Below are 55,707 nucleotides of genomic sequence, written 5' to 3'. Positions count from 1 at the left end.
TAAATTGCAACGACCTGATCGAACCATTGCTCTGCGTGTACGGCGTCCCAAGCAATCTCAGGGTGCGTTGATCTCAACAACGTCGCCGCAGCATAGCTAGCGTCACCCGAATCGAACAGGTTGCGGTAGAACAGTCGAAACCCAGCCATCAGTTCAGCGGAATTCATCGCTCGGATTGGGCCAACCATCATCAGGCAAGGTGCAGGCAGGGTGGGCGGCATGGCGCTGAGCAGGTGCGCACCGTGGCAGGCAGAGACCGATGCAATCAGGTTGATCCCTGTAGCAGCGTTGAGGCGCCGCAGACCTTCTCCGAACCTGTCCCAGGTCAGTTCGCTTCCGTTTGCGAACTGCAGGCCGCCATCTGCGGACCCGTGGCACTCGACGTGAAGGATCGGATGCGACTGGCGCATGCTTGCTTCCTCAGCTAATGCCTCGATCAGGTCAACGAACTCAGAGGCGTAAGAGCATTCAATCAGGCGCACTTTCAGTCCGCGATCCTGCGCGCATTCCAAGGAACTGACGTAAGCAGCCAGTTCGGCGCCAGTTTTGACCTCGTCATGCTCCAGCGATTCGACGATCACCAACTCGGATACCTGAAGTGGCGTCAGGTTCGTCACCCGCGCACTCCCTTCAGCGCACCACGCTGAGCAGGCGCCGGCTCAGCAGGCCGCGCAGGTCGCGGCGGACGTCGCAAACGATGTGGACGTAGACGATGCCTGCGGCCGGCTCGTAGATGACGCGGTTCCTGCCCGAGACGAGTTGGCGGTAGCGCTCGCTGCCCAGCTCTGCCAGTTCGTCAGGCACCTTGCCCGACAGCGGGAAGGTCTTCAGTGCATCGACCGTGGCGCGCAGCCGGGCCAGCGTGTCTGCCCAGGCCGGCGCGCCGAACTTCTTCAGCACGTAGTGCCGGATGTCGCGCAGATCCTGCTCGGCGCCGGGCAGGAAGACGACCGTCACGCGGCGTCTTCCTTCGCGAGGTCGGCGAACACGTCCTCGGCATCGCGCACGCGGCCGGCGTCGATGTCACGCTGGCCCAGCGCCAGCAGTTTCAGCAGCGCCAGCGTCTCCTGCTGGCGCTCGTAGGCATGCACGTCCATGACCACCAGCCGCGCCTCGCCGTTCTGCGTGATCAGCAGCGGCTCGCCAGAGTCGGCGATGTCGCTGGCGATGCTGGCGGCATGGCTCTTCAGATAGCTGATGGGTTTGACTTGGGCGCTGCGCATGCGAACTCCGACGAGTTGATCGGACTGAATATAGGCCAAATACGGTCTACTCGTCCTCCAGCAGCGCCGCCAGCGCGGCGGCGTCCAGCGGTGCGGCCTGGCCGTCGCTTTCCAGCATACCTTCGGCCAGGCCGCGCTTGTCGCGGTGCAGCTCGATGATGCGTTCCTCCACGGAGCCGGCGGTCACCAGCCGGTAGACGGTGACCGGGCGCTGCTGACCCATGCGGTGGGCGCGGCCGCTGGCCTGGTCTTCGGCGGCGGGGTTCCACCACGGGTCGACGATGAGCACGTAGTCGGCCATCGTCAGGTTCAGGCCGAAACCGCCTGCCTTCAGGCTGATCAGGAACACCTCGCCCTCGCCGCGCTGGAAGGCGGCGGCCCGCTTGGTGCGCTCGGCCTGCGGCGTGCTGCCGTCCAGGCGCTGGAAGGGCAGGCCCATCTGCGTGACGCGCTCGGCCAGCAGGTCGAGGTAGTCCGTGAACTGGCTGAACACCAGCGCTTTGTGACCACCGGCCACGAGTTCGCGCACGATGCGCTCGAACTCGGCCATCTTGGCTCCCACCAGGCCCAACTCGGGCGACACGAGGCGCGGGTCGCAGGCCGCGCGGCGCAGCCGCATCAGCTCAGCGAGCACCTGCATGGGGGCGCCGCGGTTGGGGTCGGCGGCGGCCGCCGCCACGGCCGCGCGGGCGTCGCGGCGCAGGGCCTCGAGGAAGTGGCGCTCCTGCTCGCTCGGCTCCACGCGGTGGACGATCTCGGTGCGCGGGGGCAGGTCTTGCAGCACCTGCGTCTTGGTGCGCCGCAACAGGAAGGGTGCGACCAGGCGGCGCAGCCGCGCTCGCGTGGCGGCGTCCTGCTGGCGCTCGATGGGGCCGGCGAAGCGCTCATTGAACTGTTGCGCCGTGCCCAGCAGGCCGGGGTTGACGAGGTTCATGATGGACCACAGGTCCGCCAGCCGGTTTTCCACCGGCGTGCCGGACAGCGCCAGCCGGAAGTCGGCGTCGAACTCGGCCACCGACTTCGCGCGCTTGGTGGCGGCGTTCTTCAGCGCCTGGGCTTCGTCCAGCACGAGGCTGGCCCAGTTGCGGGCGGCAAAGCCTTCGGCGTCGATCTGGGCCAGCGCGTAGCTGGCCACGATGACGTCGCCCGGGCCGGCGGCCTTCAGCAGCGCGGCGCGGTCGGCGGCGTCGGCATAGACCTGCACGTTCAGCCCGGGGGCGAAGGTGGCGCACTCGGCCGCCCAGTTGCCGCACACCGACGTGGGCGCCAGCACCAGGGCGGCGCCCAGCGCGCTGCGCTCGCTCAGCAGCGCGAGCGTCTGCACGGTCTTGCCCAGACCCATGTCGTCGGCCAGGCAGGCACCGAAGCCCGCGGCGGCCAGGCGGCTCATCCATGCAAAGCCTTCGGCCTGGTAACTGCGCAACTCAGCGCGCAGCGATTTCGGCGCTTGCGGCTGCAGCGCGGCGGCGGCGCTCAGGCGGTCCACCCGTGCGCGCCAGGCCTTGTCACCGCTGAGCTGCATGCCGGCCAGGCCCTGCTCCAGCCAGGCGGCGCCGGCGGCGGGCAGCTGCAGCTCGCCCTTCTTGGCCTGCGCGAGGGCGTCCAGGTCGCGCAGCTGCTGGCGCAACTGCTCGGACAGCGCCAGGTAATGCCCTTCGGCCAGCCGCACGAAGCGGCTCTTGCTGCTGCGGCTCAGCGCGAGCAGCTCCTGCAGGCCCAGCACGCGGCCTTCGTCGACGCGGGCTTCGCCGCTGAGCGCCAGCCAGTCGCGCCCGGTGCTGACGGCGATCTGCACGGCCTCGCCCTCCAGCGGCAGCACCCGCACCGGCTTGCCCTTGGGCCAGGCCAGTGCGGCGATGCCCGGCAGCGTGGGCAGCCGCTCGACGGCCGCCAGCGCTTCCTCGGCCTCGGCCAGCAGCCAGGGCTGGTCGGGCGGCTGCTCGGGGTCCAGGAAGGGCAGGGCGGCGATGACGTCGGCGCGGTGTTGCGCCTCCAGCGCCAGGTTGCGCTCGGTCGTCAGGCTGACGCCTTCGTGCAGGCACATCAGCCGGTCGCGGCCCTCGCCGGGCGTGACGGCGGGGCCGAAGTCGCCGAAGGGCTGGGCCACCAGCAGCAGCGCCAAGCCGTCGCCCTGCGGCGTGAGCCGCGCGTGCAGCCGGCTGTCGCCCGCCACGCGCTGGCCGGCATCGGCGTCGGAGTGCAGCTGGAAGTGGCCGGTCAGCACCTGCAGCGCGGCGCCGAGTTCCGCCGTGGCCTGGGCCGGCACCTGCCAGCCCTGCGCCACGAGTTCGGCCACGCGGCGCTGGGTGGGCGTGATGCGGATCAGCCGCGCCCGCCCCGGCCCTTCGAGCATGACGCGCTGGGCGTTGCGGCGTTCGCGCTCGGCGTCGGCCTGTGCACCGAACAGCGCGCCGGCATAAGGCTCGCTGTTGGCGATCAGCGGTGGGTGCAGGTGGAATTCAAAGGCGGCCGCCTCACCGTCGCCGGTGCGGCGCACCTCCAGCTCGGGCAGGCCCTCGCTGAGCTCCACCCACTGCCCCGGCGCGTCGGCCAGCATCAGGTGCGGGTGGCCGATCAGCGCCACCAGCGCCGCGCTGACGTCCAGCCGCAGGTCGTGCACGCCGGCCCAGGCGTCGCGCTCGATGTGGCGCAGCACGAGGTTGTCGCGGCTGCGCTGGGCGCCCTGCTTCTTCAGCTTGGCCAGCGAGGCGGCCTTGAACTTGACGCCGCCGCGCGCGCCGATGGTCATCTCCATCGGCTCCAGCGTGTGCACGCGGCCGGCGGCGTCGAGCTTGAGCTGCCAGGCCAGCTCGGCCTTGGTGGCGGCCGGCTTGCCGTCGTCGCTCAGCGCCGTGATGGCTGCGAGCGCGTCGCGCCAGGCCGGCCGGGGCTGGCTGAGCATGCTGACGATGCGCGTGGGCGTGGCGCCGCCCAGTTGCAGGCGCTGCAGCGCGGCGTCGACATACTCGGCCAGCAAGCCATGCTGGGGCCGCAGTGGGGCCAGCACGGCCTGCGCCTGCTCGGGCGTCCAGCCCGGCGCCGGGCGGCCCAGCCAGGCGCACAGCAGCAGGCGGTCGACCGGCTCGGCGTCGCCCGGCGCGTTCGGCTGGAAGGCGGCGTCGAGGAAGCTGTCTTCGCCCAGCCGCACGCCGATGCCGTGGGCCCACAGGCCCCAGGCGGTGTAGGCCGTCGGGTTGCGGCTGCCGGACTCGGCAATCGCGTACTTGCGTGCCTGGGCCCAGGCCTTGGGGTCTTCCTGCGCGAGCAGTGCGAGCAGGTACAGGCGCGCGGTGTCCAGCGACAGGGCGCCGCGGCGGATGCGCGCTTCGGCGTTGATGGTCTTGATGGCTGCCTCGAAGCTGGCGCAGGCCTCGGCCCAGCGCCCGGCGACCAGCGCGCGCGTGGCGGCCAGCAGGGTGACGCCGGGGCCGGCGAGGCCTTTCAGGTAGCGCTCGGCGCCGTCCAGGTCGAGGGCCAGCAGGTCGGCCTCGGCCAGCCGTGCCCGCAGCGGGATGTCGAGCGGGCCGGGCGTGTCGCGCAGCCAGGCGCGCAGCTCGGCGCGAACGCTGGAGTCGATGCGCAGCCAGTCCAGCAACTGGCCGAGCAGGCCGTCGCGCAGCCCCGGGGCGATGCGCGCCAGCAGGCCCGGGCGCCACGGCGTGAGCACCGCGCGGGCGTGCAGTTCCGGCTCGAGCAGCTCGGGCAGCCGGTGCAGGTGCTCATGGAACTCGTCGGCCGCCATGCCCGAATAGATCATCAGTCGCAGCGCCGACAGCATGTCGTCCGTGTTGCGAAAGCTCACCCAGCCGATGGGGTCGCGCCAGTCGCCGCGGCTCCCGCCGAGCATCCACAGTCGCCGACGCCAGTGATCCTTGGCATCGGGCGCTTCGAGCAAGGCCTGGAAGCGTTCGCCGTTCTCGTCGATGTCGAGCCGCGCCAGCGTGCCCCTGCCCAGCTGGTTCTCGGCGCGGCCCTGGGCCACGAGCGTCTGCAGGCCGTCGCGCACGCTGGTCTGGTCGAAGCGGCCGCCGTCGCTGCGCTCATGGCCGGTCAGCGACAGCCATTGCATCACCGAGGTGATGCTGGCGGGGCCGCCCAGCAGCAGCAACGCGTCGAGCAGGTGTTGCAGATCCTGTGGCGGCAGTGCCGGCGCGGCAGCAGGGGGCGCCGTGTGCTTGCCGGCCTGCCGCAGTTCGCGGGCCTTGCGGAGCATGTCCTCGGCGGAGATAACGGTGCCGTCGGGCAGCGTGAACTTGAGCGAATTGTCTATTGGGGAGCGGGCCATGGCGCGGCATTAGAGCAGCTGGGGCCAAACAAAACGGCCTGCCCCGTGAAGGGCAGGCCGTGAGCGGCTAAAACGGGGCCGGTGCGCTGCGGTCAGCGCTTGGGCTGGGTCAGCCGTGGGCCGTTGCCGGCGCGCGCATTACCGCCGTCGCGGTTGGCCTGGCCTTGCGGCTTCGGCGCCGTGCGGGCACCGCCGTGGCCCGTGTGGGCCGCGGGTTTGGCGCCACCATGCCCGGCGTGGGCCTGCGGCTTGGCGCCACCGTGCCCGGTGTGGCCTTGCGGCTTGCCGCTGCCGGCCGGGCGGCCGCCGTCGCGCTGGCCGCCGCGGTTGTCACCGCCCCGGCCGCCGCCGCCCTGGCCGCCCCGGCCACCGCGGCCGTTGGCGCCCGCGGGCGGGTTGGGGTTGCGGCCCCGGCTGCCGTTGGGGTTCAGGATGGTGCGGCCCAGCACGATGGGCTCGGCCTTCTCGTTCGGGTCCGGCGCGAAGCCGGGCACGATTTCCTTCGGGATCTCGCGCTTGATGAGCTTCTCGATGTCGCGCAGGAAGCCGTTCTCGTCCACGCAGACGAGGCTGACGGCCTCGCCTTGCGCGCCCGCGCGGCCGGTGCGGCCGATGCGGTGGACGTAGTCCTCCGGCACGTTGGGCAGCTCGAAGTTGACGACGTGGGGCAACTGGTCGATGTCGATGCCGCGGGCGGCGATGTCGGTGGCCACCAGGCAGGTCAGGTCGCCCGACTTGAAGTCGGCCAGCGCCTTGGTGCGCGCGCCCTGGCTCTTGTTGCCGTGGATGGCCATCGCGCTAATGCCGTTGTCGTTCAGGTAGTCGGTTAGGCGGTTGGCGCCGTGCTTCATGCGCGTGAAGACCAGCACCTGGTGCCAGTCGCCACCCTTGATGAGGTGCACCAGCAGTTCCTTCTTGCGCTCGCGGCCCACGGGGTGGACCTTCTGCGCGATCTGGTCATTGGTCTGGTTGCGGCGGGCGACCTCGATCAGCGCCGGCTGGTTCAGCAGGCGGTCGGCGAGGTTCTTGATCTCGTCGCTGAAGGTGGCGCTGAACAGCAGCGTCTGCTTTTGCTGCGGCAGCAGCGCCAGCACCTTTTTGATGTCGTGGATGAAGCCCATGTCCAGCATGCGGTCGGCTTCGTCCAGCACCAGGATCTCGACCTTGGAGAGGTCGAGGTTGCCCAGGCCGGCGTGGTCCAGCAGGCGGCCGGGCGTGGCGACGAGGATGTCCACGCCGTCACGCAGCTTGTTGATCTGCGGCTGCATGCCGACACCGCCGAACATGACCATGCTCTTGAGCTGGGGCAGGTATTTGCCGTAGGTCTGCACGCTTTCCTCGACCTGGGCGGCCAGTTCGCGGGTGGGCGTCAGCACCAGGGCGCGCACGGCCGGGCGGCCGCGCTTGTCCAGTGTGCGCTGACCGGCCTGCAGGCGGTGCAGCATGGGCAGCGTGAAGCCGGCGGTCTTGCCGGTGCCGGTCTGGGCGCCGGCCATCAGGTCGCCGCCCTTCAAGACGGCGGGAATGGCCTGGGCCTGGATGGGGGTGGGGGAGGTGTAGCCAGCGTCGGCGATGGCCTTGAGCAGCGGTGCGGCAAGGCCGAGGGTGTCGAAACTCATCGAATCCAATGGAGGGGAGGGCACGCCGAAAATCACCGGGGCTCGCCGTGACACCGGGGCGGTGTCACCAGTCTTCGGGCAAGCCAGGCCGCGTGCGGGGCTCTAAGAAATGAAAACGCCGCGCAGGACTGAAATGCGCGGCGTGGATGCATTCTAGCGAGGTCGGCCCGAGGCGATCCGCAAGCCGTCGAATCGCCCGGTTGGCATTGCGGCGACAATAGCGGCATCGCAGGCCCGCCCCGTCGGGCCTGCCGCTATTTCAGCCCCCCAGGATCTGCCCTCAGCCGTGCATGGCCGAGGCATCCGCCCTCATTTCATTCGATCGGAGACCCAGGCATGGCCCAGTACGTCTTTTCGATGAACCGTGTCAACAAGACGGTTCCCCCCAAGCGCCACATCCTCAAGGACATCTCGCTGTCCTTCTTCCCCGGCGCCAAGATCGGCGTGCTGGGCCTGAACGGCTCCGGCAAGTCCACGCTGCTGAAGATCATGGCCGGCGTCGACAAGGAAATCGAGGGCGAAGCCGTGCCCATGCCCGGCATCAAGATCGGCTACCTGGAGCAGGAGCCCAAGCTGGACCCCGACCAGACCGTGCGTGAAGCGGTGGAAGAGGGCATCGGCGGCGTGCTGGCCGCGAAGAAGCGCCTGGACGAGGTGTACGCCGCCTACGCCGAGCCGGACGCCGACTTCGACAAGCTGGCCGCCGAGCAGGGCGAGCTGGAGGCCATCATCGCCGCCGCCGGTTCCGAGAACACCGATCTGCAGCTGGAACTGGCCGCCGACGCGCTGAACCTGCCGCCGTGGGATGCCGTCATCGGCGTGCTGTCGGGCGGTGAGAAGCGCCGCGTGGCGCTGTGCCGCCTGCTGCTGTCCAAGCCCGACATGCTGCTGCTGGACGAACCCACCAACCACTTGGACGCCGAATCCGTCGAGTGGCTGGAGCAGTTCCTGCAGCGCTTCCCCGGCACCGTCGTGGCCATCACCCACGATCGCTACTTCCTCGACAACGCCGCTGAGTGGATTCTCGAACTCGACCGCGGCCACGGCATTCCGTGGAAGGGCAACTACTCCGACTGGCTGGACCAGAAGGAACGCCGCCTGGAGCAGGAGCAGAAGAGCGAAGACGCGCGCGCCAAGGCGATGAAGGAAGAACTGAAGTGGGTGCGCTCCAATGCCAAGGGCCGCCAGGCCAAGAGCAAGGCGCGTCTGGCCCGCTTCGAGGAGCTGAGCGACGTCGAATACCAGAAGCGCAACGAGACCAACGAGATCTTCATCCCCGTGGCGGACCGCCTGGGCAATGAAGTCATCGAGTTCGAAGGCGTCTCCAAGAGCTTCGGCGACCGCGTGCTGATCGATAACCTGTCGTTCAAGGTGCCGGCCGGCGCCATCGTCGGCATCATCGGCCCCAACGGCGCGGGTAAGTCCACGCTGTTCCGCATGATCCAGGGCGTGGAGCAGCCCGATTCGGGCACCGTCAAGATCGGCAAGACCGCCAAGCTGGCTTTCGTGGACCAGAGCCGCGCCAGCCTCGACGGCAGCAAGACCGTGTGGGAAGACGTCTCCGGCGGTCTCGACAACATCGTCGTCGGCAAGTTCGTCATGCCCAGCCGTGCGTATCTGGGCCGCTTTAACTTCAAGGGCAATGACCAGCAGAAGCTGGTGGGCTCGCTGTCCGGCGGTGAGCGCGGTCGCCTGCACCTGGCCAAGACGCTGGCCCAGGGCGGCAACGTGCTGATGCTGGACGAACCGTCCAACGACCTCGACGTCGAAACGCTGCGCGCGCTGGAAGAAGCCTTGCTGGAGTTTGCCGGCTCGGCCATGGTCATCAGCCACGACCGCTGGTTCCTGGACCGCATCTGCACGCACATCCTGGCCTGCGAGGGCGACTCGCAGTGGTTCTTCTTCGACGGCAACTTCCACGAGTACGAGGCCGACAAGAAGAAGCGCCTGGGCGAGGAAGGCGCGCGCCCGAAGCGCATGCGCTTCAAGCCCATCAAGTAAACGCCACCAGAGCGCGCCGGCGCCTCTCGGGTGCGGGTTTTCCACGGGAATGCCCGCACCTGGTCACGCCTGGAAATCAGCGTTTTTGGGTTTTCACAGTTCTTTACGCCGCCACCAAAGATCCCATACAGGGGGCTTGGAAGATGCCTTCACTGACGCTTCTTCCAGGAGACCTTTGATGAAGACCTTCCAGCTCCAGACCCTGCTGCGCACCGGCGCCGTGGTCGCTGCCCTGGCCCTCGGTGGCGTGGCGGCTCACGCACAACCCGGCCCCGGTCGTCATGGTGGCCCGCACGGTGGCCCGCCGCCCGCCGGCCTGTTCGGTGGCCACCTGGACCACGCACTGGATCTCGTCAGTGCGACGGATGCTCAGCGCAGCCAGATCGACGCGATCTTCAAGGCCGCGCATGAAGACCTGAAGGGCCAGCGCGAAGCCGGCCGCAAGCTGCACGAACAGCTCGCGACGCTCTTCACGGCGAACAACATCGACGCCGCTGCCATCGAGTCGGTGCGGTCGCAGATCAGCGCGCAGCAAGAGGCCGCCTCCAAGCGCATGACCCAGGCGAGCATCGATGCTGCCCGCGTGCTCACCCCCGAGCAGCGTGCCAAGATCGCTGAGGTCGCCAAGAAGCGCCAGGCTCGTGCCGCCGCGCACCGCCCGGGTTGATTGGTCTGCCGGAGGAGTTCTGCGATGCTAGAGCCCCGATCCTCCGGCGCCGACGCGCGCCGGTCCCCGTTCACTTCGCTGGCTCCCGTGATGAGTGCTCGACTGCTGTTGATTGACGACGACGCCCGCCTGACCGGCATGGTGGGCGACTATCTGCGCGCTGCTGGCTTCGAGGTCAGCACCGCGGGCAACCTCGCGCAGGCGCGCGAGGCGCTCGCCCATGGCCGCTTCGAGCTGCTGGTGCTGGACCTGATGCTGCCGGACGGTGACGGGCTGGATTTCTGCCGCTCGCTGCGTGGTGACCCGCGCTGGCGCCACCAGCCGGTGCTGATGCTGTCGGCCCGTGGCGAGCCGATGGACCGCATCCTCGGGCTGGAGCTGGGTGCCGACGACTACCTCGGCAAGCCCTTCGAGCCGCGCGAATTGCAGGCCCGCATCAAGGCTTTGCTGCGCCGGCTGGAGCCCAAGCTCGACGGCGACGAGGTGCTGCGCTTCGGCCGGCTGGAGATCGACCTCGCGGCCCGTGTGGCGCGCCTGGACGGCAAGATCTGCGACCTGACCAGCCACCAGTTCGACCTGCTCGTCGTGCTGGCGCAGAGCCCGGGCCGCGTGCTGAGCCGTGACCAGATCATGGACGCGCTCAAGGGCCATCCGCTGGAGGCCTTCGATCGCTCCATCGACGTGCACATCTCGCGCATCCGCGCCGTCATCGAGGACGATGCCAAGAATCCGCGCCGCGTGTTGACCGTGCGCGGGGCGGGCTACGTGTTCGCCCGCAAGCAGGACGCTGACGCCGACGCCGCATGAAGTGCCCGGCTTGAAAACCCTCTACGTCCGCATCTACCTGACGCTGGTGGCGCTGTTGCTGGCGTTTGCCTTTGGTTCGGCCTGGCTGTTCCAGCGCCACATCGAGCAGGAGCGGGGCAATGCCGAGCAGTCGGCCGGCGAGCGGCTGAACGCGCTGGCCGCATTGCTCAAGCTGGCCCTGCCGCCGGTCACCTCACCACGCAAGGCGCAGGCCGAGGCCTTCGAGGATTGGGGTGGGCGCTTGCGCATGCCGGTGGCCCTGGAGGGGCCGGACGGCAAGCTCATCGCGACGACGCCGCTGTTCCTGCGGCGTGTCGATGACCCCGGCAGCGTGGTCGTCAGTGCTCCCCTGGGCGACGGCCGCAGCCTGGAGACGGTGCGCAGCATGCGCCCACCCAACGCGCCCCAAGGGCCGGGGGCGTCGGCGGCCGGCCAGGACGGGCGCCCGCCGTTTGGCCGCGGCGAGGGGCCGGTGTCGGTGCCGCTGGCCGCACCGGCGTCCGAACTTCGCCCGCGCCAGGAGGATGGCCCGTGGAATGGCCCCTGGCTGCACCGCCCGGTGTCGCCCGGCGCGCCGGCGGTGTCGACGTTGGCCATCGTCATGTTGCTGCTGTTCGTCGGCGTGGCCGCCGGGGCCTACCCGGTCGTGCGGCGGCTGACGCGGCGTCTGGAGGCGCTCAAGCGCGGCGTGGAGAAGTTCGGTGCTGGCCAGTTGCATCACCGCGTCGATGACAGTGGGCGGGATGAGGTGGCAGCGGTGGCGACGAGTTTCAACCAGGCGGCCGAGCGCATCGAGACCTTGCTGCGCTCGCATCAGACCTTGCTGGCCAATGCCAGCCACGAACTCCGGTCGCCATTGGCGCGGCTGAAGATGGCTTTCGCGATGCTGGAAGACGCAGCGCCCGCGCAACGTGAGCGGCTGGGGCGCGAGATCGACGTGAACATCGGCGAACTGGACGCTCTTGTCGAGGAAGTTCTGCTGGCGAGCCGGCTGGAGGCGGGCAGCTCCGTTGGCGAGACCCACCCGGTCGAGCTGCTGGCGCTGGGTGCCGAGGAGGCTGCCCATGCCGGGGTCAACTTCGAGCCGGAGACCGACCACGCGCGGGTCGACGGGCAGGAGCGTCTGCTGCGCCGCGCGCTGCGCAACCTGCTGGACAACGCACGGCGCTATGGTGGCCCCGAGGTGGGGCTGTCCCTGCAGACGGTGCCGGGCGGCTTCGAGTTCGTCGTGGCCGACCGTGGCCCCGGCGTGCCGGAGGAGCTTCGTGAGCGGATCTTCGAGCCCTTCTACCGCCTGCCCGGCCATGCCGAGATTGCGGGTGGCGTGGGCCTGGGGCTCAGCCTCGTCAAGCAGATCGCCGAGCGGCACGGTGGCAACGTGCGCTGCCTGCCGCGCGATGGCGGCGGCAGCCGTTTCATCCTCTTCCTGCCTGCGGCGCATCCTGCCGGTTCTCGTTGAAGACCTGCCGCAGCAGCAGGCTCAACAGCAGCGCGGCGGTCAGCAGCCCGGCGGTGGCGGCCTGCCAAAAGCCCTCGGCCCCACCCGCGTGAGGGCCGAAGGCCAGCGCATAGCCACCGCCGATGCCCACGCCCCATAGCGCGACGACATAGATGACCATGGGCAGCGTGGCCACCTGGTAGGCGCGCAGCACATAGGCGGCGACGGTCTGCAAGGCGTCGCCGAGGTGGAAGAACCACACCCAGACCAGCAGCGGCAGTGCCGCAGCAGTGGCCTCGGGGTTGTCGGTGTAGAGCGCGACGATGGGTTCGCGCGCCAGCGCGACGATGGCGCCGAGCCCGGCTGCCACCAGCGAGGCCAGCGTCATCGCGTGCCGGCCCGTGATGCGGGCTTCGCGCTTCTGCCCCGCACCCAGGTGCTGCGCGACCAGCGTGCCGGCCGCGGTGCCCAGTGCCAGGGCCGTCATGAACATCATCGCGACGAGATTGACGGCGATCTGGTGGCCGGCCACGGGTGTCGCCCCCAGCCGCGCGATGAAGAAGGCCATGAAGGTGAAGCCCGTCACCTCCACGAGGATGGAGCCACCCATCGGCAGGCCCAGCTTCACGAGCTGGCGCAGATCGGGCAGCTGCGGCCGGGTGCGCCACAGGTGCGGGATGCTGAAGGGCTGGTAGAAGGTGTCGTGCCGCAGCAGCCATTGCGCGGCCAGCAGTTGGGCCGTCATCGCGATGGCGGTGGCAAAGCCGCAGCCCGCCACACCGAGCGACGGGATGGGCCCCCAGCCGAACACCAGCAGCACGGTCAGCGGCACCTTGGCGGCCAGGCCGGTCAGCTGCATGGCCATGACGGCCTTGGGTCGGCTCACGGCGGTCGAGAACCCACGGAACGCGGCGAACAGCAGCGCGGCCGGCAATGCCAGCGCTTCGGCCTGGGTGTAGGCGCGCACCTTGGCGGCCTGTGTCGCGTCGAGCTTGGCGAGCCAGATGAAGGGCTCGGGGAAGCACAGCACCGCCAGACCCGGCACGCACAGCAGCAGTGCCAGCCATTGCGCCTGCACGAAGGTCTGGCCGGAGCCGGGCAGGTCGCCGGCGCCGAACTGGCGGCCGGCGATGGGCCCGACCGCGAGCACGATGCCCATGAGCCCCACGAACACGGAGACGTAGGCGGCGGCGCCCACGGCGAGCGCGGCCAGATCCTGGGCGCCGACGCGGCCCATCACCAGTGTGTCCACGGTGCTGAACATCATGACGGCGAGCTGGCCGACGAGGACCGGCCAGGCCTGCGGGAGCAGTCGCCGCACGCTGTCGACAAAGCGGATGCGCGGCGCACCGGCCTCGCGGGCGGTGGATGCGGCGGTAACGCCGTGGTCGGCCGGCGTCATCGGCCGGCTCGTTCCGCGTAGCGGTTGAAGCGCCAGGCGGTGCCGTCCTGTGTGATGCGGTGCCAGACGAGGCGTTTCTCGAACGGGTCCAGGCTGGGCCAGTGCTGCACTTCGTCGAAGCTGCGGCCACAGCCCTTGCAGACGGGGTCGCCCTGGGCCGTGGAGCAGATGGCGATGCAGGGCGAGTCCGCGGTCGTCGAGTACCAGGCGAACCAGGCGTCCAGCGCGTCGTCGTTCAGCACGGCAGCGTCCAGCTCGGTGGCGTGAGACCAGGCGAACTGCGCGTAAGCCTCGGCGAGCGCACGAACTTCCTGCGCGGCGGTGATGCCGTCCGGCGAGGGGGTGCGCTCGCGCCACCAGTTGATGGCGGCCTCGATGTCCGTGACGTGCAGGCGGCTCAAGCGACCAGCCCCATCACATCGCGTACTTCGCGCAGCGTCTTGCGGGCGACGGCGCGGGCGCGCTCGGTGCCGAGCTCCAGCGTCCACTTCACCTGCTGCGGGTCCAGCGCTGCGGCGCGCTCGCGCCACGGGGCCTGTTCGCGCTGGATGGCCTCGATGAGCGGCTGCTTGCAGTCGAGGCAGCCGATGCTCGCCGTGCGGCAGCCGGTCTCGCAGGCGGCCCGGGTGGCGGTGTCGCTGTAGATCTGGTGTAGCGGCCAGACGGGGCAGCGGGCCGGCTCGCCAGCGTCGGTGCGGCGCACACGCTGCGGATCGGTGGGCATGGTGCGGATCTTGGCGGCCGTGGCCTCGGGTGCATCGCGCATCGCGATGGCGTTGTCCAGGCTCTTGCTCATCTTCTGACCGTCCAGGCCGGGCACGCGGGCGGTTTCGGTCAGCAGTGCCTGGGGTTCGACGAAGACCGGCGACTCGGCGGCGTACAGACGGTTGAAGCGCCGCGCGACCTCGCGTGTGACTTCCACATGCGCGGCCTGGTCTTCGCCCACGGGCACGCCGGCGGGCTTGTACATGAGGATGTCGGCGGCCTGCAGCAGCGGATAGCCGAGAAAGCCGTAGCTGGCGAGCTCGGGGTCGGCGGCGATCTGCTCCTTGTAGCTCGGCATGCGCGCCAGCCAGCTCGACGGCGTGCACATGGCCAGCAGCGTGAACAGCTCGGCGTGCTCGGGCATGCGGCTTTGCAGGAAGAGCGTGCAGCGCTCGGGGTCGACGCCGGCGGCCAGCCAGTCGGTGACCATCTCGTAGACGTGGTGGCTCAGCGTCTCGCCACTGGGGCGCTGCGTGGTCAGGGCATGCCAGTCGGCGACGAAGAAGAAGCAGTCGTGGCTGTGCTGCAGGCTTACCCAGTTCTTGAGGGCGCCGTGGAAGTGGCCGAGGTGCAGTGCGCCGGTGGGGCGCATGCCGGAGAGCACGCGCGGGCGTGTGAGGACGGGTGTCGACATGGGGCGCGGATTGTCGTTCATGGCCCTTGTCCTGCCGGTCGTCAGGGACGGCCGGCCTACACTGCCGCCCCATGACACATGACCCCCACGCGCCCACGCTTCATGTGGCCACCGCCTCCCGAGAGAGCGTTTTTCATCTTGGGGCGGCGCGGCGATGAAGCGACTGGTGATTCTGATTTCGGGGCGGGGCTCCAACATGGAGGCCATCGTCAAGGCCTGCAGCGCTGAAGGCTGGCCCGCCGAAGTGGCGGCCGTCATCAGCAACCGGCCCGACGCGGCCGGCCTGGCCTTTGCGGCGCAGCATGGCATCGCCACCGCGGTCGTCGATCACAAGGCGTTCGACAGCCGCGAGGCGTTCGATGCGGCGCTGGCGCAGGCCATCGACGGCTTCGCGCCGGACCTGGTCGTGCTCGCGGGCTTCATGCGCATCCTCACGCCGGGCTTCACGGCCCGCTATGCGCGCCGCATGCTCAACATCCATCCGTCGCTGCTGCCGGCCTTCACGGGGCTGCACACGCACGAGCGTGCGATCGAGATGGGCTGCAAGCTGGCCGGTGTGACGGTGCACTTCGTGACGGCCGAGCTCGACCATGGCGCCATCGTCATGCAGGCCGCCGTGCCGGTGCTGCCGGGCGACGACGCCAAGGCGCTCGGGGCTCGTGTGCTGGGCGCGGAGCACCGCATCTATCCGCAGTCGGTGCGCTGGTTCGTCGAAGGCGCGCTGGTGTGGGAGGGCGAGGTCGTGCGCCACCGCGACGGGGCGCCGCAGCAACTGTTCGTCAGCTGAGCAAGCCGGCGAGGATGTTGATCGACAGGGCCAGCACGCCCGTATTGAACACGAAGGACAGCAGCGCCTGCAGCAGCACGAGGCGGCGCATGGGGCGCGAGCTCACGGTGATGTCGGAGGTCTGCGACGTGGCGGCCACCGTCATCGAGAAGTACAGGAAGTCGCCGTAGTCGGGCGGCCCGTCGTCGCCGGGGAACTCCAGGCCGTGCGCCTTCTGGCCGCGGCGGTGGTAGAGGCTGGCGTAGGCCAGGCCGAACTCAACCGGCAACAGCAGCCAGGAGCCCGCCACCGTGGCCAGCGCGAGCGCGACGTAGCGGGTGTCGTGCGACTGCTTGGCGGCCTGCAACTCCAGCGTGATGGCGGCCATGCTCGCCAGTGCCCCGAGCACGGCCAGCAACAGCATGGCGGGAATGCCTTCGGCCAGGTCGCGCGCCCGCTGCTGCACGTCGATGCGGTCGCCGCGCCCGAGCATCATCCACAGCACCAGCGGCAGGTAGATCCAGATCACCAGGTTCCAGCCCAGCAGCGCGCGGGTGACGACGGACAGCGGGCCGGGCCAGGCGCTGGCCATCGCGATGCCCACGAGCAGGGCGGTCAGCAGCCGGGGGCGCAGGCGCAACTGCGTCAGCAGATTCATGCGAGGCGGGCGGAGGGCCTTGGGATAATGCGGCGATGCATCCTAATGCCCTGCTGGAGCTCTGCGCGGAACTGGTGTCCGCCGTCAACAAGCTCGACGCGCCCGCCGACGCCACCGTTTCGGCCTTCTTCCGTCAACACAAGAACCTCGGCCAGCGCGAACGCGCCAGCCTGGCCGAAACCGTCTATGCGCTGCTGCGTGAACGGCTGAAGTTCCAGAACCTGGCCCAGAGCGGCAGCGGCCCGATGCCGCGGCGCCTGGCCATCCTCGCCTGGCGCGGCAGCGACAGCTTCCTCGGCGCCGCGCTCAGCCCGGTGGAGAAGCAGTGGCTGGCGCAGGTGCAGGCGATCTCGCCGGACAGCCTGCAGCCCCGGCTGCGCCACAACCTGCCCGACTGGCTGGCCGAGTCGCTGTTGGCGAAGCTGGGCGAGCAGGAGTTCTGGCAGCTCGCGGCGGCGCTGAACGAGCCGGCGCCGCTGGACCTGCGCGTCAACACCCTCAAGCTCAAGCGCGAGGAGGCGCAGGCGCAGCTGACGGCGGCGGGTATCGACGCGGCGCCCACGCCGTACTCGCCGATCGGCCTGCGCATCGAGGGCAAGCCGGCGCTGAACAAGCTCGAGCTGTTCACCCAGGGCGGCGTCGAGGTGCAGGACGAAGGCAGCCAGTTGCTGGCCCTGCTGCTCGCGCCCAAGCGCGGCGAGATGGTGGTCGACTTCTGCGCCGGCGCCGGTGGCAAGACGCTGGCGCTGGGTGCGGCCATGCGCAACACCGGGCGGCTCTATGCCTTTGATGTGTCGGGCCACCGGCTCGACGCCCTCAAGCCGCGGCTGGCGCGCAGCGGGCTGTCCAACGTCTACCCGGCGCAGATCGCGCATGAGCGGGACGACCGCATCAAGCGTCTGGCCGGCAAGATCGACCGGGTGCTGGTGGACGCGCCGTGCTCGGGTCTCGGCACGCTGCGGCGCAACCCGGACCTGAAATGGCGCCAGTCGCCGCAGGCCGTGGCCGAGCTGCAGGCCAAGCAGCGCGCCATCCTGGCGAGTGCGGCGCGCCTGGTGAAGCCGGGCGGGCGGCTGGTCTATGCGACCTGCAGCCTGCTGGACGCCGAGAACGAGGTCATCGCCGATGAGTTCTGCGCCGCGCACCCGGCTTTCAAGCGCCTGGATGCCGCCGATGCGCTCGCCAAGGCTCAGGTGAGCGGGGCCGACGGCCTCGTCGACAACGGCGCGCTGCGGCTGTGGCCGCACCGGCACGCGACGGACGGCTTCTTCGCCGTGGCCTGGGAACGGGCGGATTGATCCGCATCAAGGAACCGCGTCGCATCACACGTGCTTGCACGTTGGCGCGCGGCCATGTCCCTTGTTTTTGGGGGCGCGCCCCTACAATTGAAGTTCCTTTGCATGCCCCTTCGAGGGCGAGGTCCTGGACGCATGAACGACTTTCTCAACGCGCTGTTGAACTGGCTCTCTGACGGGCTGGTCGGCTTCAGCGCCTGGCAATTGGTGATCTACACGCTGATCGTGACTCACATCACGATCGCTTCGGTCACGATCTTCCTGCATCGCTCACAGGCTCACCGCGCGCTGGACCTGGGGCCCATCCCGTCGCACTTCTTCCGCTTCTGGCTGTGGATGACGACCGGCATGGTCACCCGCGAGTGGGTGGCCATCCATCGCAAGCACCACGCCAAGTGCGAAACCGAGGAAGACCCGCACAGCCCGCAAACGCGCGGCCTGAAGAAGGTCATGGCCGAGGGCGCCGAGCTCTATCGCGCCGAGGCCAAGAACGCCGAGACCATTGCCAAGTACAGCCACGGCACGCCGAATGACTGGGTGGAGCGCAATGTCTATCTGAAGCACAGCGCGAAGGGCATTCTGTTGATGCTCATCATCAACGTCACGCTGTTCGGCGCCATCGGCGCCACGATCTGGGCCATCCAGATGGCCTGGATCCCGTTCTGGGCGGCGGGCGTCGTCAACGGCATTGGCCACTACTGGGGTTATCGCAATTTCGAGGCGCCCGATGCCTCGACCAACCTGGTCCCCTGGACCTTGATCATTGGTGGCGAAGAGCTGCACAACAACCACCACACCTACCCGACGTCGGCGAAGTTCTCCGTCAAGCCCTACGAGTTCGACATCGGCTGGGTCTATATCCGTGGCCTGGAGATGCTGGGCTGGGCCAAGGTGCGCAAGACCGCGCCCCGCCTGAGCCTGGGCGAGATCAAGCCGGCCGATGCCCGAACGCTGGAAGCGCTGATCGCCAACCGCTACGAAGTCATGGCCAGCTATGCCCGTGACCTGAAGGCGGCCTGTTCTGCTGAGCTGGAAAAGATCAAGGCCGAGGGTGGCCGTCACACGGAGCGTTTTGCCCAGTTCAAGCTGGCGGCCCGTTGGTTGCATCGCGACGAGGAGCGCATTCCCGCTGGCCTGCAGGGCGAGCTGGCCAATGCGCGCGCCGCCAGCCCGGTGATCGACAAGCTGGTGACGATGCGCGAAGAGCTGCGTCAGCTGTGGACGCGTACCAACGTGTCCGCCGAGCAGCTGGTGGTTGACCTGCAGGGTTGGTGCCGCCGTGCGGAAGAGAGCGGCATTGCCGAGCTCCGCGCGTTCTCGATGCGGCTGCGCTCGGCTCACGCCTGAGCGGCAATCCGTTTCCCGGAGTAAAGGGCGCCCCTGTCGGGCGCTTTTTTACGTCTGGCCTAAACTTTGTCTACGCCGTCTTTCATTCAGGAGGCATGCCATGAAATACCGCTGGATCGCCCTGGGCCTGTTGGCCGCCATGGGTGCTGCGCACGCTGACGTGCAGGTGAGCTTCATCAAGCCGGAGACCTTTGTCGATATCAAGGACAACAGCGGTTTTCGCGATGAAGACGTGCTGAAGGACATCGAAAAGCACCTGGTGGGTCAGGCGCAGAAATATCTGCCTGGCAAGGATGTGCGCATCGAGGTGACGGATGTCGATCTTGCGGGGCAGGTGGAGCCGCTCGGCCGCAGCACGACTTGGGTGCGCGTGATGCGCACCGTGACGCTGCCGTCGATCTGGTTGAACTACGAAGTGCGCGAGGAGGGCAAGGTGGTGCGGCAGGGCAAGGCCGTGCTGGGCGACATGAACTACCAGAGTGGCTTCAACAACTACTTCAGCTCCGACACGCTGCGCTACGAGAAGCGCATGATCGACCAGTGGTTTGGAAGTGAATTCCGGACTGACACCGCGTCGGCGTCGCCAGCGTCACACTGAAGGCTTGCTGGCCGGCGTTTTTGCTGGGCCGGAAAGTAAAAACCCGCCTGCGTTGCGCGAGGCGGGTTTTTGTTGGCTGATTGCCCATGGCGGCGTGTGCCGCCTGGCGCATCACTTCAGCTTGATTTCCTTGTACAGCACGTGCTTGCGTGCCTTGGGATCGAACTTCATGAATTCCAGCTTTTCGGGCGTGGTCTTCTTGTTCTTGTTCGTCGTGTAGAAGTGGCCGGTGCCCGCGGTGGACTCCAGCTTGATCTTTTCGCGGCCGCCTTTGGATGCCATGGTCGTGTTCCTTCAGTAGGTCAGTGAACGGCGCGCTTTACAGCTCGCCCTTGGCACGCAGGTCGGCGACGACCTGGTCGATGCCGACCTTGTCGATCAGACGCAGAGCGGCGTTCGTGATGCGCAGGCGCACCCAGCGGTTTTCGGATTCCACCCAGAAACGGCGGTATTGCAGGTTCGGCAGGAACCGGCGCTTGGTTTTGTTGTTGGCGTGGGAAACATTGTTCCCGACCATGGGCTTCTTGCCCGTGACTTGACAGACGCGTGCCATGACGCTTCTCCACTCTGACGTTTGACCAGCCGCCCAAAACGATTCGGGCAGCCCTTTGACCGCTTATGCCTGCTAAATCCGGCCATCAAACGACGGCCCGATGCGGTCCATCCGGCAGGCAAGCCCGCGAGTATAGCGGTAATTGCGCGGCGTTGAAAGCCGCGCCGCCGATTGCTCAGCCGTGCTCCTGCTCCAGGAAGCGCTGTGCGTCGAGCGCGGCCATGCAGCCCGTGCCGGCGCTGGTGATGGCTTGGCGGTACACATGGTCCTGCACGTCGCCGGCTGCAAAGACGCCGGGCACGCTGGTCATCGTGGCGAAGCCGTTCAGGCCGCTGCGGGTGACGATGTAGCCATCCTTGGTCTCGATCTGACCCAGGAAGATCTCGGTGTTGGGCTGGTGGCCGATGGCGATGAAGCAGCCATGCACGGGGATGTCGACCTTGCTGCCATCCTGCACATTGACCGTGCGAACGCCATTGACGCCCGCTTCATTGCCCAGCACCTCGTCGAGCTGCTGGAAGAGGTGCAGCTCGATCTTGCCGGCGGCGACCTTCTCCATGAGCTTGTCGATCAGGATGGGCTCCGCGCGGAACTTGTCGCGGCGGTGGATGAGGTGCACCTTGTTGGCGATGTTGGACAAGTACAGCGCTTCTTCGACGGCAGTGTTGCCGCCGCCGACGACGCACACTTCCTGGCCGCGGTAGAAGAAGCCGTCACACGTGGCGCAGGCGCTGACGCCGCGGCCCATGAACGATTGCTCGGACTCCAGGCCCAGGTACTTGGCCGACGCGCCGGTGGCGATGATCAGCGCATCGCAGGTGTAGGTGCCGCTGTCGCCGAACAGCGTGAAGGGGCGCTTGGAGAAATCGACCTTGTTGATGTGGTCGAACACGATCTGCGTGTTGAAGCGCTCGGCATGCTCCTGGAAGCGCTGCATCAGTTCCGGACCCTGCACGCCCATCACGTCTGCGGGCCAGTTGTCGACCTCGGTCGTGGTCATGAGCTGCCCCCCTTGCGCCATGCCCGTCAGCAGCGTCGGCTTGAGGTTGGCGCGAGCGGCGTAGATGGCGGCGGTGTAGCCGGCAGGGCCGGACCCGAGGATGAGCAGGCCGTGGTGTTGGGTGTTGGCAGTCATGGTGGGCAAATTGAGGAGGGTGCGGCGTATCGCAAGGCCCTTTTAGGGGTGAAATCCAGGCTTAACTGGGGTAGCGAGGCCCGCCGCGTGTGCACAATGCACGTGATTCTAGGCAGGCGCATTTATGAGTTGGCCTGTGGGCTCAAACCTGGAGACTTCATATGGCGATGATTTCCAACCTCGATCTGATCCGCCGGGTTCCGTTGTTTTCGATGTTGACCACCGATCAGGCCCAGTCGATTGCAGATAGCGTCGTCAAGCGGCGATTCAAGCGTGGTGAGCTGATCGTCGAGCAGGGCACAAAATCCAACGCCCTTTTCATTCTGTTAAACGGTCGTGCCCGCGTGCTGACGGCCGACCAGCGCGGCCGGGAGGTCATCCTGGCTGTCCTGCAGTCGGGGGATTACGTCGGCGAGATGAGCCTGATCGACAACGAGCCGCATTCGGCCACTGTGCGGGCGGAAGTGCAGACCGACATGCTGGTGCTGGGGCGGCTGGAGTTCGCCCGCTGCCTTCCCGAGAGCAGCAGCCTGTCTTACGGCATCTTGCGTGGCCTCGTCGCGCGCCTGCGCAACGCCGACCGGCAGATCGAGTCGCTGGCGCTGCTGGATGTCTATGGCCGCGTGGCACGCACGCTGCTGGACATGGCCGAGGACGAAAAAGGCATCAAGATCATCCGCGGCAAGGTGTCGCGCCAGGACATGGCCAAGGTCGTGGGGGCCTCACGCGAGATGGTCAGCCGTGTCATGAAGGACCTCGAGGAGCGCGGCGTCATCGAAACGCTTGAGAACGGTTCGGTGGTCATCAAGGAACGCCTGACCCACGATTGACGGCGACAATGCGGGGATGAGTTTTCCCCTCGGTTCCCTGCTTGGCGGCGACGAGCCCGCTGGCGAACCCGCCGCGCCCGCCAAGCCTTCGCGCCGCCAGGCGCCCAAGCGCGATGTGCCCCCGCCGTCTGCGGCCTCGCGGCTGCTGCGCACGCCGCTGTGGCTGGCGCTGACGGCCTTGCTGCTGGCTCTGCTCGTGCTGGCCATGGCCACGCATGACCTGCGGGACCCGGCCTTCAGCACCAGCGGGCAGCGCGCCATCGCCGGCAATCGCGTGGGCAGCATCGGCGCCTGCGTCTCGGACGGGCTGCTCTTCATGTTCGGATTCTCGGCCTGGTGGTTGCCGCTGCTGGCGCTGCGCGGCTGGCTGCGCAGCCTGGCCGGGCTGTTGCGCCACGACGTGGCACCCGCGCCGCGCTGGAGCCAGCGGGCGCGTTGGTGGCTGGGCGTCGTGCTGCTGCTTTGCGCCAGCTGCGCGCTGGAATGGAGCCGGCTGTACGCCGTCGAGCCCCACCTGCCCAACCATGCGGGCGGCATGCTGGGTTACATGCTGGGGCCGCTGGGCATGAAAGGCCTGGGCTTTGCCGGCTCAGGCGTCGTCTGGATCGTGCTGCTGCTGACCGGCATGTCGTGGGCGCTGCGTTTCTCGTGGGGCCATCTGGCCGAGCGCATCGGCGAGCGCATCGAGCACCTGCGCGAGCAGTACCTCGAGCAGCGCGAGATCAAGGCCGATCAGAAGGCCGGTCAGCGGGCGCTGAAGGAGCGCGAGCAGGAGGTGGAGGTCGAGCGCGAGGCCGAGCGCCAGTTCGAGCGAGACCTGGGCATCGAGGACGTGCCGCTCGTCATCGAGCCGCCCATCGTGGAGGTGCCGCAGTCCACGCGTGTGGCCAAGGAGCGCCAGCAGACGCTGTTCGTCGACGCGGGCGATGCCAAGCTGCCGCAGGTGGACCTGCTGGACGCCGCACCTGCACGCCAGGAGACGGTGACACCCGAGTCGCTGGAGATGACCAGCCGCCTCATCGAGAAGAAGCTGCGCGACTTCGGCGTGGAAGTGCATGTCGTCGCGGCGTCGCCCGGGCCGGTCATCACCCGCTACGAGATCGAGCCGGCCACCGGCGTGAAGGGCTCGCAGATCGTCGGCCTGGCCAAGGACCTGGCCCGCTCGCTGAGCTTGGTGTCCATCCGCGTCGTCGAGACCATTCCCGGCAAGAACTACATGGCGCTGGAGCTGCCCAACGCGCGCCGGCAGACCATCCGGCTGTCCGAGATCCTCGGCTCGCAGGTCTATGCTGACGCCGCCTCCCAGCTGACCATGGGTCTGGGCAAGGACATCGTCGGCGCGCCCATCGTGGCCGACCTGGCCAAGATGCCGCACTGCCTCGTGGCCGGTACGACGGGCTCGGGCAAGTCGGTGGGTATCAACGCGATGATCCTCAGCCTGCTCTACAAGGCCGAGGCCCGCGACGTGCGGCTCATCCTCATCGACCCCAAGATGCTGGAAATGAGCGTGTACGAGGGTATCCCGCACCTGCTCGCGCCCGTCGTCACCGACATGAAGCAGGCCGGCAACGCGCTGAACTGGTGCGTTGGCGAGATGGAGCGGCGCTACAAATACATGTCCAAGCTGGGCGTGCGCAACCTGGCCGGCTACAACAAGAAGATCGACGAAGCCAAGGCCCAGGGCCAGAGCATCCCCAATCCCTTCAGCCTGACGCCGGAAGAGCCCGAGCCGCTGGAGCGCCTGCCGTTCATCGTCGTCGTCATCGACGAGCTGGCGGACCTGATGATGGTGGTGGGCAAGAAGATCGAGGAGTTGATCGCCCGCCTGGCGCAGAAGGCGCGCGCGGCCGGCATCCACCTGATTTTGGCCACGCAGCGGCCGTCCGTGGACGTCATCACGGGCCTCATCAAGGCCAACATCCCGACGCGTCTGTCCTTCCAGGTCAGCTCCAAGATCGACAGCCGCACCATCCTCGACCAGATGGGTGCCGAGGCGCTGCTGGGCATGGGCGACATGCTCTACATGCCCTCGGGCACGGGTTTGCCCATCCGCGTGCACGGCGCCTTTGTCAGCGACGACGAGGTGCACCGCGTGGTGGAGTACATCAAGTCGCAGGGCGAGCCCAACTACATCGAAGGAATCCTCGAAGGCGGCGTGCTCGACGGTGTCGACGGCGAGGCGCCGGCGCCGGGCGAATCCAGCGGTGAACAAGATCCCATGTACGACCAGGCCGTCGCCATCGTCCTACAGCATCGCAAGGCGTCGATCTCGCTGGTGCAGCGCCATCTGCGCATAGGCTACAACCGCGCCGCGCGGCTGCTGGAGCAGATGGAGAAATCCGGCCTCGTCGGCGCGCTGGCCACCAACGGCAGCCGCGAACTGATCATTCCCAAGCGGGACGAGTGACGAGACCCATGAAGCAATTTCTCCTTTCCCTGTCGCTGCTGGCGGCAGCCACCGCCGTTCAGGCCGATGCGGTCGACGCGCTGCGCGACTTCGCGCGCGATGTGAAGACCGGCAAGGCCGGCTTCACGCAGACGGTGACCTCGCCCGACGGCAAGCGCAAGAAGGTGTCGTCCGGTACCTTCGAGTTCGAGCGGCCCAACCGTTTCCGCTTTGCCTACGCCAAGCCCTTCGAGCAGGTCATCGTCGCGGACGGGGCCAAGGTCTGGATCTACGACGCCGACCTCAACCAGGCCAGCTCGCGCAAGCTGGCCGATGCCCTCGGTGCCACGCCCGCCGCGCTGCTGGCCGGCACCAACCTCGAGCGCGATTTCACGCTGAAGGCGCTGACGAGCGAGGGTGGGCTGGACTGGGTGCAGGCGGTGCCGAAGCAGGCCGAGTCGACGATCCAGTCGCTCAAGCTGGGCTTCCGCGAGAAAGGCCTGGCGGCGATGGAAATCGTCGACGGCTTCGGCCAGCGCTCACGGCTGGATTTCAGCGCCGTGCAGGCCAACGTGCCGCTCGCGGCCGAGCGCTTCCAGTTCAAGCTGCCGGCTGGCGCGGACCTCATCGAGCAGTGAGTTCGCTGTTCGACGACGACCCGCTGCCGCAGCCGACGGCCGCTCCGTCGGCGCCGCAGGCGGGCATCCCGCTGGCCGAGCGGCTGCGGCCGCGCACGCTGGACGACGTCATCGGCCAGCGCCATCTGCTGGGCCCTGGCATGCCGCTGCGCGTGGCCTTCGACGCCGGCCGCCTGCACAGCATGATCCTGTGGGGCCCGCCGGGCGTGGGCAAGACGACGCTGGCTCGCCTGATGGCGGGCGCCTTCGACGCGCAGTTCATCGCCATCTCGGCCGTGCTGGGCGGCGTGAAGGAGATCCGCGAGGCGGTGGAGCGCGCGCAGGTTGCCGCGGCGCAGGGCCGGCGCACGGTCGTGTTCGTCGACGAGGTGCATCGCTTCAACAAGTCGCAGCAGGACGCCTTCCTGCCGCACGTGGAGGCGGGCTTGTTCACCTTCATCGGCGCGACGACGGAGAACCCCAGCTTCGAGGTCAACTCGGCGCTGCTGTCACGCGCCACGGTGCAGGTGCTCAAGAGCCTGGACGCCGAGGAACTGGGCCAGCTCATCGCCCGCGGCGCCGCCGAACTGGGCGTGCCCGAGCCCACGCCCGAAGCCGCGCAGCGCCTCATCGGCTATGCGGATGGCGACGCGCGCCGGCTGCTCAATGCCTTCGACACGTCCGCCTCGCTGGCCCAGGGCGCGCAGATCGACGAGGCGCTGCTGGAGCGTGCGCTTGGCGAGCAGTTGCGCCGCTATGACAAGGGCGGCGACCAGTTCTACGACGTCATCTCCGCGCTGCACAAGTCGATCCGCGGCAGCAACCCCGACGGCGCGCTGTACTGGTTCGCGCGCATGCTGGATGGCGGCGTTGACGCCCGCTACATCTCGCGCCGCTTGATCCGCATGGCCAGCGAAGACATCGGTCTGGCTGACCCGCGAGCCTTGCGCATGACGCTGGACGCCGCCGAGGCCTACGAGCGACTCGGCTCCCCCGAGGGCGAACTCGCGCTGGCCCAGGCCGTCGTCTACCTCGCCGTGGCGGCCAAGAGCAATGCCGTCTACAACGCGTTCAACTCAGTCCGGGCGTTCATCAAGCAGGACACCTCCCGCCCCGTGCCCGTGCACCTGCGCAACGCGCCGACCCAGCTGATGAAGGAGTTGGGCTACGGCCGCGCCTACCGCTATGCGCATGACGAGCCGAACGCCTACGCGGCCGGCGAGCAATACCTGCCAGACGGCCTGGAAGGCCAGGGCTGGTATGAGCCAGTGCCGCGCGGCATGGAGGCCAAGATCGCCGAGAAGCTGGCCTGGCTGCGCCAGCTCGACGACGAGGCTGGCGCATCCGGCACCTGAACGTCAGGCGATGGTCACCTGCAGTTCGGCGGTGTAGCCGCTGGTCGCGTCGCCGCTGATGGCGGCCATTTGGTAGGTGGTGCCGTCGCTGAACACGTTGTCGGCGGCGAAGCTGGTGACCGAGTTGTTCTGCCCCTTGGTGTAGAGCGACGTGTTGTAGACGGCCTGTGTCGTGGCTTGCGGGAAAGCCAGTTGCGACGTGGCCGTGGCTGTCACGCTCAGGTTGTTGTTCAGGTAGACCTGGAAGTGCACGTGCGTGATGCGCCCGGCGTACCAGCCCGGGTAGATGGTCGTGAACGTGGCGAGGCCGTTGCTGTCCGTCACCTGGATGCCGCGCAGATACGTCAGCCCCGCCTGGCCGGCGTTGTTGGACACGCTGTAGCCCGAGTACAGCCCGTCCTTGTCGCAGTGCCAGATGTAGACGGCGGCGCCGGCCACGGGCGTGCAGCCATTGCTCAGGTCCAGGATGGTCAGCTTGACGGTCAGCGGCACGCCGGTCTTGCCCTCGCGGATGTCGCTGCGCACCATGGCCGTGTTGGACAGGATGGCCAGCAGCGGGTAGGGGCCTTGGGTTTCGGTGGGCGTCAGCGTGCAGGTGCCGACGCTGGCGCGTGTGGCCAGCAGCGTGTAGGTGCGCGTGGTCACGCCGTCCTCCGCGGTCACCACGACGGAGATGGTCGACGTGCTGCCCGCCGACAACGCCACCGACGCCGACGCGCCGCCGCTGGCCACCGTGCTGCCGTTGACCTTCACGGTCGCGGCGCTGTTGGCGGTCGTGGGCGTCACGGTGACGGACGTGACCGTGTTGGCCAGCGAGGCCGTGTAGCTGGTCGTCGCGGCGGCAAAGGCGGGCGAGAGGCTGCCAGACGACAGCGTCAGGGCGCTCAGGCTGGCGTCGCTGGAGACCGTGGCTGCGGCCCGTGTGACGGTCAGCGTCGTCGTGCGGGTGGTCGAGCGGTCCTGCGCCGTGACGACGATGGTGATGCTGTTGCTGCCCACGGCGAGCGCGATGGCCCCCGAGCTGCTGCCGTTGGCCACGGCCGCGCCGTTGACCGTGATCGTGGATGCCGCGACGGTGGCAGTGGGCGTGATGGTCAGCGAGGCCACGCCGTTCGCGACGGACGCGGCGTAGCTGCCGGTGCCCGACGCGAAGCTGGGCGTCAGCGTGCCGGCCGACAGCATCAGCCCGCTCAAGGTCGCGTCGCTGGACACCGAGGCCGCCGCGCGCGTGACGGCCACCGTGTAGCTGCGCGTGGTGCTGCCGTCCTGCGCGGTGACGACGATGCTGATCGTCGTCGTGCCCACCGCCAGTGCCAGCGCACTGCTCGCTGCACCGCTGGCCACCGTCACGCCGCCGACTGTCACCGTCGCGGACGCGCTGCTCGTCGTGGCGGTCAGCGTGAGGCTGCTGACGCTGTTGGCCACGTCGGCCGTGTACGACAGCGTGCCCGCCGCGAAGCTCGGCGACAGGCTGCCGGCCGACAGCGCGAGCGCGGCCAGCGAGGCGTCCGACGAGGCCGCCGCCGCCGCGCGGGTGACGACGACGGTGTAGGTGCGGCTGGTGCTGCCATCCGCGGCCGTGACCACCAGCGACACGGTGTTGCCGCCGACGTTCAGCGGCAGTGCACTGCTGCTCCCGCCGCTGGCGACGACGCTGCCGTTCACACGGATGGTGGCGCCGGTGTCGGAGGCCGTGGGCGTGACCGTCAGCGCAGTCGTGGAGTTGGGCACGGCCGCCACATAGACCAGGGTGTCACTCGCGAAGGCCGGCGACAGGCTGCCGCTGGACAGGCTCAAGCCCAGCAGCAGCGCATTGCTGCTCTTGCTGCCGGACGACGCGTTGCTGCCTCCGCCGCAGGCCTGCAGCGTCAGCGCGCCCAGCATGCTGAGAGCGCCCAGGGCCTGGCGGCGGGCAGGGCGGGGCGTCGAAGGGGCGTTGGTGGTCATGCGGCGCAAACCTTGGAGTTGTGGGGGGCGCCAGCTTCGCGCGGCCGTTTGTCATCGGCGTATGCCCTCTGTGTCAGCGTCGACACAGAGTAACGAGGCGTGCCGGGCGGTGCCCGTTCTGACGCGCGTGGACAATGCCGCGCTTTCGGCCTGGGTGAGACCCGATGACTTGGCGCGACGTGAGGGTGACGACATGGCGGTGGCTGCGTGGCCTGCTGGCCGGCGCGGTGGCGGGTGCTGCCGTCTTGGCCGCCCACGCGGCCGATGGACCGACGCTCACGCGCGTGCGCGATACCGGCGTCATCGTCATCGGCTACCGGCCGGCCTCGCTGCCGTTCTCGTATCTCGATGCGCAGCTGCGCCCCACCGGCTACACCGTGGAGCTGTGCGACCGCATCGTTGCCGCCGTGCGCCAGAAGCTGCAGTTGCCGGCGCTGGAGGTGCGCCGCGTCGAGGTGGCGTCGGCCACGCGCATGCCGCTGGTCATCAACGGCACGCTGGACCTGGAATGCGGCATCACGACGAACACGGCGGAGCGGGCGCGCCAGCAGGCTTTCTCCCTGACCATCTTCGTGGCGGAAACCCGGCTCATGACGCGGGCCGCCGAGCCTGCGGTGCAGGCGCTGGCCGACCTGCGCGGCCAGCCCGTGGCGTCGACGATCGGCACCACCAGCATCCAGCATCTCGCCAAGGTCAACGAGCAGCAGGCGCTGGACATCCGCATCCTCGGCGGCGTTGACGACCCGGAAGGCTTTCAGCTGCTGCGCAGTGGCCGGGCCTCGGCCTTCCTGATGGACGACGTGCTGCTGCGCGCCTTCCTGGCTCAGCTGGGCCCAGGGGCCGACGACTACCGCATCTCGGACACCGCGCTGACCGTGGAGCCCTATGCCATCGGCCTGCGCCGGGGAGACCCACAGTTCAAGGCGCTGGTGGATGGCGTGCTGGCCGGGCTCTATCGCAGCGGCGAGATCCACGCGATCTACCGCCGCTGGTTCGAGCAGCCGCTGCCGTCGCAGGGGCTCAATCTCCGCCTGCCCATGAGCGCGGCATTCCGACGCGTCATTGCCAGTCCGACGGATTCGTCGGACCCGGAGCGTTATCGCTAGATCGACGCCAAAAGCCGAAGTAGATCCTCACGCATTGCATGAGGGTCATCACGGCACACCAGACATACAGCGGCCATGCCGCGGATTCAGAGATGGCCATCAAGAGAGCCGCGCCGCTAACCACGTAAAGCGCGGTTTCGTACAGAAAGCTGACGATTGCGGTGTCGAACGGATCGCTGCGCTTCTCTGAACGGAACTTCATGTGCTGACTCTAGCGAAAGTCATCCAGCTGAATGCCGTGCCGGTGCAGCTTGTCATACAGCGTCTTGCGCGGCGTGCCCAGCAGCTCCATGGCGGCGGCGATCTTGCCGTGGCAGCGCCGCAGCGCCTGCTCGATCAGCGTCTTCTCGACGAGGTCCATCTGCCGGGCCAGGTTCAATGAAGGCGCCGCCTCAAGCGCGGCCTGCGGGTCCAGGTCGTCCAGCGCCAGCACGAAACGGTCGGCGGCGTTGCGGATCTCGCGCACGTTGCCGGGCCAGTCGTGGGCCATCAGCTCGCGCAGCTTCTCCGGCGTCAGCTCGGGCGACGCGCGCTCGTAGCGCACGCAGGCCTGTGCGACGAAGTGCTCGAACAGCAGCGGGATGTCTTCGCGGCGCTCGCGCAGCGGCGGCAGTGTGAGCGTGGCGATGTTCAGGCGGTAGTAGAGGTCGCTGCGGAACTCGCCCTTGGCCGACTGCTCCTTCAGGTCGAACTTGCTCGCGGCGATGAAGCGCAGGTTCACGGGCACCTCGTCGTTGGAGCCCAGGCGCTCGACACGGCGCTCCTGCAGCACGCGCAGCAGCTTGATCTGCAGCGTGATGGGCATGGTCTCGATCTCGTCGAGCAGCAGCGTGCCGCCGTTGGCGTGTTCGATCTTGCCGATGCGCCGCTTGGCCGCGCTCGTGAACGAACCGGGCTCATGGCCGAACAGCTCGCTCTCGAAGAGCGCCTCGGGCAGGCCGCCGCAATTGATGGCGACGAAGTGGCGGTCGCGGCGCGGGCTCTGGTCGTGCAGGCAGCGCGCGACGAGTTCCTTGCCGGTGCCCGTCTCGCCGACGATGAGCACATCGGCCGAGGTGCCGGCGAGGTTCAGCACCTGGCGGCGCAGCTGCTGCATGGCCGGCGACTGGCCCAGCAGCGCGGCTTCGATGCCGCTGGCGCTGTGCAGCTGCGCGCGCAGCTCGTCGGCCGAGTGGCGCAGCGTGCGCAGGTCCAGCGCGCGGCGGGCGACGTCCACGAGACGCTCCGGCGCGAAGGGCTTTTCGATGAAGTCGTAGGCGCCCGCTCGCATGGCCTGCACGGCCATCGCCACGTCGCCGTGGGCGGTGATCAACACCGTCGGGATGCTGGAGTCGGTTGCCTGCACATGGGCCAGCAGCGCGCGGCCATCCATGCCCGGCAGCCGCACGTCGGTGATCAGCACCACCGGCGCGCCGGGCTGCAGATGCGGCAGGGCTTCCTCCGCGCTGCGGCAGGGCACGACGGCCAGGCCCTCCAGCTCCAGCGTCTGCGTGAGGCTCACGCGCACCGCCAGGTCGTCCTCGACGAACACGACCTTGTAGCCTTCAAACATCGTCAGACTCCCGTGCGGCTTCCCAGGTTTCGACGGCAAGGTCGAACTCGAAACTCATGCCTTGCGGCAGGCGCTCGGCGCGCAGTGTGCCGCCAAACTCGCGCACGATCTTGGCGGAGATGACCAGCCCCAGGCCCAGCCCTTCGCCGGCTGGCTTGGTGGTGAAGAAGGGTTCGAACAGATGGGCGAGGTCGGCGTCGGTCATGCCGCCGCCGCTGTCCTGCACCTGCACGAGCACACGCCGCCCGCCGTCGAGTGCGGTGGCCCGCACACGCAACTCGCGCAGTGGCCCGGGCTGCGGCGTGCCCTGTGCGTCCAGCGCATCCATGGCGTTCCCCAGCAGATTCACGAGCACCTGCTCCAGCCGGTTTGCCTCGGCGCGCACGCGCAGGTCGGCGGGTACGTCGACGTCGGCCTGCAGGCCCAATGCACGCGTGCGGTGTTCCAGCAGCAGCAGCGCGTTGCGCACGCTGGCCAGCAGCGGGATGTCGCCGGCCAGCTGCTCGTCGGCGCGGCGCGCGAAGCTCTTGAGCTGGCGGGTGATGCGGCCCATGCGCTCCACCATGTCGTCCATCAGCTGCAGGTTGGTGGCGACTGCGTCGTGCCGGCCGCCTTCGAGCAGCCGCACGGAATTGCGCGCGAGGGCGCGCAGCGCCGTCAGTGGCTGGTTGACCTCGTGTGACAGGCCGGCCGACATCTGCCCCAGCACCGCGAGCTTGCTGGCCTGCAGCAGTTCGCCTTCGGTCTGCAGGCGCTGGGCGATCTGGGTCTTCAGCGCTTCGTTCGTGTGGCGCAGCTCGGCGGTGCGGCTGTCCACCAGCTGCTCCAGCCGGGCGTGGGTCTGGCGCAGGTCAGCCTGGGCCTGCGTGAGCTGGCGCAGCGCGCGCCGCCGTGAAGACAGGTGCAGCACCAGCAGGCCGATGCTGGCGCCGAAGGCCGCGCCACCCCAGGCCGCGAGCTGGGCGCGCTGGCGCACCTCGCTGAGGTCCGACAGCGCCACGAGCTTGAGCCCCAGCGGCACCAGCTGGAACTGCTGCGCCAGCATCGGTTGCGTGGAGCGCGCGCCGGGCAGGGGGAGCTGCACCTGCTGGCCCTGGTGCACCTCCAGCGAGGCCGGCAGGGCGAGGTCGGGGCCGATGGGCTGGGGGTAGCGGGCGCTGGCCTGTAGGGCCTGGCGACGCGAGGGGTCGGCATGGCCCAGCGCGGCGTACTTCCAGGCCTGCACCGAACTCATGATGACGACGTCCTGGTCATCGGCGCAGAGGATGCGCTCGCCCTGCGATCGCAGGCCCAGGTCGACCCAGGTGGCCTCCAGCGGCGCGAGGTTGAAGCGCACGACGATGACGGCCGCTGCCGCGCCCGGCTGTGGCAGCGCGTGCAACAGGTAGAAGTCGGTGCTGCCGGTCGTCGGGTCGGCCGCGAAGAAGTGGGTGCGGCCCTGGGCCATCGCCTCGTTGAGCCGGGCCGGCGGGGTCAATGCCTCGCTGGCGGACAACACCTGGCCCCGTGCATCGGCGACGAAGATCTGCTGCGTGCCGGCTCGCACGTTGACGCGCGCGAGCGTCTGGCTCGCGGCGCGGCGCCGCTCGGCGTCCTGCGGCGCCAGCATCAGCGCCTGCAGCGTCGGGTCGATGGCCAGCAGGCTGGGCAGCGACGCATGGCGGCCCAGTTCGGCGGCGAGGTTGGCGGCGTACAGGCCCAGCCGCTCGGTGCTCAGCGCAGACAGCTCGTCGCGACCGGCGCGTTCACTCAAGCGGTGCGCGAGCACGAAGCCGAGCACCATCAGCAGGCCGGTCAGGAACAGATGGAAGCCGGGGCGGCTCAGCGGCCGCAGCAGGCGCAGCACGCGAGGGCGAAAGGAGTCGGGCACGGGCATGGCGAAACGGCCTCGTAGTGTGCCCATCGCCAGCGCGGCGCGGCCGTCTGCGCGAGGGTTTTTTGCGGGCTGGCGAAGAACCGCCCGCCGCGCGTGCGGTTTGTGCGGATTTCCGCTCAGTCGTCGCGCGTGGAAACTCGTGCCATCCGGCCCGGACGCGCTGCGTGGGATGGATCAAACGCCGGACCCGCGCCGACGCTCGGTGAATACCCTTGAAACGCCGCGCTTGGCATGAGGGTTGCACTTTGTCCCGGGTCGATGGGCGCATGCTGCGCCCTTCAAATTCGCAAGGCCTCTTATGGACATTGAGACGCTCATCCAGCAGATCATCAACGGCCTCGTGCTAGGGGCGATGTACGCCCTCGTCGCGCTGGGCTACACGATGGTGTACGGCATCATCAACCTCATCAACTTCGCGCACGGCGAGATCCTGATGGTCGGCGCCATGGTCAGCTGGACGCTGGTCACCGCCCTGGCCGACTCGGGCCTGCCGGGCTGGGCCATGATGTTGATCGGCCTCGTCGCCGCGATCGTCGTCTGCGCGGTGCTGAACTTCACCGTCGAGAAGGTGGCCTATCGGCCGCTGCGCAACGCGCCGCGCCTGGCCCCGCTGATCACGGCGATGGGCATGTCGCTGCTGCTCAAGGTACTGGCGCAGATGATCTGGAAGCCCAATCCCAAGCCGTTCCCGCTGCTGCTGCCGACCGACCCCATCGACCTGGGCGGGCCGGTCATCACCGTCACGCAGTGCCTGATCCTCGGGCTCACCGTCGTCATCCTGTCGGCGCTGATGTACCTCGTGAACTACACCAAGCTGGGCCGCGCGATGCGGGCCACGGCGGAGAACCCGCGCGTGGCCGGTCTGATGGGCGTGAAGCCTGACTTCATCATCTCCACCACCTTCGTCATCGGCGCCGCGCTCGCCGCCGTGGCGGGCCTGATGTGGGCCGCGAACTTCGGCACCGTGCAGCACAGCATGGGCTTCATGCCCGGGCTCAAGGCCTTCACGGCCGCCGTGCTGGGCGGCATCGGCAACCTGGCCGGCGCCGTGCTGGGCGGCGTGCTGCTGGGGCTGATCGAGGCCATCGGCGCGGGCTACCTTGGTGACCTGACCGGCGGCGTGCTGGGCAGTCATTACGCCGACATCTTCGCCTTCGTCGCCCTCATCCTCGTGCTGACGCTGCGGCCCTCGGGCCTGCTCGGCGAGCGTGTGGCCGATCGCGCCTGACCGGAGCCAAGACATGGACACCAAGAAACTCTTCACCTTCGTCGCGGCGGCCATCGGGCTGCTGCTCGTGCCGCTGGTCGCCCAACGCTATGGCAGCGGCCCGGTGCGCATCATCGACCTGGCGCTGCTGTACGTGCTGCTGGCGCTGGGGCTGAACATCGTCGTCGGCTACGCGGGCCTGCTGGACCTGGGCTATGTGGCCTTCTACGCCGTCGGTGCCTACATGTTCGGCCTCATGGCCAGCCCGCACCTGAGCAGCAACTTCGAGGCCTTCCAGGCGGCGTTTCCCAACGGGCTGCATTCGCCCATCTGGCTGGTCATCCCGCTGGGCGCCGGGCTTGCGGCGCTGTTCGGCATCCTGCTCGGCGCGCCGACGCTGAAGCTGCGCGGCGACTACCTGGCCATCGTCACGCTGGGCTTCGGCGAAATCATCCGCGTGTTCCTGAACAACCTCGAGGACCCGGTCAACATCACCAACGGTCCGCGCGGCATTGGCCAGATCGACGCCTTCCATGTGTTCGGCGTGGACCTCGGCAAGCCGCTGCAGATCGGTGACTTCACGCTGCCGTCGGTGACGCTGTACTACTACCTGTTCCTGGCGCTGGTCGTGGTCAGCGTGCTGATCTGCCACCGGCTGGAGAACTCGCGCGTGGGCCGTGCCTGGATGGCCATCCGCGAGGACGAGATCGCCGCCAAGGCCATGGGCATCAACACCCGCAACATGAAGCTGCTGGCCTTCGGCATGGGCGCCACCTTCGGCGGTGTGGCCGGTGCGATGTTCGCGAGCTTCCAGGGCTTCGTGTCGCCCGAATCGTTCAGCCTGGACGAGTCCATCATCATCGTCGCGATGGTGGTGCTGGGCGGTATCGGCCATCTGCCGGGCGTCATCCTCGGTGCGCTGCTGCTGGCGGCGCTGCCCGAGGTGCTGCGCTACGTGGCCGGTGACATCCAGAACATGACCGATGGCCGCATCGACGCCTCCATCCTGCGCCAGCTGCTCATCGCGCTGGCGATGATCTCCATCATGCTGATCCGCCCGCGCGGCCTGTGGCCCGCGCCGGAGCATGGCAAGTCGGCCCCGGTCGCGAAATGAAGCCCCTCGTCCAACGAGTACGTTGGCCGGTCCCCCGCGGGGACGGCGATGCATGCGGCATCGAGCCGCATGCACATCGCCCAACGCGGGCCGGCTTGGGAGCGGCCCGGCGCTCGGCCCGCCAGATTTACGCAATCAAGGAGGTCTCGCGGTGACCACCCACGACAACATCGTCCTCAACGTCAGCGGCGCGTCCAAGCGCTTCGGCGGCGTGCAAGCCCTGTCCGACGTCGGCATCCAGATCCAGCGCGGCCAGGTCTACGGCCTCATCGGCCCCAACGGTGCCGGCAAGACGACGTTCTTCAACGTCATCACGGGCCTCTACACGCCCGATGGCGGCAGCTTCTCGCTGGGCGGCACGCCCTACACGCCGCAGGCAGTGCACCAGGTCGCCAAGGCCGGCATCGCGCGCACCTTCCAGAACATCCGGCTGTTCGCCGACATGACGGCGCTGGAGAACGTCATGGTCGGCCGCCACATCCGCACGCGCTCCGGGCTGTTCGGCGCCGTGTTCCGCACGCCGGCCTTCAAGGCCGAGGAGGCGGCGATCAAGGCCCGCGCGCTGGAACTGCTGGACTACGTCGGCATCGCCAAGTACGCCGAGTTCAAGGCCCGCACGCTGAGCTACGGCGACCAGCGCCGGCTGGAGATCGCCCGGGCGCTTGCCACCGACCCGCAGCTCATCGCGCTCGACGAGCCGGCCGCCGGCATGAACGCGACGGAGAAGGTCGTGCTGCGCGAGCTGATCGACCGCATCCGCAACGACGGCCGCACCATCCTGCTCATCGAGCATGACGTGAAGCTGGTCATGGGCCTGTGCGACCGCGTCACGGTGCTGGACTACGGCAAGCAGATCGCCGAAGGCACGCCCGCCGAGGTGCAGAGCAACGAGAAGGTGATCGAGGCCTACCTCGGCGCCGGCCACAAAGCGCACTGATGCCCACCCCCGCAGCGCTGCGCGCTCCCCCTCGAGGGGGCCGCACCTGGTGGCCTGGCAGAGCCAGTTCCACGGGTGCCGCTGGGGAATTCACGACGCGAGTTGAGAGAACGACATGACAACAAAGCAAACCCTGCTCAAGGTCAGCGGCCTGAAGGTGGCCTACGGCGGCATCCAGGCCGTCAAGGGCGTCAGCTTCGAGGTGCGCGAGGGCGAACTGGTGTCGCTGATCGGCGCCAACGGCGCGGGCAAGACGACGACGCTGAAGGCCGTGACCGGCCTGCAGCCGGTGGCCGACGGCGAGGTGACCTACCTCGGCGAATCCATCCGGGGCCGCGGGTCCTGGGACCTCGCCAAGAAGGGCCTGGTGATGGTGCCCGAAGGGCGCGGCACGTTCACGCGCATGACCATCGTCGAGAACCTGCAGATGGGCGCCTACAACCGCAAGGATGGCGAGATCCAGGCCGACATCGACAAGGTCTTCACGCTGTTCCCGCGCCTGAAGGAGCGCGCCAAGCAGCTGGCCGGCACGATGTCCGGCGGTGAACAGCAGATGCTGGCCATGGGCCGCGCGCTGATGGCACGGCCCAAGGTGCTGCTGCTGGATGAGCCGTCCATGGGCCTGTCGCCCATCATGGTGGACAAAATCTTCGAGGTCGTGAACGACATCCACCAGCAGGGCGTCACGGTGCTGCTCGTCGAGCAGAACGCCAGCCGCGCGCTGCAGCTGGCCAACCGTGGCTACGTGATGGAGTCGGGCGAAGTGACGATGGAAGGCGACGGCGACGTGCTGCTCAACGACCCCAAGGTCCGCGCCGCTTATCTGGGCGAGTGATCCGGCGCGGCCCGACACGAGACGCCTGGCATCGCCAGGCGTTCGTTCATCCGGCAGCGCCCGCTTCAGAAGAGCGGCGAAGCCGGTAGGGGTGGGGTCAGAGCTTGCTGCGGGCCCAGTCGTCGGCGACGCGGGCGGGGGTCGAGTCGGCCGCTTGTACGCGCTGCAGCAGTTCTTCCACGCGCTCGGCGATGCGGCTGACCTCGGCCATCACCGCGCCTTCCTCACCCTCGCCGCGGTACTCGCGCGCCACGCTGATGATGCCGCCGGCGTTCACCAGGTAGTCGGGCAGGTAGCAGATGCCGCGGCGCTGCAGCGCATCGCCGTCGGCGGGCGTGGCGAGCTGGTTGTTCGCCGCGCCGGCCACCAGCCGGGCGCGGATGGCCGGCACGGTCTGCTCGTTCAGCGACGCGCCCAAGGCGCAGGGCGACAGCACGTCGACGTCGGCGGCCAGGATCTCGGCCACATGGGCCGGCGTCGCGCCGAAGGCCGTGACGGCACGGGCGACCTTGTCGGCATCGACATCCGCCACCACCAGCTTGGCGCCCGCACGGTGCAGGAACTCGGCCAGATGCCAGCCCACTGCGCCCAGGCCCTGCAGCGCCACGCGCACGCCGTCCAGCGAGTCGCGGCCCAGCACCAGCCGTGCGCCGGCCTGGATGGCCACGAACACGCCCCAGGCGGTCTTGGGGCTGGGGTCGCCACCGAAGGCGCCTTCGCGCGGAATGCCGCTGACGAATGGCGTCACGGCCTGCATGCCGCGCATGTCTGCCGTCGTCGTGCCGACGTCTTCCGCGGTGATGTAGGCGCCGTTCAGCGACTGCACCGCACGGCCGAAGGCGGCGAACAGCGCCGGGCGGTCGAACGCGCCGGCAGGCTTGAGGATGACGGCCTTGCCGCCGCCGAAGGGCAGGTCGGCCAGCGCGTTCTTCAGGCTCATGCCCTGGGACAGGCGCAGCGCGTCGTTCAGCGCGGCGAGGTCGGAGTCGTAGTGCCAGAAGCGGCAGCCGCCGAAGGCCGGGCCGCGCGAGGTGCTGTGCACGGCGAGGATGGCTCGCAGGCCGGTGGCGGGGTCGGTGGCGAGCAGCACGCGCTCGTGGGCGGCCTGGTCAGGCAGGCCGAAGAGGGAGGTCGGGTTCATGCAACGGGCGCTTGTGGCGCGACAGGGGAAAACAAAAGGCCGCGCTTTTGGCGCGGCAGCAGGGGCGCAGGGCCGCACGGTGGGTGCGGCCCCGGGGGATTCTAGGGAGCGGGGAGCAAGCGCGTCGGTGTCAGCGGGGCGCCGGCCGCTGCGGGCGGGCGAGCGCGGCCGTGTCGATGGGCAGCTTGCGGATGCGCACGCCGGTGGCGGCGTGCAGCGCATTGCACACGGCCGGCAGCACGGGCGGCAGGGCCGGCTCGCCCAGGCCCGTGGGCGGGTGGTCGCTGAGGAGGAAGTCGATGTCGATGTGCGGCGTGTCGGCCATGCGCATCAGCGGGATTTCATGCAGGTTGGACTGCTGGGCCCGGCCGCGGCCGAAGGTGATCGCCTGGCGCAGCTGCCCGATGCCGTCGATGATGCTGCCCTCGACCTGGTTGCGCGCGGCCGACGGGTTGACGATGACCGACCCCACGTCGCCCACGGCCCAGACCTTGAGCACGCGCCACTGGCCATCGGCGTCCACCTGCACCTTGGCGACCTCGGCGAAATAGCCGCGGTGGCTGAAATAGGTGGCCATGCCCAGGCCCACGCCTGAGCCGGCCTTGGGGTGTGGGCGGTCCCAGCCGGAGCGCTCGCGCAGCCGCTGCAGCACCGCCTGCATGCGCTCGAGGTCGTAGGGCTGGGCGCGGGCGTTCAGCGGCGGTTCAGGTGGCTGGCCGCGCCGGCTCGCCAGCAGCGACAGGCGCAGGTCGAAGGGGTCCTGGCCGGCGTGGTGCGCCAGTTCGTCCAGAAAGCACTCGTGGATGAAGGCCAGCGAGTTCGACGTGGGTGCGCGCAGATAGCCCGTCGGCACGCGCGTCTCGATGAGCGACTGTTCCAGCTGGAAGTGCGGAATCGTCTGGCGCAGGAAGTCGTGCGGCACGATGTCGGCGCCCTGGGCCGGTTTGCCGTCGCGCGCGTAGGTCACGCCATGGGCCGCGTAGGCCTGCACGCGGCCCTGCGCGTCGAGCCCGCCGCGCAGGCGGTGGTGGCTGCCGGCGCGGTAGAAGTCGTGCGTGACGTCGTCCTCGCGCGTCCACAGCAGCTTGACGGGCAGGCCCGACTGCCGCGCGATGGCGGCGGCTTCCACCATGTAGTCGTTCTCCAGCCGCCGGCCGAAACCGCCGCCCACGCGCACCATGTGCACGGTGACCTGGGCCTCGGTCAGGCCCAGTTCGCGGGCCACGAGGCGGCGCCCGCCGCCCGGTGCCTGGGTCGGGGCCCAGATCTCGACGCCGTCGCCCAGCGGCCTCGCGGCGCAGTTCTGCGGCTCCAGCGTCAGGTGCGGCAGAAAGGGCGTCTCGTAGACGGCCTCGACGACCTGGCTGGCCCGGGCCAGCGCCGCGTCGGCGTCGCCCTTGCTGACGATGGCCGTGCCACGGCCGCGCAGCAGCACCTGCGCCGTGGCGTCGTAGAGGCGGCTGTCGTGCGCGGCGGCGTCGGTCTCGTCCCAGTCGACCCGAAGACGGTCGCGCGCCATGCGGGCCTGCCACCAGCGTTCGGCGACGACGGCCACCCCGTCCTGCAGGCCCTTGATGTTGCCGGTGCCCGCCAGCACGAAGACCTGCAGCACGCCGGGCAGCGCGCGCACCTCGTCGAGGTTGGCCGAGCGCAGGCGCGCACCGAACACCGGCGGGCGGCACACCACGGCGTACTTCATGCCGGGCAGCACCGTGTCGATGCCGAAGATGGGTTCGCCACGGACGATGCGCGGCCCGTCCACACCTGCTTGCGGCGTGCCGATGAGGGCGAAGTCGCGCGGGTTCTTCAGCGGCACCGCGGCCGGGTCGGGCGCGGGCAGGGTGGCGGCCAGCGCGGCGACCTCGCCGAAGCCCAGTGCGCGCGAACTCGCCGCATGGCTGATGACGCCCAGTTTCACCGTCAGCTCGCTGGCGGCCACGCCGAGCCGCTGCGCCGCCGCCTGCACGAGGCTGGCGCGCACGGCGGCACCCGCGCGGCGCAGCGGCTCGTAGTTGGTGGGCGTGCTGGTGGAGCCGCCGGCCGTCTGGCCGCCGTAGAGCTGCTCGTCCACCGAGGCGGTGTCCACCCGCACGCGCTGCCAGTCGGCGTCCAGCTCCTCCGCGAGGATCATCGCCAGCGAGGTCTTGATGCCCTGGCCGATCTCGGGGTTCTTGGCCAGCAGCGTGATGCCGCCATCGGCCGCGACGGCGACATAGGGGCCGAGCCGCGTGCGGCCCGCCGCCGCTTCCTGCGCCGACGCGCCGAAGCCCGTGATGAAGCCGCCGCCCGCCAGCGCCCCGCAGGCGATGAAGAGGCGCCGGGACAGCGTCGTGCCCGCCGCGCTCATGCCGGCCGCCTGTCGGTGGTGTCCAGGCCGGCGGCGAGCTTGATCGCCGCGCGGATGCGGGTGTAGGTCGCGCAGCGGCATACATTGCCGCTCATCGCGGCGTCGATGTCGGCGTCGGTAGGGCGGGGGGTGGCCTTCAGCAGCGCGGCCGCGCTCATCAGCTGGCCGGCCTGGCAGTAGCCGCACTGCATGACGTCCAGCTTCAGCCAGGCGGCCTGCAGCGCCGCGCCGTGCGGCAGGTCGGCCAAGCCTTCGATGGTGGTCACCCGGGCGCCCTGGGCGGCACCCACCGGCGTGATGCAGGCGCGCGTCGGCGCGCCGTTGATGTGCACCGTGCAGGCGCCGCACTGGGCCACGCCGCAGCCGTACTTGGTGCCGGGCAGGCGGAACTCGTCGCGCAGCGCCCAGAGCAGCGGCATCTCCGCCGGCAGCTCGGCCTCGTGGGGCTTTCCGTTGATGGTCAGGGTCACCAAGGCAGTCTCCTCAGAGGTGGGCGTCAATCAGGCGGGCGAGCGCGGCGGTATCAGGGGCCCTGGAAGCCGTCGCGCCGGATGGTCAGCACGAGCGTATCGCGCCAGCCGCGCTCGCCGTTGGCCAGCGGCTGGATGGGGGTGGTCTCGTGGATGACGCGTTCGTCGTCCAGCAGCAGCGTGGTCCAGGGCTGCGTCATCGTGAAGCGCTGGCCCGCCGGTCCGTCGGCCTGGAACACGCGCGACTCGCCGCCCTTGATTGCATGGCGCCCCACCAGTAGCACGGCGACGAGGTCCACGCCGTCACGGTGCGCGCCTTCCGGTGTGGGGCGGCCGATGCCGTCGCTGGTGTCGATGCGAAACGGGTGAGCCTCGATGAACCAGCGCTGCGGCCCCTTCAACGCCGAGGCCACGCGGGCCAGGCCCAGCAGCAGTGCCGTCCACGCGGGCGAGGTCGACATCTCCTGCGCCAGCGGCACATACCAGCGCTGGATGCCGCCGTGCAGCGCGTTGTAGTCCAGCGGCTGCCAATGCGCGCGGTGCGGCGCCAGCGTCAGCGTGTCGCCGTCGGCGACGAAGCAGCCGTGGCGGCGGAAGCGGTAGCGGCCGCCGTCGCGCAGGTAGCCGTCGGGCGGCAGGTCGTCCCAGCAGGGCTTGAGCGCGTCGAGCTCGGCGGCGGTGACGCCCAGCACGGGCAGCGAGGCGGGGGCGAGCACGACCTCGCCGTCACGCCGCAGGGTGCCGACGAGGTCGGCGGGATCGGTCCAGGGCGGCTCGAACATCGATGGCGTCCGGTGCTTGTCGTTGCGGCTCAAAGACACGGCCGCGCTAGGCGCCGCCGTGCTTGTCGGCTTCGGATGTGAAGGCGTCGGCGTAGAACTCGTCCAGCGGCAGGCGGCACTGCGTGATGAAGTCCTTTTGTGCCGACTCGACCATGATGGGCGCCCCGCAGGCATAGACCTGGTGGGCGGAGAGATCCGGCAGGTCCTGCATGACGGCGTGGTGGACGAAGCCGGTGCGGCCCGCCCAGCCGGCGTCGGGCTCGGACAGCACCGGCACATAGGTCAGCACGGGCCATTCGGCCGCCGCCTGGGCCGCCCAGTCGTTCAGGTAGAGGTCGCCTTGCCGGCGGGCGCCCCAGTACAGCACCATCGGGCGTGTCGAGCCGATGTGGCGGGCCCGCTCGATGATGGCCTTGATCGGCGCGAAGCCCGTGCCGCTGGCCAGCAGCACGATGGGTTTGTCGCTGTCCTCGCGCAGGAAGAAGCTGCCGAACGGCCCTTCCATCCGCAGGATGTCCTTCTCCTTGAGCGCACCGAAGACATGGTCGGTGAACTTGCCGCCAGGCATGTGGCGGATGTGCAGCTCGATCTGGCCCGGCAGCGAGTGCGGCGCGTTGGCCATGGAGTAGCTGCGGCGCGCGCCGTCGCGCAGGATGAACTCGACATACTGGCCGGCGCGGAACTGGAAGTTCTGGTTGGCCGCGAGCTGCATCGTCAGCACGGCCACGTCGGCGGCCGGCTTCGTGAGGGCGACGACGCGGGTGGGCAGCTTCAGCACGGGGAACTCGCCCGCGCCAGGCACCGTGCGGGCTTCCAGCGTGCAGTCGGTCTGCGGCGTGGCGCAGCAGGTCAGCACGAAGCCGGCGGCTTCTTCCTCGGCGCTGAGCGCCTTGGCCTGGTGGTTGCCATGCACGACGGCGCCTTCGAGCAGCTTGCTCTTGCAGGAGCCGCAGGCGCCGTCCTTGCAGCCGTAGGGCAGGCCCACGCCGTTGCGGATGGCGGCGCCGAGCAGGGTGTCGTCGCCTTCGGCGGCGTAGACGCGGCCGGCGGGCTGGATGGTGATCTGGTAGGACATGGGCACAAAAAGCAAGCGGCCCCGCGTGACAGGTCCGGGGCCGTAGACTGCCGGCCATTTTGCCCGACCCCCGCATGTCCCCCAGATTGCTCATCGTCGGTTGCGGCGACGTAGGTTTGCGCTTGCTCAAACTGTTGCCCGACCGCTGGCGTGTGTTCGCGCTGACGTCCAGCGCTGAGCGTGTCGGCGCGCTGCGCGCGGCCGGCGCTGTGCCGCTGCTCGGCAACCTCGACGACCCGTCCACCCTGCGCCGCCTCGCCGGGCTGGCGGATGCCGTGCTGCATCTCGCGCCACCGGCGCGCGACGGCGAGGTCGACCTGCGCACGCGGCATCTGCTGGCCGCGCTGGCGCCCAAGCCGCCGGCCGTGCTGGTCTACGCGAGCACGACGGGGGTCTACGGCGATTGCGCAGGCGCCCTCATCGACGAGACGCGCCGGCTCAACCCGGGCACGGACCGTGCCCGCCGCCGCGTGGATGCCGAGGCCTGCCTGCGGGGCTTCGGCCGCCGGCACGGCACACGCGTGTGCCTGCTGCGCATTCCCGGCATCTACGCCCCTGACCGCGAAGGCGGCCACCCGCGCGAGCGGTTGGCACGCGGCACGCCCGTGCTGCGCCGCGAAGACGACGTGTTCACCAACCACATCCATGCCGACGACCTGGCCCGCGCCTGCCGGCTCGCGCTGCTGCGGGGCCTGCCGCAGCGGGCCGTCAACGTGTGCGACGACAGCCAGCTGTTGATGGGCGACTACTTCGACCTGGCCGCCGACCTCTCCGGCCTGCCGCGCCCGGAGCGCATCACCCGCGAGCAGGCGGCCGAGCGCCTGGGGCCGATGGCGTTGAGCTTCTGGAGCGAATCCCGCCGCATCGGCAATGCCCGGCTGAAGCGGGAGCTGCGCCTAGCGCTGCGCTACCCGACGCCGCGCGAAGGGCTTTAACGCCGGCGCGGCGAGCGCCAGTGGCGGATCAGCAGCCAGGCGCCCAGCATGCCGCCGAGGTGGGCGAAGTGGGCGACGTTGGGAGGGCCGAAATCGAAGAGCCGCGCGCCCATGGCCAGCTCCAGGCCGCCGAAGATCGCGACGAAGTACTTGGCCTTCATCGGAATGGGCGGAATCAGCGGCACGATGATCCGGTTCGGAAACAGCATTCCGAACGACAGCAGTAGGCCGAACAGGGTGCCCGAGGCGCCAAGCGTCGGCGAATTCGATGTCATGGCCCACGTGAACAGCAGTTGCACAAGCGCCGCGCTCAACGTGCTGGCGATCAGGATCTGCGTGTAGCGCTTGGGGCCCCAGACCCGCTCCAGCTCGCCGCCGAACATCCACAGCCCCAGCATGTTGAAGGCGACGTGCCACAGATCGCCATGCAGGAAGGCGTAGGTCAGCAGCTGCCAGGGCATGAAGACGCCCGACGTCACCGGCCAGAGCTCAAGCCAGGGCTTGAGCGACGGAAACAGTTCGAAGAAGCAGAAGAAGCCGACGCAGGCCAGCAGGAAGGCTTTGGTAACCGGAGGCAGGGGCGGCATGAGGTCGCGTCACGCACCGCGGGGAGCGGCGCCTGCACCGGAAGGGCCGGTGCTTCTCGCGTTGAGTATGCCAGTGGATGACAGCGTCGTTTCTTCTGGTGCCCGGGGCCGGACTCGAACCGGCACACCTTGCGGCGGGGGATTTTGAGTCCCCTGCGTCTACCGATTTCGCCACCCGGGCCCGTCGGAAATTCGCTGGCTCGCTTCAGAGGCGAGGGGCTGCATTATGCACTGGCAAAGCCTCCGGGCATGGCGTCGCTGCCACAATCGTTCGCCATGAACTATCCGACCCTTGAAGACGTCATCGGCGCGACACCGCTGGTGCGCCTGCAGCGACTGCTCGGCGCCGATGCGCGCGGCAACGTTCTCCTCGCCAAGCTGGAGGGCAACAACCCGGCCGGCTCCGTCAAGGACCGCCCGGCCATCAGCATGATCAAGCGCGCCGAGGAGCGCGGCGAGATCAAGCCGGGCGACACGCTGATCGAGGCGACATCGGGCAACACCGGCATCGCACTGGCCATGGCGGCAGCGATCCGGGGCTTTCGCATGGTGCTGATCATGCCGGAGGACCTGTCCATCGAGCGGGCGCAGACGATGAAGGCCTTCGGCGCCGAACTGATCCTGACGCCCAAGACCGGCGGCATGGAATACGCGCGAGATCTTGCAGAGCAGATGCAGCGCGAAGGCAAGGGCCGCGTGCTGGACCAGTTCGCCAACGCCGACAACCCGCGCGCCCATTACGAGACCACAGGCCCCGAGCTGTGGAAGGACACGGGCGGGCGCATCACGCATTTCGTCAGCGCGATGGGCACGACCGGCACCATCACCGGCGTGTCGCGTTACCTGAAAGAGAAGAACCCGGCGGTGCGCGTCATCGGTGCCCAGCCGGCCGAGGGCTCGCGCATTCCGGGCATTCGCAAATGGCCCGAGGCCTACCTGCCTAAGATCTATGACCCGACGGGGGTCGACGACCTGGTGCTCGTGGGCCAGAGCGATGCCGAAGACATGGCTCGCCGTCTCGCGGCCGAGGAGGGGCTGTTCGCCGGCATTTCGGCGGCCGGTGCCTGCTGGGTGGCGTTGCAGATCGCCAGGCAGGTGGAGAACGCGACCATCGCCTTCATCGTCTGCGACCGCGGCGACCGCTACCTGTCCACCGGCGTGTTCCCCGCATGACGCGCGCGAGGCAGCGGCCGTGAAGCCTTATCGCTTCTGCCCGGACTGCGCAACCGAGCTGGCGCTCATCACGCTGGCCGAGGATGGTGGCGACAAGACGCGGCTGCGCTGCCCGGCGTGTGGCTTCACGCACTGGAACAACCCGACGCCGGTGCTGGCGGCCGTCATCGAATGCACCGACCGTGACGGCCGGGTGCTGCTGGCGCGCAACGCGGCGTGGCCGGACCGTTTCTTTGGCCTGATCACGGGCTTCATGGAGGCCGGCGAGACGCCCGAGGACGGCATTCGCCGCGAGATCGCCGAGGAGACGTCGCTGACGGTCGACCGCCTGAGCTTGCTGGGCGTGTGGGACTTCCAGCGCATGAACCAGCTCATCATTGCCTACCACGCGGCGGCACGGGGTGAGATCCGGCTGTCGCCCGAGCTGGTCGAATACAAGCTGATCGCGCCCGAAGCGGTGCGCTGCTGGCCACAGGGCACCGGCCAGGCGCTGGCGACGTGGCTGCGTTCAAAAGGCATCGAGCCGCAGTGGCTCGATCTGCCCGACATGAAGCGAGAATGAACCCATGGACGTTCAACGCGAGATCGACACCCGGGGGCTCAACTGCCCGTTGCCCATCCTGAAAGCCAAGAAGGCGCTGGCCGAGATGCTCAGCGGCGAGTTGCTGCGTGTCGTGGCCACCGACCCGGGCTCCATGCGCGACTTCCAGGCCTTTGCGCGCCAGACGGGCAATGAACTCGTCGAGCAGCAGTCTGCCGGCGCAGAGTTCACCCACGTGCTGCGGCGGCGCTGAACGCCGCCGCCGTGGCGCTCAGAGCTCCAGGCCCAGCAGGAATTCCTTGAAGCCCGCGCCCAGTTGCGGGTGGGCGAGTGCCAGCTCGACGTTGGCCTGCAGGAAGCCTTCCTTGCTGCCGCAGTCGTAGCGCTTGCCTTCATAGCGGTAGGCAAAGACCTTTTCACGGCGCAGCAGGCCGGCGATGCCGTCGGTCAGCTGGATTTCGCCACCCACGCCTCGCGGCTGGTTGGCGATTTCGTGGAACACGCCCGGCGTCAGGATGTAGCGGCCGGCGACACCCAGGCGCGACGGCGCGGATTCCGGCGACGGCTTCTCGACGATGCGGTTCACGTCCATCAGGTTGTCGTTCACCTGGGTGCCCGCGACGATGCCATAACGGCGCGTGTGCTCGGCAGGCACTTCCTGCACGGCCAGGATGGAGGCGCGCCAGTCGGCGAACTGCTCCACCATCTGCTTCAGGATGCCGCGGCCGGGCTGCGGGCCCACCATCAGGTCATCAGCGAGGAGCACGGCGAAGGGCTCGTTGCCGACCAGGCGCTGGCCGCAGAGCACCGCGTGGCCCAGGCCCAGGGCCTGCGCCTGGCGCACATAGATGCACTCCATGTCGGCCGGCTTGACGCTGCGGACGACGTCCAGCAGTTCCTGCTTGCCGGAGTTCTCGAGCGCCACTTCGAGCTCAAAAGTCATGTCGAAGTGGTCTTCGATGGGGCGCTTGTGGCGGCCGGTGACGAAGATCATTTCGCGCACGCCGGCCTCGTAGGCTTCTTCCACGGCGTACTGGATCAGTGGTTTGTCCACCACGGGCAGCATTTCCTTGGGCTGGGCCTTGGTGGCCGGCAGGAAACGCGTGCCGAGACCGGCAACCGGGAAGATGGCTTTGGTGATCGGTGATCGCGAAGAGGTGGCCATGAATGCACTGGTTGGGGGGGGTGTCGTCGATTGTGTCACGCGAGTTGTGACGGTTATGCCCCCTGGTTGGGGCCCCCAAACATCCATGACCAGGCGCAGCCGCGGGTTGGCTCAACGGGATGGCGCCATGCGGCAACCCGCAGCGGTGGCGCCGCTGCGGGTCTCGCTGGACAAGGGCCAGATCCGCGGGGCGCGCCCGCCGGCGGTTACGCCGCCGGCAGTCGGGCCAGTTGCTCGCGCAGGCGCGCGACCGTTTCCTTGAAGCCGGCCACACGGGCGCGTTCCTGCTCCACGACGGCGGCCGGGGCGCGGGCCACGAAGCTCTCGTTGCCGAGCTTGGCCTCGGCCTTCGTGATCTCGCCTTCGAGGCGCGTCGCTTCCTTGGTCAGGCGGGCACGCTCGGCTTCGACGTCGATCTCGACCTTCAGCGCGAGCTTGGCCGCACCGTGCACCAGCACCGGCGACGTGGCGCTCTGCTTGGCGAACTCGGCGTCATCGGCGATCAGCTCGACGGCGCTGAGCTTGGCCAGCACCTTCAGCACGGCAGCGGCTTCCGTCAGGAAGGACAGATCGCCGCCCACCAGCAGTGGCACGCGGTCGCTGGGGCTCAGCGCCATCTCGGCACGCAGACTGCGCGTCGTGCCGACGACTTCCTTCAGCTGCGCCACCCAGGCGTCGGCCGCGGCGTCGATGCGCTCCGGCTGGGCCACGGGGTAGGGCGCCTGGCCGATGTAGGCCACCGTCTTGCGCGCGGCGATGGGGGCCACGGCTTGCCACAGCTCCTCGGTGATGAAGGGGGCGATGGGGTGCAGCAAGCGCAGCGTGGTCTCCAGCACGCGGATCAGCGTGCGGCGCGTGCCGCGTTGCTGGGCTTCGTTGCCGTTCTGGATCTGAACCTTGGCGATCTCGAGGTACCAGTCGCAGTACTCGTCCCAGACGAAGCTGTAGATGGCATTGGCGACGTTGTCGAGGCGGTATTCGGCGAAGCCCTGGGCGACGGCCGCCTCGACGCGCTGCAGCTCGCTGGTGATCCAGCGATCGGCGTGGCTGAAGACGTTGTAGCCCGGCGGGCAGGCGCTTTGCTCGTGCGCGAGGCCGCAGTCCTGGCCCTCGGTGTTCATCAGCACGAAGCGCGTCGCGTTCCAGAGCTTGTTGCAGAAGTTGCGGTAGCCCTCGCAGCGCTTGGTGTCGAAGTTGATGTTGCGACCCAGGCTGGCGTAGCTGGCCATCGTGAAGCGCAGCGCGTCGGCGCCGTAGGCCGGCATGCCTTCCGGGAACTCCTTCTTCACGCGGGCGGCCACCTTGGGTGCCGTCTCGGGCTTGCGCAGGCCGGTGGTGCTCTTCTTCGTCAGCGTCTCCAGGTCGCAGCCCTGGATGAGGTCCACCGGGTCCAGCACATTGCCTTCGGACTTGCTCATCTTCTGGCCCTGCGAGTCGCGCACCAGGCCGTGGATGTAGACGTCCTTGAACGGCACCTTGCCGGTGAAGTGCGTCGTCATCATGATCATCCGGGCGACCCAGAAGAAGATGATGTCGTAGCCGGTCACGAGCACGGACGACGGCAGGAACAGCTCCTGCTCCAGCGTCTTCTCGGGCCAGCCCAGCGTCGAGAACGGCACCAGGGCCGACGAGTACCAGGTGTCCAGCACGTCGGGGTCGCGGGTCAGTTCGCCGAGATACCCGGCGGCCTTGGCGCGAGCCTGGGCTTCCTCTTCGCTGCGCGCAACGAACAGCTCGCCGCCCGTGCCGTACCAGGCCGGGATCTGGTGGCCCCACCACAGCTGGCGCGAGATGCACCAGTCCTGCAGGTTGCCCATCCAGTGGTTGTAGGTGTTGACCCACTGCTCGGGGTGGAACTTGACGGCGCCGGTGTCCACGGCGGCGATGGCCTTCTCGGCAATGCTCTTGCCGTCGGCGCTGGGCTTGGTGACGGCGACGAACCACTGGTCCGTCAGCATGGGCTCGATGACCTGGCCGGTGCGCTCGCAGCGCGGCACCTGCAGCTTGTGCTTCTTGACCTCGACGAGCAGGCCCAGTGCGTCCAGGTCGGCCACGATCTTCTTGCGGGCCACGAAGCGGTCCAGGCCGCGGTAGGCCTCGGGGGCTTGATCGTTGATGCGGGCCTGCAGATCCAGCACCGCGATCATCGGCAGCTTGTGGCGCTGGCCGACGGCGTAGTCGTTCGTGTCGTGGGCCGGCGTGACCTTGACGACGCCGGTGCCGAACTCGCGGTCCACGTAATCGTCGGCAATCACGGGGATCTCGCGGTCCGTCAGCGGCAGCTTCACCAGCTTGCCGATCAGCGCGGCGTAGCGCTCGTCCTCCGGGTGGACCATGACGGCCACGTCGCCCAGCATGGTCTCGGGCCGCGTCGTGGCGACGACCAGCGAGCCCGAACCGTCGGCCAGCGGATAGCGGATGTGCCACAGCGAGCCGTCTTCCTCCTCAGACGAGACCTCCAGGTCCGACACGGCGGACTGCAGGATGGGGTCCCAGCTCACGAGACGCTTGCCGCGGTAGATCAGCCCTTCCTCGTACAGGCGCACGAAGGTTTCGACGACGATGGTCGAGAGCTTCTCGTCCATCGTGAAGTATTCGTGGCCCCAGCTCACCGAGTCGCCCAGGCGGCGCATCTGGCCGGTGATGGTGTTGCCGGACTCCTGCTTCCAGTCCCACACGCGGGCGACGAAGTTCTTGCGGCCCAGGTCGTGGCGGCTCTGGCCCGCGGCCTGCAACTGGCGCTCGACGACGATTTGCGTGGCGATGCCGGCGTGGTCGGTGCCGGGCACCCACAGCGTGTTGTCGCCCTTCATGCGGTGGTAGCGCGTCAGCGAGTCCATCACCGTCTGGTTGAAGGCGTGGCCCATGTGCAGCGTGCCGGTGACGTTGGGCGGCGGCAGCTGGATGCTGAAGGAGGGCTTGGCCGGGTCCAGCGTCGGCGCGTAGAGGCCGGCGGCCTCCCAGGCTGGGCCCCAGTGGGCTTCCAGGGCGGCGGGTTCGAAGGACTTGGCGAGTTCGGTCACAGGGCGGTCTCGGCTGTCGCCCCGTGCTCACGGGGCGGGTCATCAGGGGAGTGAGCGGGCGATTTTAGAGGGCGCCCTCCGGGGCGATACAAAACGAAACCCGGCGATACCGCACCGAGATGCGTCGCCGCGCGCTGACGGGAATCATGAGCGTCATCACCACACCGGGCCTCGAGCGCCCTGACGGAGCAACGCCATGAACTTCTTTCGTCGCTGGCACGCACACCACGAGTTTCACCATCACTTCGGCCACCGCCATCACGGCCGTGGTTTCGGCGACGCTGCTGACGGCTTCGCCCAACACCTGCTGGCCCGGGTTGGCGCCAAGCTGGACCTCGACACCGAGCAGCAGCGCCGGCTCGGTGTCTGGTTCGAACAGCTCCAGCGCCAGCGCGCGGCGCTGAAGGGTCTGGCGCGCGGGCCGGAGCTGGCCGGGCTCATCGCGGGAGAGGAATTCCCGCGCGAGTCGGCGCAGCAATTGTTCGACGCACGCCTGGACGCGCTGCGCGCCGCCGGGCCGTCGCTCGTCGAGTCGTTCGGCGATTTCTTCGATTCGCTGGACGCCGAGCAGCGCCAGGTGCTGCGCTTCATGATGGGGCGCCTGGGTCGTGGCCGCCATCAGCGCGACGACGCATGATGGACGTGCATTGCGGGACCCAGCCGCGCGGCCGCCTGCAGCCCCGCATCGACCGCAACCGCTGCGAGGGCAAGGGCAGCTGCCTGGCTGTCTGCCCTTTCAACGTGTTCAGTCTCGGCAAGCTGCCAGCGCAGGACCGCCAGGGGCTGAGCCTGTTCGGCAAGCTGCGCGGCATAGCCCATGGCTGGGAACAGGCGTTCACGCCCAATGCGGCGGCCTGCGAGGCCTGCGGGCATTGCGTCAAGGCCTGCCCCGAGCGCGCCATCACGCTCGTGCGGGCCGAATAATCGGGCCATGCACCGATTGCTGCTGATCGACGACGACGAGGCGCTGGCCGGCCCGTTGTCGCAATACCTGGCCCGCTTCGACCTGCAGCTCGACGCCGTCACGCGCCCAAGCGCCGCGCTGCAGCGGCTGGCCGCCGAGCGCTTCGACGCGCTCATCCTCGACGGCATGCTGCCTGAGATGGACGGCTTCGAGTTCTGCCGGCAACTGCGCGCGGGCAACGCGGCCTGGCGAGACATCCCGGTGCTGATGCTGACCGCGCGGGGCGACCTGACCGACCGCGTCGTCGGCCTGGAGCTGGGCGCCGACGACTACCTGCCCAAGCCCTTCGAGCCGCGCGAACTGGCGGCGCGGCTGCAGACCATCCTGCGGCGTACACGGCTGGCACCTGTGGCAGTGCCGCAGCAGCCGGCCGCGCCGCTGTCACGCCTGTGTTTCGAGGGCCTGGAGATCGACATGGCGCGGCGCGAGGTGCGCGGTGCCGGTGGCCTGGTCGAGCTGACCGGGACCGAGTACGAGCTGCTGCTGATGCTGGCGCGCGAGCCCGGCAAGGTGTTCTCGCGTGACGACATCCTCAACCGCCTGCGTGGCCAGGAGGCCGAGCTGTTCACGCGCGCCGTGGACATTCTTGTGAGCCGGCTGCGCCGCAAGCTGGAGCCGCTGGCGGCGCTGAAGACGCTGCGCAATGCCGGTTACTGCTTCGCACTGCCGGAGCGCGCGTCGTGAGAAACCACGTCTACGACCACCGCTGGCGCGAGCGCTGGGAACGCAAGCAGAAGAAGCGCGCCCAGCGCCTGAAGCGCATGCAGCGGGACTGGAACTACCGCTGGCGCGTGCGGCATCGCTGGCATCAGCGGTGGCACCACCAGCACAAGCGCTTCAAGCATTCGTTGGGTGCGCGGCTGATCGCCATCTTCTTCATGCTGGCATGCGCCAGCAGCGTCATCCTTTGGAGTTCAGAGGGCAGCGCCTACGGGCTGCTTTGGGCCGTGCCCGCGCTGTTGCTGGTCACCGGTTGCGCGTTCGGCATGATCCGCCACATGGTGCGGCCTCTGCATGCGTTGGCGTTGGGCGCCGAGGCATTCCGGCGCGGCGAGTTCTCGCACCGCGTGCCGGTCATCCATGGCGACGAGATCGGCGATCTGGCCGTGCGCTTCAACCAGATGGCGGCCGATATCCAGGCGATGCTGGACGGCAAGCGCGCGCTGCTGCTGGCCATCAGCCACGAACTGCGCAGCCCGTTGACGCGGGCGCGTCTGCATGCGGAGCTGGTGGAGGAGGGCGCGTCCCGCGATGCGCTGCTGCAGGAACTGGCGCAGATGCGCGACCTCATCACATCGCTGCTGGAGAGCGAGCGGCTGGGCAGCGGGCATCGCGCGCTGCAGCGCGCCGATTGCGACCTGGCCGCGTTGGTGCGGGAGCAGGCGCAGCCGGGGGTGGCGCTGAGCATCGAGCCCGATCTGCCGGTGCTGAAGCTGGATCGCCTGCGGGTGCAGCTGTTGTTGCGCAACCTGTTGCACAACGCCTTGCGCCACAACGACGGCGCGCGCGGCGCGGTGCAGCTCGGGCTGGTCCGCGAGGGCGCGGGTGTGCGACTGACGGTGCGCGACTTCGGCCCCGGCGTGCCGCCCGCAGCGCTGGCGCAGCTGGGCCAGCCGTTCTATCGGCCGGACGAAGCGCGCACGCGCGGCGAGGGTGGGGTCGGCCTGGGCCTGTGCCTGTGCCGGCTGGTGGCCGAAGCGCACGGCAGCGAACTGCAGCTGCGCAACGCCGAGCCGGGCTTCGAGGCGACCGTGCGTTTCGGCGCGGTGGACTGAGCGGACGGCTGACTACCGTCCGCTCGCGCGAACGATCACATGAACAAATGTTCTCCCGCGTTCTCACCGCCGAGGATGACGTAGTTCACTTTCTTCAGGTCGGTCAGCTGCGTGCCGCCGGCGTAGGAGATGGAGCTCTGCAGGTCTTCCTGCATCTCGCGCAAGGTGTCGGCGAGGCGGCCCTTGACCGGCTCCAGGATGCGCTTGCCTTCGACGTGGCGGTACTCGCCCTTGTTGAAGTCGCTCGCGGAGCCGTAGTACTCCTTGTAGCGCTTGCCGTCGACGTCCACCGTCTGGCCGGGCGAGTCCTCATGGCCGGCGAACAGCGAGCCGATCATGACCATGCTGGCGCCGAAGCGGATGCTCTTGGCGATGTCGCCGTGGTGGCGGATGCCGCCGTCGGCCACGATGGGCTTGGTGGCCACGCGCGAGCACCACTTGAGCGCCGACAACTGCCAGCCGCCGGTGCCAAAGCCGGTCTTCAGCCGCGTGATGCAGACCTTGCCGGGGCCCACGCCCACCTTGGTCGCGTCGGCGCCCCAGTTCTCGAGGTCGATGACGCCTTCCGGCGTGCCGACGTTGCCGGCGATGACGAAGGCCTCGGGCAGCTTTTGCTTGATGTGGGCGATCATGCGCTGCACGCTTTCGGCGTGGCCGTGTGCGATGTCGATGGTCAGGTAGTCGGCGCCGACACCCTCGGCGGCCAGTTGATCCACCAGCGCGTAGTCCGCCGGCTTCACGCCGACGCTCAGCGACACCATCAGGCCTTTCTCGCGCATGTTGCGGGCATAGGCCAGGCTGTCGAGATCGAAGCGGTGCATCACGTAGAAGTAGCCGTCGCGCGCCAGCATCTCGGTGATGGGCTCGTTCACGACGGTCTTCATGTTCGCGGGGACGACAGGCAGCTTGAAGCGGCGCGGACCGAACGGCACCGAGGTGTCGCAGGCCGAACGGCTCTCCACGCGGCACTTGCGCGGCAGCAGCAGGATGTTGTCGTAGTCGAAGATTTCCATGTCAGTGGTGTTCACAGTTGCGGCGCGCGTTAGGCAGTGCGCGACCTGGGCTGCGAGCGCTTGACTTGCTTCGGCAAGAGGGCTGGCGCCCTCGACGGCCGGGGAGGCCGTGGCGTCGCTGGCTGACTTCGCTGTCGAAGTCAAGGCGCGACGCGCCGGGCCGAAGACAAAATTTGGGCCCGGTGATTGATTCTACGCGGGGCTCAATGGCCGAAGAACTTGCGGTGAATGCGCCGCGTCGTCCACCACACGCCGGCCAGCACGATGGGAATGGCCGCGCCGGCCGCCAGCTCCGGCGCCACCGGCAGCCAGCCTTCAGTCTTCAGCGCTTTGAAGAAGTACAGCAGCAGGCTGACGACGTAGTAGGTGATGGCCGCGAGCGACAGGCCTTCCACGGTGGCCTGCATGCGCAACTGCGTGCGTTGGCCTTCGCCCAGCTGGGACAGCAGCTGCTGGCTCTGGGCCTCGGTGGCGATGTCCACCCGCGTGCGCAGCAGCGCGCTGGCGCGCGAGATGCGCTGCGAAAGCTCGGCCAGCCGCTGCGCCGTCGCGGCCACCGTCGCGATGGCCGGCGACAGCCGGCGCTGCATGAATTCGCCCAGCGTCTGCGTGCCGGCCACCTTGCCTTCGTGCAGCTCGTCCAGCCGGTTCGTGACGATGGCGTGATAAGCCTGCGTGGCGCCGAAGCGGTACTGGTGCTCGGCCGTGGCGTGCTCGACGCGCGCGGCGGTGGAGATGAGGTCGTCCAGCAGTTCGGCCTCGGAGGCGCCGTGCTGCTGCAGCCGCGCCGTGATGGCCGCCAGCGTGGCTTCCAGCTCGGCCAGCGTGGCGCCCAGCGCCTTGGCGGCGGGCAGGCCGCGCAGCGCCATGAGGCGATAAGTCTCCAGTTCGAGCAGCCGCTGCGAGATGCGCCCGGCACGGGTTTCCGGCGTGCCGGGCTCGGCCAGCACCACCAGGTGCTCGAAGCCGCTGCCGCGCAGGTGGAAGTCCGTCACGACGAGCGAATGGCCGCCCATGGTCGAGGCGACGACGGCCTGGTCGGCGAACCACGCCTTCGCTTCGGCGAGCGCGCCACTGGTGAAGGTGAGGGGCCGCTCGATCATGACGAGCTTGATCGCGGCGAACGTGCGGCCGGGGATGCGGCTGAGCCAGTCGGTCGCCACGCGCAGCGTCAGCGTGTCCAGCGTCTGCGGGCTGGCCTCGGCGTCGGCCGGCAGTGCCTGCACGACGGCGTAGCGCGTGAACTCGGCGTGGCGTTCCCACTTCAGCGAAAACTCGCCGCAGCGCAGCCGCAGGAAGTTGGCGTGCAGCGCCTCTTCGGGCAAGGCCTGCTGGCCGGGCAGCAGGCGCAGGTGGGCGTGCTCATCGGCGCGGCTGATGCCGCCGTTCAGCACGGCGATGTGGACGATGAGCGCCGGCAGCCGGATGCGGGCCGGTGGGCGGGCATGCACCTCGTTGTGCAGCGTCAGGCGCAACGGGTCATCGGGCGGCAGCAGGCGGTCTTCGTTCATGGCCCCAGTCTAGGAGGCTGTCGGGCTTTGGGCCTGGAGCGCGCCGGGGCGAGTTGCGGGGCAAGGCAAGGCGCCGACGAGGCGTGGGATGGGCCCCCACAACGAGTCGGCAACGCCGAATTGCCCCGCAAATCGCCCCGGCCCCTCGGGTTGGGCCTGCAAGGGGGCTGATCCGTCGTTGCAAATGCTCGCTGGACATCGAGTCCAGCTCCGCTTTGCGCCTCGGCTGAGCCCCCTTGCAGGCACAACG

50 protein-coding genes and 1 tRNA gene (1 of these 51 only partly in view) are annotated in these 55,707 nt (G+C 68.9%); 25 read left to right on the top strand and 26 right to left on the bottom strand.

The window, feature by feature from the left end; all coding sequences use genetic code 11:
* The 5 genes from ACG00X_RS13025 to ACG00X_RS13005 form a co-directional block, all read right to left on the bottom strand.
* On the bottom strand, positions 1-617 hold the 5' portion of the coding sequence (locus tag ACG00X_RS13025) for a hypothetical protein (protein ID WP_394488612.1). It extends 268 nt beyond the left edge of the window; the window shows 617 of its 885 coding nt (coding positions 1-617); its start codon is at positions 615-617; its stop codon lies beyond the left edge, outside the window.
* A 13-nt stretch (positions 618-630) separates the two neighbouring features.
* A complete protein-coding gene (locus tag ACG00X_RS13020) occupies positions 631-957 on the bottom strand; it encodes a type II toxin-antitoxin system RelE/ParE family toxin (protein WP_394488611.1) in 327 nt (108 codons plus the stop codon).
* A complete protein-coding gene (locus tag ACG00X_RS13015) occupies positions 954-1,223 on the bottom strand; it encodes a type II toxin-antitoxin system Phd/YefM family antitoxin (RefSeq protein WP_394488610.1) in 270 nt (89 codons plus the stop codon). The genes ACG00X_RS13020 and ACG00X_RS13015 overlap by 4 nt, the downstream gene beginning before the upstream one ends.
* Positions 1,224-1,269: 46 nt before the next feature.
* A complete protein-coding gene (locus ACG00X_RS13010; RefSeq protein ID WP_394488609.1) occupies positions 1,270-5,508 on the bottom strand; it encodes a DEAD/DEAH box helicase in 4,239 nt (1,412 codons plus the stop codon).
* Between the two features lie 92 nt (positions 5,509-5,600).
* Positions 5,601-7,127: a DEAD/DEAH box helicase gene (locus ACG00X_RS13005; protein ID WP_394488608.1), complete on the bottom strand. Its 1,527-nt coding sequence runs from the start codon at positions 7,125-7,127 to the stop codon at positions 5,601-5,603.
* A 336-nt stretch (positions 7,128-7,463) separates the two neighbouring features.
* Here ACG00X_RS13005 and ettA point away from each other — a divergent pair, with 336 nt between their 5' ends.
* From ettA to ACG00X_RS12985, 4 genes are all read left to right on the top strand, one after another.
* Positions 7,464-9,128, top strand: coding sequence for an energy-dependent translational throttle protein EttA (ettA, locus tag ACG00X_RS13000; protein ID WP_394488607.1), 1,665 nt, complete (start codon positions 7,464-7,466; stop codon positions 9,126-9,128).
* 178 nt (positions 9,129-9,306) lie between these two features.
* Positions 9,307-9,795: a Spy/CpxP family protein refolding chaperone gene (locus ACG00X_RS12995; protein WP_394488606.1), complete on the top strand. Its 489-nt coding sequence runs from the start codon at positions 9,307-9,309 to the stop codon at positions 9,793-9,795.
* 90 nt (positions 9,796-9,885) lie between these two features.
* Complete coding sequence (locus ACG00X_RS12990; protein WP_394488605.1) at positions 9,886-10,602, top strand: response regulator; 717 nt, start codon at positions 9,886-9,888, stop codon at positions 10,600-10,602.
* Between the two features lie 10 nt (positions 10,603-10,612).
* On the top strand, positions 10,613-12,061 hold the full coding sequence (locus ACG00X_RS12985; RefSeq protein ID WP_394488604.1) for a HAMP domain-containing sensor histidine kinase: 1,449 nt from the start codon (positions 10,613-10,615) through the stop codon (positions 12,059-12,061).
* On the opposite strand, the gene ACG00X_RS12980 is transcribed toward ACG00X_RS12985, so the two are convergent.
* From ACG00X_RS12980 to trpS, 3 genes are read right to left on the bottom strand one after another with little or no spacing between them, the layout of a single operon-like run.
* Entirely contained in the window at positions 12,018-13,442 is a 1,425-nt protein-coding gene (locus ACG00X_RS12980; RefSeq protein ID WP_394488603.1) for an MATE family efflux transporter, read from the bottom strand. The two genes, ACG00X_RS12985 and ACG00X_RS12980, sit on opposite strands and share 44 nt — an antisense overlap.
* Positions 13,439-13,843, bottom strand: coding sequence for a DUF3717 domain-containing protein (locus ACG00X_RS12975; RefSeq protein WP_394488602.1), 405 nt, complete (start codon positions 13,841-13,843; stop codon positions 13,439-13,441). Before ACG00X_RS12975 ends, ACG00X_RS12980 begins: the two co-directional genes overlap by 4 nt.
* Positions 13,840-14,862: a tryptophan--tRNA ligase gene (trpS, locus tag ACG00X_RS12970; protein ID WP_394488601.1), complete on the bottom strand. Its 1,023-nt coding sequence runs from the start codon at positions 14,860-14,862 to the stop codon at positions 13,840-13,842. The genes ACG00X_RS12975 and trpS overlap by 4 nt, the downstream gene beginning before the upstream one ends.
* 133 nt (positions 14,863-14,995) lie before the next feature.
* Here trpS and purN point away from each other — a divergent pair, with 133 nt between their 5' ends.
* Complete coding sequence (purN, locus tag ACG00X_RS12965; protein WP_394488600.1) at positions 14,996-15,628, top strand: phosphoribosylglycinamide formyltransferase; 633 nt, start codon at positions 14,996-14,998, stop codon at positions 15,626-15,628.
* Here purN and ACG00X_RS12960 read toward each other — a convergent pair.
* The gene (locus ACG00X_RS12960) at positions 15,621-16,265 is read right to left on the bottom strand and encodes a DUF1345 domain-containing protein (RefSeq protein ID WP_394488599.1); all 645 of its coding nucleotides are present in this window, start codon (positions 16,263-16,265) and stop codon (positions 15,621-15,623) included. The genes purN and ACG00X_RS12960 overlap by 8 nt on opposite strands.
* Positions 16,266-16,300: 35 nt before the next feature.
* Between ACG00X_RS12960 and ACG00X_RS12955 the strand changes: the two genes are divergently transcribed.
* The 3 genes from ACG00X_RS12955 (at position 16,301) to ACG00X_RS12945 (ending at position 19,505) form a co-directional block, all read left to right on the top strand.
* Entirely contained in the window at positions 16,301-17,563 is a 1,263-nt protein-coding gene (locus tag ACG00X_RS12955) for an RsmB/NOP family class I SAM-dependent RNA methyltransferase (RefSeq protein WP_394488598.1), read from the top strand.
* A 132-nt stretch (positions 17,564-17,695) separates the two neighbouring features.
* Complete coding sequence (locus tag ACG00X_RS12950; RefSeq protein WP_394488597.1) at positions 17,696-18,907, top strand: DesA family fatty acid desaturase; 1,212 nt, start codon at positions 17,696-17,698, stop codon at positions 18,905-18,907.
* Positions 18,908-19,007: 100 nt separating this feature from the next.
* Positions 19,008-19,505 carry a DUF3016 domain-containing protein gene (locus ACG00X_RS12945; protein WP_394488596.1) on the top strand — a complete coding sequence of 166 codons (498 nt, stop codon included), beginning with the start codon at positions 19,008-19,010 and terminating at the stop codon, positions 19,503-19,505.
* Positions 19,506-19,616: 111 nt separating this feature from the next.
* Here ACG00X_RS12945 and rpmG read toward each other — a convergent pair whose 3' ends face one another.
* The 3 genes from rpmG to trxB form a co-directional block, all read right to left on the bottom strand.
* Complete coding sequence (gene rpmG, locus ACG00X_RS12940) at positions 19,617-19,787, bottom strand: 50S ribosomal protein L33 (RefSeq protein ID WP_025564431.1); 171 nt, start codon at positions 19,785-19,787, stop codon at positions 19,617-19,619.
* A gap of 37 nt (positions 19,788-19,824) precedes the next feature.
* A complete protein-coding gene (gene rpmB / locus ACG00X_RS12935) occupies positions 19,825-20,058 on the bottom strand; it encodes a 50S ribosomal protein L28 (RefSeq protein ID WP_025564080.1) in 234 nt (77 codons plus the stop codon).
* Positions 20,059-20,233: 175 nt separating this feature from the next.
* Entirely contained in the window at positions 20,234-21,193 is a 960-nt protein-coding gene (gene trxB / locus ACG00X_RS12930) for a thioredoxin-disulfide reductase (protein WP_394488595.1), read from the bottom strand.
* A 161-nt stretch (positions 21,194-21,354) separates the two neighbouring features.
* Here trxB and ACG00X_RS12925 point away from each other — a divergent pair, with 161 nt between their 5' ends.
* The 4 genes from ACG00X_RS12925 to ACG00X_RS12910 are packed head-to-tail and all read left to right on the top strand — an operon-like array spanning position 21,355 to position 26,381.
* Positions 21,355-22,023 carry a Crp/Fnr family transcriptional regulator gene (locus ACG00X_RS12925; protein ID WP_394406723.1) on the top strand — a complete coding sequence of 223 codons (669 nt, stop codon included), beginning with the start codon at positions 21,355-21,357 and terminating at the stop codon, positions 22,021-22,023.
* Between the two features lie 16 nt (positions 22,024-22,039).
* Positions 22,040-24,430 (top strand): DNA translocase FtsK, encoded by a 2,391-nt coding sequence (locus tag ACG00X_RS12920; protein ID WP_394488594.1) that lies wholly within the window; start codon positions 22,040-22,042, stop codon positions 24,428-24,430.
* An 8-nt stretch (positions 24,431-24,438) separates the two neighbouring features.
* On the top strand, positions 24,439-25,047 hold the full coding sequence (gene lolA / locus ACG00X_RS12915) for an outer membrane lipoprotein periplasmic chaperone LolA (RefSeq protein ID WP_394488593.1): 609 nt from the start codon (positions 24,439-24,441) through the stop codon (positions 25,045-25,047).
* Positions 25,044-26,381, top strand: coding sequence for a replication-associated recombination protein A (locus tag ACG00X_RS12910; protein ID WP_394488592.1), 1,338 nt, complete (start codon positions 25,044-25,046; stop codon positions 26,379-26,381). Before lolA ends, ACG00X_RS12910 begins: the two co-directional genes overlap by 4 nt.
* Before the next feature lie 3 nt (positions 26,382-26,384).
* On the opposite strand, the gene ACG00X_RS12905 is transcribed toward ACG00X_RS12910, so the two are convergent.
* Positions 26,385-28,328, bottom strand: a complete 1,944-nt coding sequence (locus tag ACG00X_RS12905) for a cadherin-like beta sandwich domain-containing protein (RefSeq protein WP_394488591.1) — start codon at positions 28,326-28,328, stop codon at positions 26,385-26,387.
* 164 nt (positions 28,329-28,492) lie between these two features.
* Between ACG00X_RS12905 and ACG00X_RS12900 the strand changes: the two genes are divergently transcribed.
* Positions 28,493-29,434, top strand: a complete 942-nt coding sequence (locus ACG00X_RS12900) for an amino acid ABC transporter substrate-binding protein (RefSeq protein WP_394488590.1) — start codon at positions 28,493-28,495, stop codon at positions 29,432-29,434.
* Positions 29,435-29,645: 211 nt separating this feature from the next.
* Here ACG00X_RS12900 and ACG00X_RS12895 read toward each other — a convergent pair whose 3' ends face one another.
* Entirely contained in the window at positions 29,646-30,986 is a 1,341-nt protein-coding gene (locus tag ACG00X_RS12895; protein WP_394488589.1) for a sigma-54-dependent transcriptional regulator, read from the bottom strand.
* The gene (locus tag ACG00X_RS12890) at positions 30,979-32,862 is read right to left on the bottom strand and encodes a sensor histidine kinase (RefSeq protein WP_394488588.1); all 1,884 of its coding nucleotides are present in this window, start codon (positions 32,860-32,862) and stop codon (positions 30,979-30,981) included. Before ACG00X_RS12890 ends, ACG00X_RS12895 begins: the two co-directional genes overlap by 8 nt.
* A 304-nt stretch (positions 32,863-33,166) precedes the next feature.
* Here ACG00X_RS12890 and ACG00X_RS12885 point away from each other — a divergent pair, with 304 nt between their 5' ends.
* From ACG00X_RS12885 to ACG00X_RS12870, 4 genes are all read left to right on the top strand, one after another.
* A complete protein-coding gene (locus ACG00X_RS12885) occupies positions 33,167-34,090 on the top strand; it encodes a branched-chain amino acid ABC transporter permease (RefSeq protein ID WP_394488778.1) in 924 nt (307 codons plus the stop codon).
* Between the two features lie 13 nt (positions 34,091-34,103).
* The gene (locus ACG00X_RS12880) at positions 34,104-35,183 is read left to right on the top strand and encodes a branched-chain amino acid ABC transporter permease (RefSeq protein WP_394488587.1); all 1,080 of its coding nucleotides are present in this window, start codon (positions 34,104-34,106) and stop codon (positions 35,181-35,183) included.
* A 151-nt stretch (positions 35,184-35,334) separates the two neighbouring features.
* A complete protein-coding gene (locus tag ACG00X_RS12875) occupies positions 35,335-36,120 on the top strand; it encodes an ABC transporter ATP-binding protein (RefSeq protein WP_394488586.1) in 786 nt (261 codons plus the stop codon).
* A gap of 115 nt (positions 36,121-36,235) precedes the next feature.
* Entirely contained in the window at positions 36,236-36,955 is a 720-nt protein-coding gene (locus ACG00X_RS12870) for an ABC transporter ATP-binding protein (protein ID WP_394488585.1), read from the top strand.
* Positions 36,956-37,052: 97 nt separating this feature from the next.
* Here ACG00X_RS12870 and ACG00X_RS12865 read toward each other — a convergent pair whose 3' ends face one another.
* From ACG00X_RS12865 to ACG00X_RS12845, 5 genes are all read right to left on the bottom strand, one after another.
* Positions 37,053-38,096 (bottom strand): Leu/Phe/Val dehydrogenase, encoded by a 1,044-nt coding sequence (locus tag ACG00X_RS12865; protein ID WP_394488584.1) that lies wholly within the window; start codon positions 38,094-38,096, stop codon positions 37,053-37,055.
* A 130-nt stretch (positions 38,097-38,226) separates the two neighbouring features.
* A complete protein-coding gene (locus ACG00X_RS12860) occupies positions 38,227-40,443 on the bottom strand; it encodes a xanthine dehydrogenase family protein molybdopterin-binding subunit (protein WP_394488583.1) in 2,217 nt (738 codons plus the stop codon).
* Entirely contained in the window at positions 40,440-40,916 is a 477-nt protein-coding gene (locus ACG00X_RS12855) for a (2Fe-2S)-binding protein (protein ID WP_394488582.1), read from the bottom strand. The genes ACG00X_RS12860 and ACG00X_RS12855 overlap by 4 nt, the downstream gene beginning before the upstream one ends.
* Before the next feature lie 50 nt (positions 40,917-40,966).
* The gene (locus ACG00X_RS12850) at positions 40,967-41,695 is read right to left on the bottom strand and encodes a 2OG-Fe dioxygenase family protein (protein ID WP_394488581.1); all 729 of its coding nucleotides are present in this window, start codon (positions 41,693-41,695) and stop codon (positions 40,967-40,969) included.
* 46 nt (positions 41,696-41,741) lie between these two features.
* On the bottom strand, positions 41,742-42,770 hold the full coding sequence (locus tag ACG00X_RS12845; protein ID WP_394488580.1) for a CDP-6-deoxy-delta-3,4-glucoseen reductase: 1,029 nt from the start codon (positions 42,768-42,770) through the stop codon (positions 41,742-41,744).
* A 74-nt stretch (positions 42,771-42,844) separates the two neighbouring features.
* Here ACG00X_RS12845 and ACG00X_RS12840 point away from each other — a divergent pair, with 74 nt between their 5' ends.
* Positions 42,845-43,705, top strand: a complete 861-nt coding sequence (locus ACG00X_RS12840) for an SDR family oxidoreductase (protein ID WP_394488579.1) — start codon at positions 42,845-42,847, stop codon at positions 43,703-43,705.
* On the opposite strand, the gene ACG00X_RS12835 is transcribed toward ACG00X_RS12840, so the two are convergent.
* Both ACG00X_RS12835 and ACG00X_RS12830 read right to left on the bottom strand, forming a co-directional pair.
* On the bottom strand, positions 43,702-44,292 hold the full coding sequence (locus tag ACG00X_RS12835; RefSeq protein WP_394488578.1) for a rhomboid family intramembrane serine protease: 591 nt from the start codon (positions 44,290-44,292) through the stop codon (positions 43,702-43,704). The two genes, ACG00X_RS12840 and ACG00X_RS12835, sit on opposite strands and share 4 nt — an antisense overlap.
* 96 nt (positions 44,293-44,388) lie before the next feature.
* A tRNA-Leu gene (locus ACG00X_RS12830) sits at positions 44,389-44,473 on the bottom strand.
* Between the two features lie 95 nt (positions 44,474-44,568).
* Here ACG00X_RS12830 and cysM point away from each other — a divergent pair.
* From cysM to ACG00X_RS12815, 3 genes are read left to right on the top strand one after another with little or no spacing between them, the layout of a single operon-like run.
* Positions 44,569-45,465 carry a cysteine synthase CysM gene (gene cysM / locus ACG00X_RS12825; protein ID WP_394488577.1) on the top strand — a complete coding sequence of 299 codons (897 nt, stop codon included), beginning with the start codon at positions 44,569-44,571 and terminating at the stop codon, positions 45,463-45,465.
* Positions 45,466-45,484: 19 nt separating this feature from the next.
* Complete coding sequence (locus tag ACG00X_RS12820; RefSeq protein WP_394488576.1) at positions 45,485-46,027, top strand: NUDIX domain-containing protein; 543 nt, start codon at positions 45,485-45,487, stop codon at positions 46,025-46,027.
* 4 nt (positions 46,028-46,031) lie between these two features.
* Positions 46,032-46,259, top strand: coding sequence for a sulfurtransferase TusA family protein (locus ACG00X_RS12815; RefSeq protein ID WP_394488575.1), 228 nt, complete (start codon positions 46,032-46,034; stop codon positions 46,257-46,259).
* Positions 46,260-46,277: 18 nt separating this feature from the next.
* Here ACG00X_RS12815 and galU read toward each other — a convergent pair whose 3' ends face one another.
* Together galU and ACG00X_RS12805 are read right to left on the bottom strand one after the other, a co-directional pair.
* Positions 46,278-47,171, bottom strand: coding sequence for a UTP--glucose-1-phosphate uridylyltransferase GalU (gene galU / locus ACG00X_RS12810; protein WP_394488574.1), 894 nt, complete (start codon positions 47,169-47,171; stop codon positions 46,278-46,280).
* A gap of 206 nt (positions 47,172-47,377) precedes the next feature.
* Positions 47,378-50,194, bottom strand: coding sequence for a valine--tRNA ligase (locus ACG00X_RS12805; protein ID WP_394488573.1), 2,817 nt, complete (start codon positions 50,192-50,194; stop codon positions 47,378-47,380).
* Positions 50,195-50,390: 196 nt separating this feature from the next.
* On the opposite strand from ACG00X_RS12805, the gene ACG00X_RS12800 reads away from it, so the two are divergent.
* Genes ACG00X_RS12800 through ACG00X_RS12785 form a run of 4 tightly spaced genes read left to right on the top strand, consistent with a single transcriptional unit; the run spans position 50,391 to position 52,933 of the window.
* Positions 50,391-50,831, top strand: a complete 441-nt coding sequence (locus ACG00X_RS12800; RefSeq protein WP_394488572.1) for a hypothetical protein — start codon at positions 50,391-50,393, stop codon at positions 50,829-50,831.
* Positions 50,828-51,118, top strand: a complete 291-nt coding sequence (locus tag ACG00X_RS12795; RefSeq protein ID WP_394488571.1) for an ATP-binding protein — start codon at positions 50,828-50,830, stop codon at positions 51,116-51,118. The genes ACG00X_RS12800 and ACG00X_RS12795 overlap by 4 nt, the downstream gene beginning before the upstream one ends.
* Positions 51,119-51,125: 7 nt before the next feature.
* Positions 51,126-51,842, top strand: coding sequence for a response regulator transcription factor (locus ACG00X_RS12790; RefSeq protein WP_394488570.1), 717 nt, complete (start codon positions 51,126-51,128; stop codon positions 51,840-51,842).
* Positions 51,839-52,933, top strand: coding sequence for a HAMP domain-containing sensor histidine kinase (locus ACG00X_RS12785; RefSeq protein ID WP_394488569.1), 1,095 nt, complete (start codon positions 51,839-51,841; stop codon positions 52,931-52,933). The genes ACG00X_RS12790 and ACG00X_RS12785 overlap by 4 nt, the downstream gene beginning before the upstream one ends.
* 35 nt (positions 52,934-52,968) lie before the next feature.
* On the opposite strand, the gene ACG00X_RS12780 is transcribed toward ACG00X_RS12785, so the two are convergent.
* On the bottom strand, positions 52,969-53,946 hold the full coding sequence (locus tag ACG00X_RS12780; RefSeq protein ID WP_394488568.1) for a GMP reductase: 978 nt from the start codon (positions 53,944-53,946) through the stop codon (positions 52,969-52,971).
* Between the two features lie 203 nt (positions 53,947-54,149).
* Positions 54,150-55,457 (bottom strand): DUF3422 family protein, encoded by a 1,308-nt coding sequence (locus ACG00X_RS12775; protein WP_394488567.1) that lies wholly within the window; start codon positions 55,455-55,457, stop codon positions 54,150-54,152.
* Positions 55,458-55,707 lie beyond the last annotated feature (250 nt).

Source organism: Pelomonas nitida, from assembly GCF_043555975.1.
In the GTDB taxonomy this organism is placed as follows: Bacteria; Pseudomonadota; Gammaproteobacteria; order Burkholderiales; family Burkholderiaceae_C; genus Pelomonas; species Pelomonas nitida.
The sequence above is the reverse complement of the archived record's forward strand: the minus strand, read 5'-3'. Positions and strand labels throughout refer to the sequence as shown.

Coding starts and splice junctions, on each gene's coding strand:
- ACG00X_RS12905 (WP_394488591.1), bottom strand. CDS start 28,328: ATGACCACCAACGCCCCTTCGACGCCCCGCCCTGCCCGCCGCCAGGCC.
- ACG00X_RS12880 (WP_394488587.1), top strand. CDS start 34,104: ATGGACACCAAGAAACTCTTCACCTTCGTCGCGGCGGCCATCGGGCTG.
- ACG00X_RS12790 (WP_394488570.1), top strand. CDS start 51,126: ATGCACCGATTGCTGCTGATCGACGACGACGAGGCGCTGGCCGGCCCG.
- trpS (WP_394488601.1), bottom strand. CDS start 14,862: ATGAACGACAATCCGCGCCCCATGTCGACACCCGTCCTCACACGCCCG.
- ACG00X_RS12895 (WP_394488589.1), bottom strand. CDS start 30,986: ATGTTTGAAGGCTACAAGGTCGTGTTCGTCGAGGACGACCTGGCGGTG.
- ACG00X_RS12845 (WP_394488580.1), bottom strand. CDS start 42,770: ATGTCCTACCAGATCACCATCCAGCCCGCCGGCCGCGTCTACGCCGCC.
- ACG00X_RS12980 (WP_394488603.1), bottom strand. CDS start 13,442: ATGACGCCGGCCGACCACGGCGTTACCGCCGCATCCACCGCCCGCGAG.
- ACG00X_RS13015 (WP_394488610.1), bottom strand. CDS start 1,223: ATGCGCAGCGCCCAAGTCAAACCCATCAGCTATCTGAAGAGCCATGCC.
- ACG00X_RS12835 (WP_394488578.1), bottom strand. CDS start 44,292: ATGCCGCCCCTGCCTCCGGTTACCAAAGCCTTCCTGCTGGCCTGCGTC.
- trxB (WP_394488595.1), bottom strand. CDS start 21,193: ATGACTGCCAACACCCAACACCACGGCCTGCTCATCCTCGGGTCCGGC.
- purN (WP_394488600.1), top strand. CDS start 14,996: ATGAAGCGACTGGTGATTCTGATTTCGGGGCGGGGCTCCAACATGGAG.
- ettA (WP_394488607.1), top strand. CDS start 7,464: ATGGCCCAGTACGTCTTTTCGATGAACCGTGTCAACAAGACGGTTCCC.
- rpmG (WP_025564431.1), bottom strand. CDS start 19,787: ATGGCATCCAAAGGCGGCCGCGAAAAGATCAAGCTGGAGTCCACCGCG.
- ACG00X_RS12870 (WP_394488585.1), top strand. CDS start 36,236: ATGACAACAAAGCAAACCCTGCTCAAGGTCAGCGGCCTGAAGGTGGCC.
- ACG00X_RS12775 (WP_394488567.1), bottom strand. CDS start 55,457: ATGAACGAAGACCGCCTGCTGCCGCCCGATGACCCGTTGCGCCTGACG.
- ACG00X_RS12955 (WP_394488598.1), top strand. CDS start 16,301: ATGCATCCTAATGCCCTGCTGGAGCTCTGCGCGGAACTGGTGTCCGCC.
- ACG00X_RS13005 (WP_394488608.1), bottom strand. CDS start 7,127: ATGAGTTTCGACACCCTCGGCCTTGCCGCACCGCTGCTCAAGGCCATC.
- ACG00X_RS12840 (WP_394488579.1), top strand. CDS start 42,845: ATGTCCCCCAGATTGCTCATCGTCGGTTGCGGCGACGTAGGTTTGCGC.
- ACG00X_RS12780 (WP_394488568.1), bottom strand. CDS start 53,946: ATGGAAATCTTCGACTACGACAACATCCTGCTGCTGCCGCGCAAGTGC.
- rpmB (WP_025564080.1), bottom strand. CDS start 20,058: ATGGCACGCGTCTGTCAAGTCACGGGCAAGAAGCCCATGGTCGGGAAC.
- ACG00X_RS12960 (WP_394488599.1), bottom strand. CDS start 16,265: ATGAATCTGCTGACGCAGTTGCGCCTGCGCCCCCGGCTGCTGACCGCC.
- ACG00X_RS12890 (WP_394488588.1), bottom strand. CDS start 32,862: ATGCCCGTGCCCGACTCCTTTCGCCCTCGCGTGCTGCGCCTGCTGCGG.
- ACG00X_RS12925 (WP_394406723.1), top strand. CDS start 21,355: ATGGCGATGATTTCCAACCTCGATCTGATCCGCCGGGTTCCGTTGTTT.
- ACG00X_RS12800 (WP_394488572.1), top strand. CDS start 50,391: ATGAACTTCTTTCGTCGCTGGCACGCACACCACGAGTTTCACCATCAC.
- ACG00X_RS12950 (WP_394488597.1), top strand. CDS start 17,696: ATGAACGACTTTCTCAACGCGCTGTTGAACTGGCTCTCTGACGGGCTG.
- ACG00X_RS12795 (WP_394488571.1), top strand. CDS start 50,828: ATGATGGACGTGCATTGCGGGACCCAGCCGCGCGGCCGCCTGCAGCCC.
- ACG00X_RS13010 (WP_394488609.1), bottom strand. CDS start 5,508: ATGGCCCGCTCCCCAATAGACAATTCGCTCAAGTTCACGCTGCCCGAC.
- lolA (WP_394488593.1), top strand. CDS start 24,439: ATGAAGCAATTTCTCCTTTCCCTGTCGCTGCTGGCGGCAGCCACCGCC.
- ACG00X_RS12945 (WP_394488596.1), top strand. CDS start 19,008: ATGAAATACCGCTGGATCGCCCTGGGCCTGTTGGCCGCCATGGGTGCT.
- ACG00X_RS12815 (WP_394488575.1), top strand. CDS start 46,032: ATGGACGTTCAACGCGAGATCGACACCCGGGGGCTCAACTGCCCGTTG.
- cysM (WP_394488577.1), top strand. CDS start 44,569: ATGAACTATCCGACCCTTGAAGACGTCATCGGCGCGACACCGCTGGTG.
- ACG00X_RS12920 (WP_394488594.1), top strand. CDS start 22,040: ATGAGTTTTCCCCTCGGTTCCCTGCTTGGCGGCGACGAGCCCGCTGGC.
- ACG00X_RS12865 (WP_394488584.1), bottom strand. CDS start 38,096: ATGAACCCGACCTCCCTCTTCGGCCTGCCTGACCAGGCCGCCCACGAG.
- ACG00X_RS12860 (WP_394488583.1), bottom strand. CDS start 40,443: ATGAGCGCGGCGGGCACGACGCTGTCCCGGCGCCTCTTCATCGCCTGC.
- ACG00X_RS12995 (WP_394488606.1), top strand. CDS start 9,307: ATGAAGACCTTCCAGCTCCAGACCCTGCTGCGCACCGGCGCCGTGGTC.
- ACG00X_RS12990 (WP_394488605.1), top strand. CDS start 9,886: ATGAGTGCTCGACTGCTGTTGATTGACGACGACGCCCGCCTGACCGGC.
- galU (WP_394488574.1), bottom strand. CDS start 47,171: ATGGCCACCTCTTCGCGATCACCGATCACCAAAGCCATCTTCCCGGTT.
- ACG00X_RS12850 (WP_394488581.1), bottom strand. CDS start 41,695: ATGTTCGAGCCGCCCTGGACCGATCCCGCCGACCTCGTCGGCACCCTG.
- ACG00X_RS12900 (WP_394488590.1), top strand. CDS start 28,493: ATGACTTGGCGCGACGTGAGGGTGACGACATGGCGGTGGCTGCGTGGC.